At 49.6% G+C, this 57,671-nt stretch carries 48 protein-coding genes and 1 other RNA gene (1 of these 49 running past the window's edge); 36 read left to right on the forward strand and 13 right to left on the reverse strand.

The genetic code is table 11. From position 1 onward, the window contains the following. Positions 1 to 561 precede the first annotated feature (561 nt). On the reverse strand, positions 562 to 1,587 hold the full coding sequence (locus tag ACO6VE_RS13770) for a hypothetical protein (RefSeq protein WP_422461829.1): 1,026 nt from the start codon (positions 1,585 to 1,587) through the stop codon (positions 562 to 564). A 465-nt stretch (positions 1,588 to 2,052) separates the two neighbouring features. On the opposite strand from ACO6VE_RS13770, the gene rsmI reads away from it, so the two are divergent. From rsmI to ACO6VE_RS13865, 19 genes are all read left to right on the forward strand, one after another. After that, entirely contained in the window at positions 2,053 to 2,898 is an 846-nt protein-coding gene (gene rsmI, locus ACO6VE_RS13775; RefSeq protein ID WP_422461831.1) for a 16S rRNA (cytidine(1402)-2'-O)-methyltransferase, read from the forward strand. A gap of 247 nt (positions 2,899 to 3,145) precedes the next feature. After that, positions 3,146 to 3,554: RNase P RNA component class A (gene rnpB, locus ACO6VE_RS13780), an RNA gene on the forward strand. A gap of 494 nt (positions 3,555 to 4,048) precedes the next feature. Next, positions 4,049 to 4,504 carry a division/cell wall cluster transcriptional repressor MraZ gene (gene mraZ / locus ACO6VE_RS13785; RefSeq protein ID WP_422461833.1) on the forward strand — a complete coding sequence of 152 codons (456 nt, stop codon included), beginning with the start codon at positions 4,049 to 4,051 and terminating at the stop codon, positions 4,502 to 4,504. Between the two features lie 107 nt (positions 4,505 to 4,611). Beyond that, positions 4,612 to 5,553, forward strand: a complete 942-nt coding sequence (rsmH, locus tag ACO6VE_RS13790) for a 16S rRNA (cytosine(1402)-N(4))-methyltransferase RsmH (RefSeq protein WP_422451123.1) — start codon at positions 4,612 to 4,614, stop codon at positions 5,551 to 5,553. Next, entirely contained in the window at positions 5,553 to 5,867 is a 315-nt protein-coding gene (gene ftsL / locus ACO6VE_RS13795; protein ID WP_422461835.1) for a cell division protein FtsL, read from the forward strand. The genes rsmH and ftsL overlap by 1 nt, the downstream gene beginning before the upstream one ends. Next, positions 5,864 to 7,699: a peptidoglycan D,D-transpeptidase FtsI family protein gene (locus ACO6VE_RS13800; protein ID WP_422461837.1), complete on the forward strand. Its 1,836-nt coding sequence runs from the start codon at positions 5,864 to 5,866 to the stop codon at positions 7,697 to 7,699. Before ftsL ends, ACO6VE_RS13800 begins: the two co-directional genes overlap by 4 nt. Before the next feature lie 11 nt (positions 7,700 to 7,710). Then, positions 7,711 to 9,294, forward strand: a complete 1,584-nt coding sequence (locus ACO6VE_RS13805; RefSeq protein ID WP_422461839.1) for a UDP-N-acetylmuramoyl-L-alanyl-D-glutamate--2,6-diaminopimelate ligase — start codon at positions 7,711 to 7,713, stop codon at positions 9,292 to 9,294. Further along, on the forward strand, positions 9,291 to 10,706 hold the full coding sequence (locus tag ACO6VE_RS13810; protein ID WP_422450938.1) for a UDP-N-acetylmuramoyl-tripeptide--D-alanyl-D-alanine ligase: 1,416 nt from the start codon (positions 9,291 to 9,293) through the stop codon (positions 10,704 to 10,706). Before ACO6VE_RS13805 ends, ACO6VE_RS13810 begins: the two co-directional genes overlap by 4 nt. After that, a complete protein-coding gene (mraY, locus tag ACO6VE_RS13815; protein ID WP_422450940.1) occupies positions 10,706 to 11,788 on the forward strand; it encodes a phospho-N-acetylmuramoyl-pentapeptide-transferase in 1,083 nt (360 codons plus the stop codon). The genes ACO6VE_RS13810 and mraY overlap by 1 nt, the downstream gene beginning before the upstream one ends. A gap of 22 nt (positions 11,789 to 11,810) precedes the next feature. Then, positions 11,811 to 13,241, forward strand: coding sequence for a UDP-N-acetylmuramoyl-L-alanine--D-glutamate ligase (gene murD / locus ACO6VE_RS13820; RefSeq protein ID WP_422461841.1), 1,431 nt, complete (start codon positions 11,811 to 11,813; stop codon positions 13,239 to 13,241). After that, positions 13,235 to 14,479 carry a putative lipid II flippase FtsW gene (gene ftsW, locus ACO6VE_RS13825; RefSeq protein ID WP_422461843.1) on the forward strand — a complete coding sequence of 415 codons (1,245 nt, stop codon included), beginning with the start codon at positions 13,235 to 13,237 and terminating at the stop codon, positions 14,477 to 14,479. Before murD ends, ftsW begins: the two co-directional genes overlap by 7 nt. After that, the gene (gene murG / locus ACO6VE_RS13830; RefSeq protein ID WP_422450944.1) at positions 14,472 to 15,593 is read left to right on the forward strand and encodes an undecaprenyldiphospho-muramoylpentapeptide beta-N-acetylglucosaminyltransferase; all 1,122 of its coding nucleotides are present in this window, start codon (positions 14,472 to 14,474) and stop codon (positions 15,591 to 15,593) included. The genes ftsW and murG overlap by 8 nt, the downstream gene beginning before the upstream one ends. Further along, positions 15,586 to 17,043 (forward strand): UDP-N-acetylmuramate--L-alanine ligase, encoded by a 1,458-nt coding sequence (gene murC, locus ACO6VE_RS13835; RefSeq protein WP_422450946.1) that lies wholly within the window; start codon positions 15,586 to 15,588, stop codon positions 17,041 to 17,043. The genes murG and murC overlap by 8 nt, the downstream gene beginning before the upstream one ends. Before the next feature lie 33 nt (positions 17,044 to 17,076). Beyond that, entirely contained in the window at positions 17,077 to 18,012 is a 936-nt protein-coding gene (locus ACO6VE_RS13840) for a D-alanine--D-alanine ligase (protein WP_422461845.1), read from the forward strand. Further along, the gene (locus tag ACO6VE_RS13845; RefSeq protein WP_422450949.1) at positions 18,005 to 18,820 is read left to right on the forward strand and encodes a cell division protein FtsQ/DivIB; all 816 of its coding nucleotides are present in this window, start codon (positions 18,005 to 18,007) and stop codon (positions 18,818 to 18,820) included. Before ACO6VE_RS13840 ends, ACO6VE_RS13845 begins: the two co-directional genes overlap by 8 nt. 53 nt (positions 18,821 to 18,873) lie before the next feature. Beyond that, positions 18,874 to 20,109, forward strand: coding sequence for a cell division protein FtsA (gene ftsA / locus ACO6VE_RS13850; protein ID WP_101746660.1), 1,236 nt, complete (start codon positions 18,874 to 18,876; stop codon positions 20,107 to 20,109). A 77-nt stretch (positions 20,110 to 20,186) separates the two neighbouring features. Further along, entirely contained in the window at positions 20,187 to 21,374 is a 1,188-nt protein-coding gene (gene ftsZ, locus ACO6VE_RS13855; RefSeq protein ID WP_422450950.1) for a cell division protein FtsZ, read from the forward strand. A gap of 102 nt (positions 21,375 to 21,476) precedes the next feature. Beyond that, complete coding sequence (gene lpxC, locus ACO6VE_RS13860) at positions 21,477 to 22,391, forward strand: UDP-3-O-acyl-N-acetylglucosamine deacetylase (protein ID WP_422461847.1); 915 nt, start codon at positions 21,477 to 21,479, stop codon at positions 22,389 to 22,391. A 375-nt stretch (positions 22,392 to 22,766) separates the two neighbouring features. Continuing rightward, entirely contained in the window at positions 22,767 to 23,702 is a 936-nt protein-coding gene (locus tag ACO6VE_RS13865; RefSeq protein ID WP_422450954.1) for a M23 family metallopeptidase, read from the forward strand. Positions 23,703 to 23,756: 54 nt separating this feature from the next. On the opposite strand, the gene metX is transcribed toward ACO6VE_RS13865, so the two are convergent. Together metX and cysK are read right to left on the reverse strand one after the other, a co-directional pair. Continuing rightward, positions 23,757 to 24,839: a homoserine O-acetyltransferase MetX gene (gene metX, locus ACO6VE_RS13870; RefSeq protein WP_422450956.1), complete on the reverse strand. Its 1,083-nt coding sequence runs from the start codon at positions 24,837 to 24,839 to the stop codon at positions 23,757 to 23,759. Positions 24,840 to 24,846: 7 nt separating this feature from the next. After that, entirely contained in the window at positions 24,847 to 25,803 is a 957-nt protein-coding gene (gene cysK / locus ACO6VE_RS13875) for a cysteine synthase A (RefSeq protein WP_422450957.1), read from the reverse strand. A 317-nt stretch (positions 25,804 to 26,120) separates the two neighbouring features. Here cysK and secA point away from each other — a divergent pair, with 317 nt between their 5' ends. The 4 genes from secA (at position 26,121) to ACO6VE_RS13895 (ending at position 32,839) form a co-directional block, all read left to right on the forward strand. Continuing rightward, on the forward strand, positions 26,121 to 28,862 hold the full coding sequence (secA, locus tag ACO6VE_RS13880) for a preprotein translocase subunit SecA (protein ID WP_422450959.1): 2,742 nt from the start codon (positions 26,121 to 26,123) through the stop codon (positions 28,860 to 28,862). 133 nt (positions 28,863 to 28,995) lie between these two features. Beyond that, positions 28,996 to 30,213, forward strand: a complete 1,218-nt coding sequence (argJ, locus tag ACO6VE_RS13885; protein WP_422461849.1) for a bifunctional glutamate N-acetyltransferase/amino-acid acetyltransferase ArgJ — start codon at positions 28,996 to 28,998, stop codon at positions 30,211 to 30,213. After that, positions 30,194 to 31,180: a Nudix family hydrolase gene (locus ACO6VE_RS13890; RefSeq protein WP_422461851.1), complete on the forward strand. Its 987-nt coding sequence runs from the start codon at positions 30,194 to 30,196 to the stop codon at positions 31,178 to 31,180. Before argJ ends, ACO6VE_RS13890 begins: the two co-directional genes overlap by 20 nt. A 204-nt stretch (positions 31,181 to 31,384) precedes the next feature. Further along, positions 31,385 to 32,839, forward strand: a complete 1,455-nt coding sequence (locus tag ACO6VE_RS13895) for a hypothetical protein (RefSeq protein WP_422461853.1) — start codon at positions 31,385 to 31,387, stop codon at positions 32,837 to 32,839. A 144-nt stretch (positions 32,840 to 32,983) separates the two neighbouring features. Here ACO6VE_RS13895 and yacG read toward each other — a convergent pair whose 3' ends face one another. Both yacG and ACO6VE_RS13905 read right to left on the reverse strand, forming a co-directional pair. After that, positions 32,984 to 33,184: a DNA gyrase inhibitor YacG gene (yacG, locus tag ACO6VE_RS13900; RefSeq protein ID WP_422450966.1), complete on the reverse strand. Its 201-nt coding sequence runs from the start codon at positions 33,182 to 33,184 to the stop codon at positions 32,984 to 32,986. Between the two features lie 36 nt (positions 33,185 to 33,220). Beyond that, positions 33,221 to 34,153 carry an outer membrane protein assembly factor BamD gene (locus ACO6VE_RS13905; protein ID WP_422450967.1) on the reverse strand — a complete coding sequence of 311 codons (933 nt, stop codon included), beginning with the start codon at positions 34,151 to 34,153 and terminating at the stop codon, positions 33,221 to 33,223. A gap of 250 nt (positions 34,154 to 34,403) precedes the next feature. On the opposite strand from ACO6VE_RS13905, the gene rluD reads away from it, so the two are divergent. Both rluD and pgeF read left to right on the forward strand, forming a co-directional pair. Then, positions 34,404 to 35,375, forward strand: a complete 972-nt coding sequence (gene rluD / locus ACO6VE_RS13910; RefSeq protein WP_422450968.1) for a 23S rRNA pseudouridine(1911/1915/1917) synthase RluD — start codon at positions 34,404 to 34,406, stop codon at positions 35,373 to 35,375. A 17-nt stretch (positions 35,376 to 35,392) separates the two neighbouring features. Continuing rightward, on the forward strand, positions 35,393 to 36,145 hold the full coding sequence (gene pgeF / locus ACO6VE_RS13915; protein ID WP_422461855.1) for a peptidoglycan editing factor PgeF: 753 nt from the start codon (positions 35,393 to 35,395) through the stop codon (positions 36,143 to 36,145). A gap of 147 nt (positions 36,146 to 36,292) precedes the next feature. On the opposite strand, the gene ACO6VE_RS13920 is transcribed toward pgeF, so the two are convergent. Continuing rightward, a complete protein-coding gene (locus ACO6VE_RS13920) occupies positions 36,293 to 36,667 on the reverse strand; it encodes a hypothetical protein (RefSeq protein ID WP_422450970.1) in 375 nt (124 codons plus the stop codon). A gap of 224 nt (positions 36,668 to 36,891) precedes the next feature. On the opposite strand from ACO6VE_RS13920, the gene clpB reads away from it, so the two are divergent. From clpB to ACO6VE_RS13940, 4 genes are all read left to right on the forward strand, one after another. Next, positions 36,892 to 39,474, forward strand: coding sequence for an ATP-dependent chaperone ClpB (gene clpB, locus ACO6VE_RS13925; RefSeq protein ID WP_422461857.1), 2,583 nt, complete (start codon positions 36,892 to 36,894; stop codon positions 39,472 to 39,474). A gap of 137 nt (positions 39,475 to 39,611) precedes the next feature. After that, positions 39,612 to 40,415, forward strand: a complete 804-nt coding sequence (locus tag ACO6VE_RS13930; RefSeq protein WP_422461859.1) for a Cof-type HAD-IIB family hydrolase — start codon at positions 39,612 to 39,614, stop codon at positions 40,413 to 40,415. A 613-nt stretch (positions 40,416 to 41,028) separates the two neighbouring features. Then, positions 41,029 to 41,712, forward strand: coding sequence for a hypothetical protein (locus tag ACO6VE_RS13935; protein ID WP_422461861.1), 684 nt, complete (start codon positions 41,029 to 41,031; stop codon positions 41,710 to 41,712). Between the two features lie 124 nt (positions 41,713 to 41,836). After that, complete coding sequence (locus ACO6VE_RS13940) at positions 41,837 to 42,799, forward strand: hypothetical protein (protein WP_422450976.1); 963 nt, start codon at positions 41,837 to 41,839, stop codon at positions 42,797 to 42,799. A 265-nt stretch (positions 42,800 to 43,064) separates the two neighbouring features. Here the strand turns inward: ACO6VE_RS13940 and ACO6VE_RS13945 are convergent, their stop codons facing one another. The 4 genes from ACO6VE_RS13945 to ACO6VE_RS13960 form a co-directional block, all read right to left on the reverse strand. Then, on the reverse strand, positions 43,065 to 43,673 hold the full coding sequence (locus tag ACO6VE_RS13945) for a glutathione S-transferase family protein (RefSeq protein WP_422450977.1): 609 nt from the start codon (positions 43,671 to 43,673) through the stop codon (positions 43,065 to 43,067). 12 nt (positions 43,674 to 43,685) lie between these two features. Then, positions 43,686 to 44,738: an NADP-dependent oxidoreductase gene (locus ACO6VE_RS13950; protein ID WP_422450979.1), complete on the reverse strand. Its 1,053-nt coding sequence runs from the start codon at positions 44,736 to 44,738 to the stop codon at positions 43,686 to 43,688. Positions 44,739 to 44,978: 240 nt separating this feature from the next. Continuing rightward, positions 44,979 to 45,653 (reverse strand): type 1 glutamine amidotransferase domain-containing protein, encoded by a 675-nt coding sequence (locus ACO6VE_RS13955; protein WP_422450980.1) that lies wholly within the window; start codon positions 45,651 to 45,653, stop codon positions 44,979 to 44,981. A gap of 116 nt (positions 45,654 to 45,769) precedes the next feature. Beyond that, complete coding sequence (locus ACO6VE_RS13960) at positions 45,770 to 46,534, reverse strand: hypothetical protein (RefSeq protein ID WP_422461863.1); 765 nt, start codon at positions 46,532 to 46,534, stop codon at positions 45,770 to 45,772. 252 nt (positions 46,535 to 46,786) lie between these two features. On the opposite strand from ACO6VE_RS13960, the gene ACO6VE_RS13965 reads away from it, so the two are divergent. Then, positions 46,787 to 47,323, forward strand: coding sequence for a methylated-DNA--[protein]-cysteine S-methyltransferase (locus tag ACO6VE_RS13965; RefSeq protein ID WP_422461865.1), 537 nt, complete (start codon positions 46,787 to 46,789; stop codon positions 47,321 to 47,323). Between the two features lie 44 nt (positions 47,324 to 47,367). Here the strand turns inward: ACO6VE_RS13965 and rnt are convergent, their stop codons facing one another. Then, positions 47,368 to 47,967, reverse strand: coding sequence for a ribonuclease T (rnt, locus tag ACO6VE_RS13970; RefSeq protein WP_209278595.1), 600 nt, complete (start codon positions 47,965 to 47,967; stop codon positions 47,368 to 47,370). Positions 47,968 to 48,100: 133 nt separating this feature from the next. Further along, complete coding sequence (gene pyrC, locus ACO6VE_RS13975) at positions 48,101 to 49,138, reverse strand: dihydroorotase (protein ID WP_422461867.1); 1,038 nt, start codon at positions 49,136 to 49,138, stop codon at positions 48,101 to 48,103. Positions 49,139 to 49,437: 299 nt separating this feature from the next. Here pyrC and ACO6VE_RS13980 point away from each other — a divergent pair, with 299 nt between their 5' ends. From ACO6VE_RS13980 to ACO6VE_RS14000, 5 genes are all read left to right on the forward strand, one after another. Next, positions 49,438 to 50,652 (forward strand): argininosuccinate synthase, encoded by a 1,215-nt coding sequence (locus ACO6VE_RS13980; protein WP_422461868.1) that lies wholly within the window; start codon positions 49,438 to 49,440, stop codon positions 50,650 to 50,652. Between the two features lie 313 nt (positions 50,653 to 50,965). Further along, positions 50,966 to 51,673: a hypothetical protein gene (locus ACO6VE_RS13985; RefSeq protein WP_422450989.1), complete on the forward strand. Its 708-nt coding sequence runs from the start codon at positions 50,966 to 50,968 to the stop codon at positions 51,671 to 51,673. 208 nt (positions 51,674 to 51,881) lie between these two features. Continuing rightward, complete coding sequence (locus tag ACO6VE_RS13990; RefSeq protein ID WP_422450991.1) at positions 51,882 to 53,060, forward strand: hypothetical protein; 1,179 nt, start codon at positions 51,882 to 51,884, stop codon at positions 53,058 to 53,060. A gap of 227 nt (positions 53,061 to 53,287) precedes the next feature. Further along, on the forward strand, positions 53,288 to 54,142 hold the full coding sequence (locus ACO6VE_RS13995; protein WP_422461870.1) for a TIGR02452 family protein: 855 nt from the start codon (positions 53,288 to 53,290) through the stop codon (positions 54,140 to 54,142). 216 nt (positions 54,143 to 54,358) lie between these two features. Further along, complete coding sequence (locus ACO6VE_RS14000) at positions 54,359 to 55,591, forward strand: hypothetical protein (RefSeq protein WP_422450992.1); 1,233 nt, start codon at positions 54,359 to 54,361, stop codon at positions 55,589 to 55,591. Between the two features lie 74 nt (positions 55,592 to 55,665). On the opposite strand, the gene ACO6VE_RS14005 is transcribed toward ACO6VE_RS14000, so the two are convergent. Beyond that, on the reverse strand, positions 55,666 to 57,033 hold the full coding sequence (locus ACO6VE_RS14005) for a hypothetical protein (RefSeq protein WP_422450994.1): 1,368 nt from the start codon (positions 57,031 to 57,033) through the stop codon (positions 55,666 to 55,668). A gap of 99 nt (positions 57,034 to 57,132) precedes the next feature. Here ACO6VE_RS14005 and ACO6VE_RS14010 point away from each other — a divergent pair, with 99 nt between their 5' ends. Next, positions 57,133 to 57,671, forward strand: partial view of a glycosyltransferase family protein gene (locus ACO6VE_RS14010; protein ID WP_422450996.1) — the start only. The gene runs 871 nt beyond the window's last position; 539 of the gene's 1,410 nt are visible here — the first part of the coding sequence; the start codon lies at positions 57,133 to 57,135; its stop codon lies off the right edge, out of view.

Genomic DNA, 57,671 nt, shown 5'->3' on the forward strand with positions numbered 1-57,671 from the left:
CTACAGATGTGCGGAAATCGCGTTATATCATGCGCTTGGCAAGTTACCTGAACCGGAAATGACCCACAGATTTTACTGACGAGGCCTTTTTTCCGTTTTGACCCGGTTGGTGATCGTATGCCAGGTAGCGTGAAAAAAATGTTGGTTATGTGAAAATCGTCTATATTCAGTCTGCATTGCTGACCGGTAAAAGACTGGAAAGATAATATAAAAGCGCACGTTGCCCTTGAGCTGGATAAGAAAGAGCTGAGCCAAGGGGAGTAATACGGGCAAGGGGGGGGGTACTGTTTCATATAGTTGTGGCAGAAGCAACCCAAAACAGTGTGCTGCTTAATTTGGTCCAGCAACTCAGATAAACGAACAAACAACCCGGCTATCAAAGTTTCCAACTCCAGCCAAGGCTGCAATCATTGAGAGGATAAAATCCAGAGGCGGAATATTTCCTGTCGTATAGTAAAACCAGGCTGCTCAGCGATATTGGGCAACTGAGAGTGATGCACGTCAGTAGTTTTTTAATTAAACTGAAGTGCTCATCTTGTTCAGCCTTGGTAATCTGAATTTTTAAGACTTGATGCCCAGTGAATAAATCTTATTAATGGTTTTTTGAGTTAAACAGCCTGACTTAATCAAACCAGTGATGATGTTAGTTATTGGTTGACAGATGCCTTTACAAAACATGAACGCTGACTTAAGCAAATCTTCACTGTGGGGTACTTTTTTTCCAGGGTTGAAGTTTAAATCAAGGATATCCGGGTTTGACCTAAAAACAGTGTACAGCATGTCAGGGTTGAGGTTACTTTTTAATAATATACCTTCAATCTTTTCAATAGTTTTTTCGTTCCGTGGTACCCAGGTATTGTTTTTTTTGATTTCTTTATAAACGGCCTTTTGCCAGCTTGACCAATCTGACTTAATCACTTTGTTCGGATTCTTGCCGAACTGCCCCGGATTAATGCCTATGACACTGACACCACACCTGTGAGTTTCATTCAGAATGGAAGTAAACTGATGCATTAGTTCAATTTTATTGGCATCAGTATCTTTCCCACTGGTAATAGCGGTTGTTATGAATTCTCCAGCCAGATCACAGGCTGAGACGATCTCAAGTTGGTTGCATGAAGTATTGTAATCCGGCAGCTGGCTATCGGGTGTTTCGTCGTTTACTGAACTGGCTTGATCCTCAGAACCCCGAGCGTATATCTTGTTCACCAGTTCTTCGTCCACGAGTCCCATTGAGATGGCTTTCGTAATAAAGTCTTTTGCGGGTATACATCGGCCTCGCATCAGCCCGGCCAACTGCTGAAAAGGCTTCTCTTTATTTAAAATAGAAGTTATGGAAAAAAAGTCATAATACTCCGGGTCCAATGGTGGTAAAAATGCAAACAGCAGTTTTTCTGTGTCCTCTGATCCGATCCTGTCTCCTATTTCCTTGATGGCACCATATCCCTTATCAAAATCCTTCTGGTCGACGTTGTCTTGCCACTTTTTCCAATCGCAATGGCTAAAATTCTTTGGGTTGGTTAGTGCGCTCAGTTCAGTCGGGAGTATAAAAGGTCTGGGGATGCGCTCATTTAATTGCTTGATCATTCTGGCAAACAGTGATTTTTTGCATTGGTTAATGTCCCCCTGGTTGGATTTACGGATTGCTTCGGCGTTGACAATAAATTTTCTTGCCAGCTGTTCAATGGAATAAAGACTGTCATCGATGGCTTCCTGGTAAGTGGGGGGAGCATCAGTATTTAAACAGGTGAAAGTAGAAGTGCCCGTGATCATAGATTATCTCTGTAATTGCAGGAAAAACACATTGTGTGGAAAAAAGCATTCACCACTCATTGACCTATTGATTAAAAAAAAGTTCAGTACACTTACCTGGGGTCGTGAGTTCACAATGGCGTCTGGTGACTTATTGCGGGTGTTCATGTTCGTCGCTGGGGCTAAAGTCTTCTGCCACAATGGCAGTCAGGGTTTTGATCCTGTCTGGATTTTTTTCGGATGTGAAGTGGTCAAAATGGTAAGCTATTGCCTGAAAATTCATATCGGTTTTTTTTTGTCATGTCTGACCCGCTTCTTTATATAGTTTCTACGCCAATGGGTAATCTGGGTGATATGACGCCCAGAGCCATAGAGGTGCTTCGTCAGGTTGACGTTATTGCCGCAGAGGATACCCGGCACAGTAAGCGTTTGATGAATCACTTTGGTATTGATACTCCGCTGATTCCCTGCCATGACCACAATGAACGACATCAGGCAGGGATGATTGTGCGACGTATGCAGGCGGGGGAGACCATTGCCCTGATCAGTGATGCCGGTACGCCGTTAATTTCTGACCCGGGCTTTTATCTGGTCCGGTCGGTGAGAGAGGCCGGGTTTCGGGTGGTTCCCATTCCCGGGGCCTGCGCATTTATCGCCGCGCTGTCAGTCAGTGGTTTGCCCACGGATCGTTTTTATTTTGAAGGTTTTCTGCCCGCAAAAGGGGCGGGGCGTCGCAAGCGAATAGAATCGTTGGCGGCTTTTGCCAGTACCTGGGGGGTTTATGAGTCGCCACACCGTATTATGGAACTTCTGGAAGATCTGGCAACGGTGCTCGGTGGTGACCGGTACATTGCTCTTGCCCGGGAAATCACCAAAACCTTTGAAACCGTGATGACCGGGACGGTGTCGGAGATTCAGGCCGTTTTGCAATCCGATGCCAATCAGCAGCGTGGCGAGTTTGTGGTGCTGATCGAGGGCTTTAAGGAGGAAGAAGATTCTGAAATCAGCCCTGACATTGCAAAAATGCTGCAACGTTTGTTAAAGGATTTGCCCATTAAAAAGGCGGCTGCCGTGGTCGCTGATCTGACCGGGTTGAGAAAGAAAGACCTCTATGAATTGGGTTTGGACATGAAGAAGGGGGAGTAGCTGCTGTTCCCGGGAGTTGTCCTGAAATAGACGCTTCCCGCTTCCCGCCGCCCGCTACCCGAAATGTGCTTTTGTGAGCAGCGGCTTTTTACCAGACCAGGTAAAGTGATGCAGGTATTCCGGGCAAATCATAAGTGGGTTTTTGCTGCAAGTGGGGATAAGGATAACGGTTGTTGCCAGCTCCGAAATTGAGTGGACTGTTATTACTGTTGATTAATGCAGATTTCACGAGTAACATTCGCCGCCGCGAGCTGGCCGGGCAGTCGCTGTTTATTCTGGTTGTTTGATCAGAGTGAAGGGAGGAAAGTCCGGGCTCCAGAGGGTAGGGTGCCAGGTAATGCCTGGGGGGCGAAAGCCTACGGAAAGTGCAGCAGAGAGTAGACCGCCTAAGCCAGTGTTCTTTTCAACGCTTGTTGTAAAGAAGTTGGCCGGTAAGGGTGAAAGGGTGCGGTAAGAGCGCACCGCATGGCTGGTAACAGTCCATGGCACGGTAAACCCCGCCTGGAGCAAGACCAAATAGGAATCCTATAGGTGTGACCCGCACTGGATTCGGGTAGGTTGCTTGAGGTGTCTGGTGACAGACATCCCAGATGAATGACTGCCCAGGCCTGCTTTGGCAGGCTGGACAGAACCCGGCTTACAGGCCGGCTCGCGACTCTTTTTTCCGCTGCAAGTTTGCTTAACCTGATCGTTTTTGTGGTTTTCAGGGTATCTGTTGCCCCCGACGCGATTCTGTCTTTGTCTCACTGTCTTTAAATCCAAAGTCTTTATCGCAATAAAAGTGTTTTGTACCCGCTGTTGCTGCCTTTAAAAAAATAGAACCATAGTTCTTTAATTCCTCCATAGATTCTGTTTTGCCCTTTGTTTAAAGGCTTTAGCTATTCATTTTTCAAACTGTTCTTTTATTGGGTTGTCCAATAATGACGGGGAAGAGGTAGAACCCCTGCTTGACGTGGGTTTTTCAGATTCCTATAGTGTGCTTTAGTGGTGTAAAGTGGATTATTGTGGGGCGAATTGGCGGGGCCAATTGATGGAACGAAACAGGTGGAGCGAAATGGGTGGTCGAATGGAGTTGGCTCTCATTAGTGCTTTTTATAAGTGATGGTCACTTTAAGGTTTTCAGGGGTTCGGGGACCAGGGAGAAGGTAATGTGTTTCGCGGTGTAAATGCCATTAATCTGGATGCCAAAGGGCGTCTTGCCATACCAGCCCGTTATCGGCAGGTGTTGCGGGATCGCTGCCGTGGTGCCCTGGTGGCAACGATTGACACCGACGAACCTTGCTTGCTGATTTATCCATTGGATGAGTGGGAGCTTATTCAGCAGAAAATTGAAGCACTTCCCAGTTTTCATCCAATGACCCGCCGGATTCAGAGGCTCTTGATTGGGCACGCCACCGATGTAGAGCTGGACGGCAATGGGCGTATTCTTATCCCTCCACTGTTGCGTGACTACGCAGGTCTTGAAAAGCGCAGTATTTTGCTGGGTCAGGGCAAGAAATTCGAGCTTTGGGATGAACGTTGCTGGAATGAGCGCCGCGACCAATACCTGAAAGAAGCCAGTGAATCAGAAGAGATTCCGATGGAATTGCAGTCGCTCTCTTTGTAAATCACTTTTTTTTTGCTGTTTTTGAGTTAAGAAAGCTTTGTGAAAAGTTTATGAAATCGTTAAATCGTGTTGGTAGTCAGGCAGATGTCAGCAAAGGTGGCAAGGAAATGGTAGCGACCCAAAATGAGGTGGCTGACCATGTGCATAAAACAGTGCTGCTGAATGAGGCTGTCGATGCGTTGCTGACGGATCCAGCCGGAATCTATGTCGACGGTACTTTTGGCCGAGGCGGGCACAGTCGTTTGATTTTGAACACCCTGTCAGAGCAGGGACGGCTGGTGGGTATTGATAAAGACCCATTGGCCATTGCCACCGGTGTCCAGCTGGCCAGTGAGGATCCACGCTTTGCAATTCATCACGGTTCTTTTACCGATGTGGATTCCGTGCACAGTGACCAGTTGGTGGATGGGATTTTGCTGGATCTTGGGGTTTCTTCGCCCCAGCTGGATGATCCGGAAAGAGGTTTCAGCTTTATGCAGGAGGGACCTCTGGATATGCGGATGAATCACCAGGATGGCGAGACTGCCGCTGGCTGGCTGGCGCGGGCAGAAGAACAGGAGATCAGCCGGGTCATCTGGGAATATGGCGAAGACCGTTTTTCCCGCAGGATGGCCAGGGCCATTGTCAGGGAAAGGGATATTGAACCGATTCTGACCACACGACGGCTTGCCGATATTATTGCAGCGGCCTGCCCCACCAGGGAGAAGGGTAAGCACCCGGCGACCCGTGCGTTTCAGGCGATCAGAATCCATATCAACCGGGAGCTGGAGGATCTGGTGCTTTGTCTGGATCGGGCTCTGGAAAAATTGAAGCCCGGTGGCCGACTGGTGGTTATCAGCTTTCACTCATTGGAAGACAGGATTGTCAAACGCTTTATCCGCAAGCATCAAAAGGGGGATGAGCTGCCAAGCTGGCTGCCGGTGACAGAAGATCAGTTGAATCGGCGGATGAAAAGTCTGGGCAAGGCGATCAAACCTTCCCGGCAGGAAGTGCAGGAAAATCCCCGGGCACGAAGTGCAGTTATGCGTGTGGCAGAAAAGCTGGTTTGATGATGGGCCTGATGATGGATAGTGGTCTTCTGGCGTGTCTGCATCTTCTTCGATCTTATGGTGCTGCGCTTTTGCTGTTGTTACTGGTGATATTGTCGGGATTGTCTGTGGGTTACGTTTCCTACGAGAACCGTCTTCTGAATAACCGGATTCAGCAGGAGCTTGAGAACCGGAACAGTGCACAGGTTGAGTGGGGTAAGTTGTTGCTGGAACACAGCACACTGACATCACCGGGAAAAATTGAACAGGTTGCCAGGGAGAAACTGGACATGGATGTGCCAAAGAGCAACCAGATAGAGATGGTTCTGCCATGACTCAGGGGCGAACTCAGGGACAGAAAGTATCACCGCGAAACCGGTCAGCGGCCGGGAGCAAAGCTGGCAAGGGGACTGTCTGGATTGGCCGTGTGGTGAATAGCCTGACCCGGAAGTGGCGGCTGAAAATGCTGCAGTCGGTCCTGCTGGTGGCAGGGCTGGCCATTGGTTACCGAATTGTCGATTTGCAATTGCTGGATCGGCACTTTCTGCAAAATGAAGGTGATAAGCGTTCTGTTCGCTATGAGTCAGTGGCTGCGCACAGAGGCGTAATTTTTGACCGCAATGGTGACCCGCTGGCGGTCAGCACGCCGGTTGTCACGATCTGGGCTGACCCTGAAGTACTGTATCAGGCCAGTGACCGCTGGCAGGACCTGGCAAAGGCGTTGGGCGTTTCCCATAAGTGGCTATCGGATCGTGTGCAGGCGGCCAAAACCCGGGATTTTATCTACCTAAAACGGCAGCTGACACCGGAGAAGGGGGCAACGGTCATGGCCTTGAGAGTGCCGGGTGTCCGGGCGATCAATGAGCACCGGCGCTACTACCCGGCTGCCGAGGTGACCGCCCATCTGGTGGGTTTTACCAATATCGATGAGTCTGGTCAGGAAGGTCTGGAGTTAGCCTACAATGATTGGCTGTCCGGTGAGCCAGGTCAGCGAAGGGTGCTGAAAGACCGTAAAGGCCAGCTTGCCCGACAGGCTGAGCTGATGAAAAGTGCCAGCCCCGGCAAGGAACTGATGCTCAGTATTGATCTGAGGCTTCAGTATATGGCCTACCGGGAGTTGAAAAAGGCGGTTGAGCAGCACAAGGCCAAGGCCGGTTCTTTGATTATGCTGGATGTCAAAACCGGGGAAGTGCTGGCAATGGTCAATCAGCCTGCCTACAACCCGAATAACCGGGCGGATATGCAGGCCCATAAGATGCGCAACCGGGTGGTGACCGATATGGTCGAGCCGGGGTCAACAATGAAACCTTTTGCGGTAGCGGCTGCCCTGGAGTCTGGTCAGTTTCACAAAGACTCAGTGATTAATACCGCACCCGGTTACCTGCGACTTGGCAGGGATCAGGTAAAGGATAACCGGAATCACGGTGCTATTGATGTGACCACTGTGCTGAGACAGTCCAGTAACGTCGGGGTGTCAAAAATGGTGCTGGCCATTGGTCCGGATAAGATGCTGGATTTGCTGCAGAGGGTTGGCCTTGGTCAAAGCACCGGCACCGGTTTTCCCGGAGAAAATCCGGGCTATTTGCCCTATCGGGATCGCTGGAGTGATATCGAGATTGCCACCTTATCCTTTGGCTACGGTTTGACCGTGACACCGTTGCAACTGGCTCAGGCCTATACCGTACTTGGCTCCGGTGGCATGATGCGCCCTGTCTCGCTGATCAAGAGAGATGTGGTGCCCGACGGTGTTCGGGTAATGGATCAGCAGGTGGCGGATGATCTGAGGAAAATGCTTCGTGAGGTGGTTCATGGCGGAACCGGTGGCCGGGCGATGATCGATGCCTTTGAGGTTGGCGGGAAAACCGGAACGGCCAGAAAGGTGGGGCCAAACGGTTATATCAAGGATCGCTACATAGGTATGTTTGCCGGTTTGGCACCTATTGATAATCCACGGTTTGCCATGGTGGTCATTATTGATGATCCCTCTGGCAAGAACTATTACGGTGGCCTGATTGCCGCGCCGGTATTCTCCAAGGTGGCAGCCGGGGCGCTGCGAATGCTGGGGGTTGAGCCTGGTGAGTTGGGTAATCCGGGGGCAGATCGGCGTATGGCATTTAATCCCCATGATCGGGATGAGCAAATTTCTACACCATTGGAAGAAGGTTAAAGCGAAAAGCAATGACAGCTGAGCAAGAGAATACTCTCAATGGCGTGCTTGCCGAACTGCAGCTACCGGTGGTAGCGGTAGACAGGAAGCTGAATCATATGACCCTCGATAGTCGCAAGATTACCGGGGGTGAGTTGTTTATTGCGATTCCCGGTATTCAGTCCGATGGCCGCAACTACATTGCTGATGCCCTGGAGAAAGGTGCCGCAGCGGTGCTGGTGGATGATAGCGAAGGGTTTGATCTGTCTGCTGCGGCAGGCAATGAGTCCGTTTTTTTTGTTCCGGACCTCAGTGGCAAGGTTGGGTCCCTGGCTGATCGTTTTTATCGGCAACCTTCTGAACAGTTGAGCGTTATTGGCGTTACCGGCACCAATGGCAAAACCTCCTGTTGCTGGTTTATCTCTGAAATCCTCGGGCAGCTGGGCAAGCCCTGTGCATTAATGGGCACCGTGGGGCGCGGGTTGCCGGGGCAGATGGAGGCTTCCTTAAATACCACCAGTGATGTGATTTCCCTGCAGCAGTACCTGGGGCAACTGGTAGCGGATGGCGTAGGGGCGCTGGCCATGGAGGTGTCATCCCACGGGCTTGATCAGGGACGGGTGTCCGGGGTCTCTTTTGAGGTGGCGCTGTTTACCCATATCAGTCGTGATCATCTGGATTATCACGGTTCCCTGGAGAACTACGCAGCGGCCAAGGCCCGGCTGTTTTCCGAGTGTACATACCGGTATGCGGTTATTGGCAAGGACGATGAGTTTGCACCGCTGATGCTTTCCTCCTGCCCACAGAATGCCAATATCACCACCTGGTCCCTGGAAGATGCTTCGGCAGATGTGTATCTCAGTAACATTGAAACGTTACCGCAAGGTTTCAGGGCAACCCTTCATACGCCCTGGTGTGTGGGTACATTGGCGACTTCATTACTGGGACGTTTTAACCTGGAAAATCTGTTGGCGGTTATTGCTGCGTTGGGTGTTCAGGGGTATGCACTTGATCGCATTCTGGCGGCTATTCCGGCGATTTCTGCCCCTCCCGGCAGGATGCAGCAGTTTGGTGGTGGCACTCAGCCGCTGGTGCTGGTTGATTATGCCCATACGCCGGATGCCATTGACAGTGTGCTTTCTTCATTGCGTGAGCACCGTGCGCAAATAAAGAGAATGACCCCTTCCGAAAAAGATTGCGAACAAGAAGCCGGGAAAATTGTCTGTATATATGGGTGTGGTGGTGACCGGGACAGAGGTAAGCGACCTCTGATGACGTTCGCCGCTTTGAACGGTGCGGATAAAGCAGTGCTGACCAGTGATAATCCCAGAACTGAAGATCCCCGCCAGATCATCACTGATGCGCTGGACGGTATTACAGAGAATGACCGTCAGCGCATTCAGGTGATTGCTGATCGCTCTGAAGCCATCCGTTCCACAATTACTTCCGCCAGTGCCGGTGACATTATCGTGATCGCGGGCAAGGGGCATGAAACCTATCAGGAAATTGATGGTGTTCGACATCACTTCGATGATGCAGAACAGGTGCAGCGGGTATTGCAATCGCAATGCACAGGCGCTCGGTTGCAAAATGTTCAAGAGGATGTGCAGGCATGATTGAATCGATGCGCCTTGCCGAAGTTGCCGGGATTGTTAACGGTCAGTTACATGATCTGCCAAATGATGAGCTGTCAGTTACCGGTGTCAGTATTGATACCCGAACATTGCAACCGGGTGATCTTTTTATTGCTATCAAAGGTCCCCGCTTTGATGGTCACGATTATCTGGGCCAAGCACAGGCGGCAGGCGCTGTTGCTGCCCTGACAGAGCACTATGTCTCTGGTGCTGCCTTGCCACAGATTGTGGTAACCAATTGTGAACAGGCGCTTGGGCTGTTGGGTGCTGCCAATCGCAATCACTTTTCCGGGTGTCTGGTCGGTGTTACCGGCTCCTGCGGCAAAACATCGGTTAAAGAGATGTTGCTGGCCATGTTCTCCGAAGCTGGCCCAACGCTGGCAACGCAGGGCAACCTCAATAATGCGCTGGGCACACCCTTAACGTTGTTAAGAATCAACGAAGCCCATCAGTTTGCCGTGGTTGAGATGGGTACCAGTGCTCCCGGCGAAATTGAATACATTGCCAATATGGGCAGCCCTGACGTATCCGTGATCGTCAATGCCGCTGAAACCCATCTGGCGGATTTGAAGAGTGTTGAAGGGGTTGCCTGGGAAAAAGGGTTTATTCTGGATGCTCTGCCGGATGATGGTACAGCTGTTCTGAATATGGATGACCGGTTCTACGGTCAGTGGTGTGACCGGGTTCTGCAAAAGCCGGGTCGACACATTATCAGTTTCAGTGCCCAGAGTCCTGAGGCGAACTGTTTTGCCAGTGATATCACGCCCAATCAGGAAGGCACCCGATTTACGCTGCATATTCGCCGAAAGGGGCAGCAGCCAGAGCAACAAACGCTGCAGCTTTCCTTCTGGGGGCGCTACCAGGTGACCAATGCCTGTTGCGCGGCGGCGGTTGCACTTGCCTGTGGGTTGTCGCTGGACATTATTGCCCGTGGACTGGAAAATGCCCGACCTTATCAGCGGCGTGGACAACGCTTTGTTCATTCGTCCGGTGCAGTCCTGATTGATGAAACTTACAATGCCAACCCGAAAGCGACGCTGGCGGCACTGGAGCAGCTGGCGGACTGTGGCGGCCGGACCATTATGGTTCTGGGTGACATGCTGGACCTGGGTGAGATATCCGATGAACGTCATAGGGACATTGGCCGCTATGCGCAAGAACTGGGTATTCAGCAGTTTTTGAGTTTCGGGCCTTCTGCACGCCTGGCCAGTGAAGCCTTTGGCAGCGGACAGCACTTCGACGATAAAAACGAGTTGATTGCCTTTCTGAAAGCACAGCTTCAGAGCATTACTAACAGCGACAGTATGGCTGTCATGGTGAAAGGATCAAAAGGGATGAAGATGTTGGACATTATCCAGGCTCTGATTGGGTCTGATTACAAGGGAGATGCCTGATGCTGGTCTGGCTGGCAGATTATTTAGCCCAGTATTACCATGGATTTCTGGTGTTCAAGTACCTCACGTTGCGAGGTATTTTCGGGGTCCTCACGGCTCTGGCCATGAGCTTATGGCTTGGGCCTCACTTTATTCGCAAACTGAGTTTTTACCAGATTGGCCAGGCGGTCCGTGATGATGGTCCGCAAAGCCATTTAAGCAAGGCTGGCACCCCGACCATGGGTGGTGCCCTGATTCTTATCTGCATTGCCATCAGCACCTTGCTATGGGCCGATCTGAGTAACCGCTACGTCTGGGTTGTGCTGTTTGTTACCGGTATTTTCGGTGCGGTTGGCTGGGTGGATGATTACCGCAAAGTGGTTGAAAAGAACTCCCGTGGTCTGCCCGCTCGATGGAAGATGTTCTGGCAATCGGTTGCTGGCCTGGGTGCCGCTTTTTTCCTGTTTTTTACCGCGCCATCCGCGACAGAAACAACCCTGATTATTCCCTTTTTCAAAAATGCCACGTTGCAGCTGGGGCCATTTTTTGTGGTGCTGGCCTACCTGACCATTGTCGGTTCCAGTAATGCCGTCAACCTGACGGATGGCCTGGATGGTCTGGCTATTTTGCCCACTGTGATGGTGGCTTCAGCCCTGGCGGTATTTGCCTATCTGAGTGGACATGCAACCTTTGCCCAGTACCTGCTGATTCCTGCGGTGCCGGGAGCCGGAGAGCTGATGGTATTTTGTGCTGCCATCGCCGGGGCAGGCCTTGGTTTTCTCTGGTTTAACACCTACCCGGCCCAGGTCTTTATGGGCGATGTGGGTGCTCTTGCGCTGGGTGCTGCCCTCGGGGTTGTTGCGGTTATCGTCCGCCAGGAAATCGTGCTGATTATTATGGGCGGTGTTTTTGTTATGGAGACGGTCTCTGTCATTTTGCAGGTGGGCTCCTACAAGTTAACCGGTCGTCGTATATTTCGCATGGCACCGCTGCACCACCACTTTGAGTTGAAAGGGTGGCCTGAACCCCGGGTCATCGTGCGCTTCTGGATTATTACTATTGTGCTGGTTCTGATTGGACTGGCATCGTTGAAAATTCGCTAACGGGTTTAAGGGTAACGGGATTGTGACAAGAAGCACTCTTGTTAAGAAAACAGCTGCAGCAGATAACGAGCCATCAGGGCTGATTGGCTCGAGTTGTCATCGTGTGATTATCGGTCTTGGCAAGACCGGGTTGTCCTGTGCCCGTTATCTTCATAGCCAGGGGTTGCCGTTCAAAATTATTGATACCCGGGAAACGCCTCCGGGGGAAGCGGAATGTCGTCAGCTATTTCCTGATGTACCTCTGCATACCGGTGGTTTCAACGAGCAATGGTTAATGGCTGCTGATGAGTTGGTGGTTAGTCCGGGTATTGCTCTGTCGGAACCGGCGATTGCCAGGGCGATGGACAATGGCGCTATTGCCATTGGTGATATTGAGCTGTTTTGTCGAGCGGTCAATGCTGCTTCGGCTGTTTCAACAAAGAAGCCGCTCGTCGCCATTACCGGCTCCAACGGCAAAAGCACGGTGACCACACTGGTTGGCGAAATGGTCAGCTGTTCAGGGCTTAAGCCCGGCGTAGGGGGTAATATCGGAACCCCGGTGCTTGATTTGCTGGATGATGACAGTATTGATGTTTACGTTCTGGAGCTTTCCAGTTTCCAGTTGGAAACCACCCATAGCCTCCGTGCAACGGCAGCGACGGTTCTGAACATCAGCCCGGACCACATGGATCGTTACCCGACGCTGGTTGAATACCACCAGGCCAAGCAGCGCATTTACAAAGGGTGCGGAACCGCCGTATTTAACCGGGATGATCCTCTTACTTCCCCGTTGCTTCCAGTGACTGCGGGAGCTGTGACCTTTACCAGTGGGTCTCCGGATCTTGGTCAGATGGGGCTTCTTGCTGACGATGACGGCATCTGGCTGAGCAAGGGGCTGGAAAAGCAGATCAATACCCGCCAGATGAAACTCAAAGGCCGTCACAATTATTTGAATGCCCTTGCTGCTCTGGCCCTGGGCGAGGCGATAGGTCTTGATGCCAATGCCATGTTCGAAGCGCTGATGGCCTTTCCCGGGTTGAAGCACCGTTGCCAATGGTTGGGTGAGCAGGATGGCGTTGCCTGGTTTAACGACTCCAAAGCCACCAATGTCGGTGCCTCCGTTGCGGCTATTGAAGGCCTGGGCGATGGGCTGGCAGGCAAGATTATTCTGATTGCCGGTGGTGATGGCAAAGGTGCGGATTTCTCGGATTTGCAGCCAGCGGTCGCGCGTTATGTCAGTCATCTGATCCTGATTGGGCGTGACGGGCCCGCCATTGAGCAGGCCGTGAAGGGCAGTGCAGAGATTCATAAGGCTGCCAGTCTGGATGATGCCGTCAGTCTTGCTGCACAGTTGGCCGAGCCCGGTGATGCCGTGCTGTTGGCACCGGCATGCGCCAGTTTTGATATGTTCAACAGCTTTGAGCATCGGGGTGACCGATTTGCAGAGCTGGTCAATGGTTTGATTCTATGCTGAAGCGGGTTCGACACAGCTTTCTCACGGAGAAAGAGTCCATAGAACAGGAAGGGTCAAGGTCCACGAATGTTGACATGGTCCTGTTCGGGGCTGTGCTTGCCTTGCTGGCCATCGGTCTGGTGATGGTGGGTTCTGCCTCCATGGATGTTTCCAGTGCGACCTTTGGTGATCCATTCAGAGTCGTCTTTAAGCAGTTTCTGTTTATGGTGGTGGGGCTGGGTGCCATGGGTGTCATGATGCTGGTGCCTGTCAGCCGGATTCAGCAGTTGAGCTGGGTTGGCTTGCTGGTTGCGTTCTTTCTGCTGGTGCTGGTGTTGATTGTGGGTCGGGAAATTAATGGCAGTGTCCGCTGGATTCCCCTTGGCTTCTTTAACCTGCAAGCCTCAGAGGTTGCCAAGCTGTGTGTGGTGATTTATCTGGCAGGCTACCTGGTGCGACATCTTGATGAAGTGCGTACGCGCTGGAGTGGCTTTATCAAACCCATGCTGGTGCTCACCGGGTTGGCTTTGCTGCTGCTTGCGGAGCCGGACCTTGGTGCGCTGGTGGTGCTGACCGTGGCGGTGATGGGGATGATCTTTATGGCGGGCGCACGGTTCCACCAGTTTCTGGTCATGATTGCCGGCGTAATTATCCTGATTGTTCTGTTGATCTGGATGGAGCCTTATCGTATGGCTCGTATCACCTCCTACATGGATCCCTGGGCCCATGCTTTTGGCAGTGGCTATCAGTTAACCCAGGCTCTGATCGCGTTTGGTCGGGGAGCCTGGCTGGGTGAAGGGCTGGGAAATAGCATCCAGAAGCTGTTTTACCTGCCGGAGGCGCACACGGATTTTGTTTTTGCCGTATTGGCAGAAGAGTTTGGCCTGATTGGTTCGTTGCTGTTGCTTGGGCTGTTTCTGTTTGTTGCCTGGCGGTCATTGCAGTTGGGCTCAAGAGCGGAAACCAGGGGGATGTTATTCCATGGCTTCGTCGCTTATGGTATTGCCCTGCTTTTTGCCTGTCAGGCGTTGATTAACATTTCTGTGAATACCGGACTGCTGCCCACTAAAGGGCTGGCCTTACCCATGATCAGCTATGGAGGCAGCAGTTTAATTGTCAACTGTCTGGCATTTGGTATTTTGTTGCGCATTGATTTTGAACGTCGTCTGACTAAAGCCACAGAGGTTAAGCCGGTTGCGGGGCGTAAGGCTCAGGAGCGAAAGACGAGTGAAGCCGCTGGAGGTAATACAAATGGCTGAGCAGGCAGTTTCTCAAACGCCTCCGGAGGCACCCAAAGTGATTATCATGGCAGGGGGCACCGGAGGACATATTTTCCCGGGGCTGGCTACAGCCAGGGAACTCATTAAGCAGGGGTACCGGGTGCATTGGCTGGGTACTCCCGGAAGTATGGAAGCAGAGCTTGTGCCCGGGCATGGCATTGATATCAGCTTTATTCCGGTCACCGGCCTGCGGGGCAAAGGGTTGAGTTTTCTGTTGAAAGCTCCCTGGCGTCTGGCTGTTTCATTATTTAAGGCCGTTCGGGTTCTGAGAGAACACCGGCCGGTTTGTGTTGTTGGTATGGGGGGCTATGTCACAGGGCCCGGTGGTGTGGCTGCGCGGTTGTTGGGAATTCCCCTGGTGGTTCATGAACAAAATGCCGTGGCAGGTCTGACCAATAAACTGCTGGCCAGGATTGCTACCCGGGTGCTTGAAGCGTTTCCGGGAACCTTTGCTGGGCTCTCTTCACGCATTGCCCGAAAAGTAATGCTGACCGGGAATCCGGTGCGTCCGGAGATTGTCGCCGTTCCTGCCCATTTACCACGCACTCCCTTAAGGCTGCTGGTCGTTGGGGGGAGCCGCGGAGCCCTGGCAATCAACCAGATGATTCCCCGGGTTTTACAAAACTGTGGTGCTCAGATTGACGTCTGGCACCAGACCGGTAAGGGAACCTTTGAGCAGTGCCTGGCAGATTATCAGCAGCTCGGCGTTTCCGGTCGGGTAGAGCCGTTTATTGATGATATGGCTCAGGCTTATGAGTGGGCGGATCTGGTCATCTGCCGCTCTGGCGCATTAACCATCGCAGAACTGGCAGCGGCAGGAAAACCCGGAATTCTGGTGCCTTTCCCGTTTGCGGTGGATGATCATCAGACAATGAATGGGCGTTACCTGGTCGATCGAGGTGCAGCCCTGATGGTTCAGCAAAAAGATTTGAATGTGGACAGTTTGACAAACATGATTTTGAAGCTGGCAGATAATCCTGAACAGCTTGAACGAATGGCCTCATCAGCAAGAACGGCCAGTTTGCCACAGGCGACTGATGACGTGGTCAGGCTTTGTCTTGAAGCGGCTGGTAAGGAGGTCTCTTATGCCTGATGTAAAAAGTCGGATTCCCGTTGTGGCGGTGCCAGAGATGAGGCGTATCCGTAAAATCCATTTTGTCGGTATTGGTGGTTCCGGCATGTGTGGCATTGCCGAAGTCCTGCTGAATCAGGGGTATGAAATCTCTGGCTCGGATATTCGTGCATCATCAGTAACTGAACGCCTTGAAGGGCTCGGGATTGAGGTGTTTATTGGCCACCGTGCCGACAATGTGATCAGCGCAGATGTTATTGTCACCTCAACTGCGGTTGCCGGAGATAACCCGGAAGTGGTTGAGGGGGAAAGACGTCGGCTGCCCATTGTTCCCCGGGCCCAGATGCTGGCGGAATTAATGCGTTATCGCCACGGCATTGCGGTGGCGGGTACCCATGGCAAGACCACTACCACCAGTCTGCTGGCTTCGGTTCTCGGGTTCAGTGGTATGGACCCGACGTTTGTGATTGGGGGCAGGCTCAACTCGGCCGGTACCAATGCAAAACTGGGTGGCAGCCGTTACCTGGTGGCCGAGGCGGATGAGTCTGATGCCTCTTTCCTGCATTTGCAGCCGATGGTGTCCATTATCACCAATATTGATGCTGACCATATGTCTACCTACGACGGTGACTTTGGCAAGCTGAAAAAAGCATTTATTGATTTCTTGCACAATCTGCCTTTTTACGGTGTGGCGATTGTCTGTATCGACTGTCCGGTTGTTCGGGAACTGTTGCCGGAAATCAAACGACAGGTGATTACCTATGGTTTCAGTGAAGACGCGGATTTCCGGGCAGTGAATGTTCGTCAGCAGGGCATGAGAACCTCGTTTGACCTGGTTCGTCGCACTGATGTCGAAGAACCCCCTGTGACCATTGAACTGGGTATTCCCGGACGCCATAACGTGCTGAATGCTCTGGCCGCGTTTGCCACGGCGGCTGATGAAGGCATTCCGGATCAGGTGATTGCTGAAGGGCTGAGTCGTTTTGATGGTGTTGGTCGACGTTTCCAGGTGCTGGGAGAGTTTACTAACCGGGTTGGCGACGTGATGCTGGTGGATGATTATGGCCACCACCCGACGGAAGTGGATGCGACCATTAAAGCGGTTCGTGATGGCTGGGATGACAAACGACTGGTGATGATTTACCAGCCTCATCGTTTCTCTCGCACCCGTGACCTGTATGAGGATTTTGTCGATGTGCTGTCCAGGGTTGATGTTCTTCTGTTAATGGAAGTGTACCCTGCCGGAGAAGAACCGATTGCAGGGGCGGACAGTCGCTCACTATGCCGGAGTATTCGCCAGCGTGGACTGGTTGATCCGATATTTATTGCCCGTCCTGAAGACGTTGAGTCAGTATTGGCGGATGTACTTCAGGATGGGGACTTGCTGTTGGCTCAGGGAGCCGGGGATATTGGCGCACTGGCTCTCAGGCTGGCCAGTGCTGAGTTGGCTCTGCCGAAGACAGAACAGTAAAGCTACGAATTGAATAGTAAAGGAAAACAGTGCATGAAGTACGACCGGAGTTGTGATCACTTCGATCCAAAAGCTTTTGGCAAGGTTGCTGTACTTTTCGGTGGAAACTCCGCAGAAAGGGAAGTGAGCCTGACCAGTGGTGAGCGTATTTATGCCGCGTTGCATCGCCAGGGTGTGACATGCCAGCTGATTGATACCTGTGAGAATGTTGTTGAGCAGCTTCAGCAATATGCACCTGACTATGCCTTCATTGCCTTGCATGGCGGTGGGGGAGAAGATGGAACGATACAGGGAATGCTGGAAACCATGGGTATTCCCTATCCCGGCAGTGGTGTCATGGCATCTGCCCTGGCGATGGATAAATACCGCTGCAAGCTGCTCTGGCAATCCATTGGGCTGCCAACACCGGAATTTGCCCTGGTTATGGGAGTTGACAATCTTGGCCATGCCGAGTCGCTGTTGCCTGCCTTTGTCAAACCCAGCATGGAGGGCTCCAGTGTTGGTGTGGCACGGGTTGATCGAAGGGAAGACCTTGAAGTTGCCTGCGAGCGTGCAGCGGAGCACAAGGGGGCGGTTCTGGTGGAGTCGTTTATCGATGGGCCTGAGTTTACGGTGGGTATTCTTAATGGTCAGCCACTGCCTGTTATCCGAATTGAGGCAGAGGGTGAATTTTATGATTACCAGGCCAAGTATCTGTCGGATAATACCCGCTACACCATTCCCTGTGGCCTGACTTCTGTTAAGGAGCAGGAACTGCAGGCGGTTGCTCTGACGGCATTTGAAGCCCTTGGGTGTTCAGGCTGGGGGCGTGTTGACTTTATGCAGGATCAGCAGGGACGATTCTGGTTGCTTGAGGTCAATACTATTCCGGGGATGACAGATCATAGTCTGCTGCCGATGGCCGCAGCGGATGCCGGTTTATCTTTCGATGAACTGGTGATTGAAATATTGAAAACAGCGGATGTCTGATCGAGCAGGTTGGTCTGTTTCAGCCGGTTGGTCGGGGGAAGTACGGGGTGCATCCCGAAGGGACGGTAAACAGGTTGTTGGCAGAGGGAAAAAAACACTGCCGTGGAAAAGAGTGCTTCAGGTTCTGGTGTCTCTTGTTCTGCTGGCAGGCTTGCTGGGCTCAATGCCGTGGTTGGTGAACTGGTTGAATCAGCCGATAGCACGGGTGGAAGTGCATGCAGGCTTTGAGTATTTATCCAGAGAGCAAGTCGAGGGTGTTTTGCAGCCTCACTTACAGGACCGTTTTTTTGCCCTGGATTTGCGCGAGATGCAGCAGGTTCTGATGGCAATGCCCTGGATTAAGACCGCCTCGGTTCGACGACAGTGGCCTGACAGTGTCCAGGTGAGCCTGACCGAACAGCAGCCGGTGGCGAGGTGGGGCAGCAGCGCCCTGATCAGCAATGAAGGTGAGGTGTTTGCACCAGAGGATATTGCCGGTTTTTCCGCCATGCCGGTTCTGGGTGGCCCGGAAGAGCTGGCGGTGGAGGTGATGCAGCAATATCTGGCCATCAGTCAGTTGCTCCGGCCTATGGGGCTCAGGCTGACCATGCTGAAACGTAGCAATAGTGGCTCATGGCGATTTACCATAGGACATGTTGAGGTCAATATTGGTCGTGACCGAAGGATGGAAAGACTGCAGCGTTTTGTCCGTCTTTATCATGCCAGGCTGGAGTCTCGCTGGGATCAGGTAAAGCGGGTAGATTTGCGATATTTGAACGGTGCTTCGGTTGCCTGGAGTGAGACGCTGGTTAACACGGGGTCAAAATAAGTCAGCCAGGCTCAGATTTATGATCGTTAGAGAAGTTTGGGAAGATTGATGCCATGACAGCGGCAGATAATGGAAGATTGATCGTTGGGTTGGATATAGGCACCTCGAAAGTCGTGGCTATTGTCGGAGAGCTCAACGCTGAGGGTGACATTGAAGTCATCGGCATCGGCTCGCATATTTCCCGCGGGCTTAAGCGTGGCGTTGTGGTTAATATTGACTCTACGGTCCATGCCATTAAGAGAGCCGTTGAAGAAGCTGAGCTGATGGCCGGGTGTCAGATACACTCGGTCTATGCCGGTATTGCCGGCAATCACATCAAGAGTCTTAACTCCCACGGTATCGTTGCGATACGTGAGCGTGAAGTGAATGGTGCCGATATTGACCGGGTGATTGACGCCGCCCAGGCGGTGGCGATCCCGGCGGATCAGCGGATTCTGCATATTCTTCCACAGGAGTATGCCATTGATAACCAGGAGGGGATCAAGGAGCCTCACGGGATGTCCGGTGTCCGGCTGGAAGCCAAGGTTCATCTGGTGACCTGCGCTGTTAATGCGGCCCAGAATATTGAGAACTGCATCCGTCGCTGTGGTCTGGAAGTGGACGATATTATTCTTGAGCAGCTGGCTTCAAGTTATTCGGTGCTTTCAGAAGATGAGAAAGAGCTGGGCGTCTGTATGGTGGATATCGGCGGTGGCACGACAGATATTGCCATCTTTACCGACGGTGCCATTCGGCATACGGCAGTGATTCCCATTGCCGGTGATCAGGTGACCAATGACATTGCCATGGCCTTGCGGACACCGACGCAAAATGCCGAAGACATAAAGATTAAATATGCCTGTGCCCTGGCCCAGCTGGCTGGAGCCGATGAAACCATTAAAGTTCCCAGTGTCGGTGAGCGACCCTCCAGGGAGCTTTCCCGGCAGGCACTGGCAGAGGTGGTAGAACCTCGTTATGACGAGCTGTTTACGTTAATTAATGCAGAGATCAGGCGCAGTGGTTTCGAAGACCTGATCCCCGCAGGTATCGTTCTGACCGGTGGTACTTCCAAGATTGAGGGAGCTATTGAGCTGGCAGAAGAGATTTTCCACATGCCGGTCAGGCTGGGTGTGCCGCAGTTAGTGAAAGGGCTGAGTGATGTGGTCAGTAATCCCATTTATTCAACGGGTGTCGGGCTTTTGCACTATGGCCAGAAAATGCAGAAAGATGGTTTGAAAAAGTCGATCGCCAGCAAACCTCAGGATGCTGGGCTGATGGACAAGATGAAGCGCTGGTTTCAGAACTTTTAAGTGTGTAGCAGCGCAGTTTTTCAGTAACGGTATTGGTAAGTATTTGTTAGATTAAGGGTGATAAAAAGGAGATGACCATGTTTGAATTGGTGGATAACGTACCGCAGGAAGCGGTCATAAAAGTTATCGGTGTCGGTGGTGGTGGTGGTAATGCAGTCTGCCACATGCTGAATAGTCAGCTCGAAGGTGTTGAGTTTGCCTGTGCAAACACTGACGCCCAGGCGCTGAAAAAGCAGCATTTGCAGGCCCATACTCACCTGCAGCTGGGAGCCTCGATCACACGAGGGCTTGGTGCAGGCGCGAACCCGAATGTCGGTCGCGAGGCGGCGATGGAAGACCGGGAGCGTATCGCCGAGCTCCTCAAAGGTGCGGATATGGTCTTTATTGCCGCTGGCATGGGCGGTGGTACCGGGACCGGCGCAGCTCCGGTGGTTGCCGAGATAGCCCGGGAGCTTGGCGCACTGACCGTGGCCGTGGTCACCAAGCCATTCGGTTTTGAAGGCAAGCGCAGAATGGCGGTTGCCGAAGAAGGTCTTAAAGAGCTTCAGGAACATGTGGACTCGCTGATTACCATTCCCAATGAAAAGTTACTGCCAGTGCTTGGCAGTGATGTCAGTCTGCTCAATGCCTTTGGTGCTGCCAATGATGTTCTGCTGGGTGCGGTGCAGGGGATTTCTGAACTGATTACCCGTGATGGTCTCATCAACGTTGACTTTGCCGATGTTCGCACGGTGATGTCAGAAATGGGTATGGCGATGATGGGTACCGGAGTTGCCACGGGTAGCGGCCGTGCAGCAGAAGCAGCTGAGAAAGCCATCCGCAGTCCGCTGCTGGAAGATGTTGATCTCCAGGGAGCCAAAGGTGTTCTGGTTAACATTACTGCCGGCCTTGACTTTACCGTTGGTGAGTACAACCAGGTAGGCGACGTTGTAAGTCAGTTTGCGTCTAACGATGCAACCGTTGTTATCGGCACTGTTATTGACTCGGAATTAACGGACGAGCTGCGGGTGACTGTTGTGGCAACCGGTATTGGTGCTGGCGGCGTTGCCAGGGAACAGTTGAAGGTGGTTGAAAAAGCACCGCCAAAAAACAAAGACGGCACACCTGACTATGGCAGGCTGGACATTTCTCCTCTGTTGCGTGACAAAAAGAAGGAGGAAGAGGAAGTGGGTCCGCGGCAAGAAGGTAAACGGGCAGCGGTGGCGACCGGAGATAGTGTCGATTACCTCGATATACCGGCATTTCTGAGGCGTCAGGCGGATTAATCAGGGCGTATAAATGCGAACTTGTCTCAATTGTTACTTTTGTTACAATGTGACGTTGCATCCAAATAACAGGGACCTTTCAGGTCGCGGAACAGCGTTATCATGATCAGACAGCGTACACTGAAAAATATTATTCGTGCTACGGGCGTGGGCCTTCACTCCGGTGAAAAGGTTTACCTTACTCTTAAGCCTGCTCCCGTAGATACCGGCATCATTTTCTGTCGTACAGACCTTGACCCGGTCATTGAAATTCCGGCACATGCCCTGAATGTCGGGCAGACGACACTGTGCACGTCTTTGCATAAAGACGGCACCCGAATTGACACTGTTGAACACCTTCTCTCCGCCCTGGCCGGGCTGGGTATTGATAACGCCTACGTTGAGGTCAGTGCCCACGAGGTTCCTATTATGGACGGCAGCGCTGGTCCATTCGTATTCCTGCTCCAGTCCGCAGGTATCCAGGAGCAGAATGCGCCCAAGAAGTTCATTCGCATCAAAGAAGATGTGACGGTGACGGATGGGGATAAAACGGCAACCTTCAAACCATACGACGGTTTCAAAGTAAGTTTCACCATTGACTTTGATCATCCTGTTTTCAAAAGCCGCTCCCAGACAGCGTCGATTGACTTCTCCAGTACCTCTTTTGTGAAGGAAGTCAGCAGGGCCCGTACTTTCGGCTTTATGCGTGATGTCGAGTACCTGCGTGCCCAGAATCTGGCCCTTGGCGGCAGCGTGGATAATGTGGTTGTTGTCGATGAGTACCGAATTCTCAATGAAGATGGCCTCCGCTATCACGATGAGTTTGTCAAGCACAAGATGCTGGACGCGATCGGCGACCTTTATTTGCTGGGGCATAGTTTGATTGGTCAGTTCATCGGTCATAAATCTGGCCATGAACTTAACAATAAACTGGTTAGAACGTTGCTTGCCCATGAGAAGTTATGGGAGATAGTGACTTTCGAAGAGGCTGAGGTTTCTCCGATCTCCTATCAGAAGCCCGTTGCTGTAACGGCCTGATGACTGCTTTTTGAGTTAATGCTGATCTGTTACGTGATTTTTTGCGAGGCTGGACAATTTTAGTCTTGAATCAGGCCACAATATAGTGGCCTTTTTTCTAGGAGGCTGTCAGTAAAAAGTCTTTATCCCGAACTGGTTTCTGATAAGTGCATGTTGTTCAAGAGTACTGTTTTTTTGACCTTGAACTGTCGTTGACCGCATTAAAAAATACCGTTTTACAACGATAACATCAGTATCAGGTGGCTCCTGGGCAGGGTGGAATGTAGACGAGCGTAGCTGTAGAAGTGAGGAAATCCGTCCTCTGGTTCTGTATTTTGCATGCTCCTGAAATACAATAGTGGAGATATGCTGCGGGTTTGGCATTAAGGGTTGCTGATGAAAATTATTGTTGTTAACCAGGATCATTCTCGAACCCGAACTTATTCCGGAAGTGGAAAACGGGTAGGGGTTCTGTTTTGCTGTGCTTTTTTGCTCTCCATGGCCGTTGGTGGTGGCGCAATGTATGCCTGGTTGACCAATAACCAGGAGCACATGTTAACCAGTGAAGGCGTCAAAAACTGGAAACAGGTTCTGGATACACAGCAACAGGATCTTGGCCTGGTTCGTCAGCAGGCACAAAACCAGCTGGATGCCCTGATGCTCAGGCTGTCTGAACTTCAGGGGCGTATGACCCGACTTGATGCCCTTGGCGAACGCCTTACCAGCAAGGCAAAACTGGATGACGGTGAGTTTGACTTCAATGAAGCGCCTGCACTGGGTGGCCCTCAGGAGTTTGCTGAAGCAGAAGCAGCCTACAGCAAGGTGAGTCTGATTGAGGCTATTGATCAATTGGCAGATCAGATTGATAACCGCGAAGAACAGCTGGACCTTCTGGATAATCTTATTTCCAGCAGAACCCTTCACGACGATGCATTTCTGGCGGGGTTGCCCGTCAGAAAAGGCTGGCTCTCTTCCCGTTATGGTCGCCGTACCGACCCGTTTACCGGTAAGGGTGCCTGGCATAATGGTGTGGATTTTGCCGGTAAGCGCGGCTCGGATATTATTTCCGTGGCGGCAGGTGTTGTTGTCTGGTCAGGCACCCGCTCAGGCTTTGGGCTTCTGGTGGAGGTCAATCATGGCAATGGTTATCTGACGCGTTATGCCCACAATGATGAAAATCTGGTCAAGGTCGGTGATATTGTCACCAGAGGGCAGGCCATTGCCAAAATGGGCAGTTCCGGGCGGTCAACCGGACCACATGTCCACTTTGAGGTTTTGAAAAATGGCAAGCCTCAGGACCCTTCGAGATATATCTACAGAGCAAGTAAGTAGAATTTAAGGCTGATTTTTTTCTTGCTCAGGGCGGGTATTCTTTAACTTCAGCTTTCAGTCGAGAAATACCCGCAGGTAGCGATCGAAGGCTCCGGTTTCTACCAGGAAGGCATCGTGGCCATATTGGGAGGGGTGATTGATATAGTGACAGTCCACCCGTCCCTTTAGCAGACCCTGGTACAGCTCTTGCTGTTGTTGCGGAGTGAACAGAATATCACTCTCTACCGAAATTACTGTGGTTTTAGCGGTGATTCTGCCGAAAGTGGCTGCGAGCGATTCGTATTGTTGCGTCACATCATATCGGTCCATTGCGGCGGTCAGCACCAAATAGCAATTGGCATCGAAGCTGCGGCAAAACAGATCGGCGTTATAATCCATATAGCTGTTGATTTCATCATCACGCATACCGATGTTGTTGAAACTATTGAAGCGTCGGTTCCATTCGGCGGCGTTACGATAAGTATAAAGCCCAAGCTTTCGTGCCAATCGAAATCCATTCAGCTGGGCATCCGGTTCATAATTGCCATCTTGAAAAGCCGGATCCAGCCGAATCGATTCCTGCTGGATCCGACGGTTAGCAATATTGGCCGGATATGCCTTATAGGACGAACTGGTTAACAGTAACCTTTGCACCGAATCGGGGTAAGCAATTGCCCAGGTCAGTGAAACCATAGCGCCCATTGAGTTACCGATCATGGCATACAGGCTCTCAATGCCGAGGTGGTCCAGCAATAACTGCTGACTGTGCACCATGTCTTCCATTACCACCTCCGGAAAGTCCCCTCTCCAGGGCTTGCCGGTTTCCTTGTTAATGGTCACCGGACTGGTTGAACCAAAACAACTGCCCAAATTATTGATGCAAATAACATGATACCTGTCGGTATCAATCGCTTTGCCTGGTCCTACCATGGCCTGCCACCAACCCTTTTTCGGATTGGCTTTAGTGGCAGCGACATGGGGCCCTACACTCAAGGCATGATGAATCAGAACAACATTATCCCTTTGCTTATTCAAATGGCCGAACGTTTCGTAACACAACTGCCAGTGTTCCAATACCCGGCCATTGGCAAGGGTGAACGGCTCCGTACTTGTAAACAGGCTGGAGCCGTCTTCGAGGTTCTGTATCGAATAACTCAAGACAGTATTACTTTAAAGTTTCCAGTACTTCGTCGTCTGAGCCTTCGGCTATATCATCAAACAGGAAAGTAGACATGTAACGTTCGCCGGTATCCGGCAACATGGCCAGAATGGTAGAGCCTTCAGGTGCAGTTTCAGCCACTTCAAGTGCAGTCGCAACCGTTGCACCGGCAGAGATACCACAGAAGATGCCTTCTTTGCGGGCCAGTTCAAGCGCGGTATCACGGGCAACCACGTCATTAACTGGCAATACTTCATCAATGACGTCACGGTTAAGGACCGGGGCGATAAAATCCGGCGTCCAACCCTGAATCTTGTGCGGTGCCCACTCTTTGCCACTGAGCAATGCCGCACCGGCAGGTTCGGTGCAGATGATTTTGATGTTTGGGCGGGCAGCCTTAAGTACTTCACCGACACCGGTGATGGTACCGCCAGTGCCGTAGCCACTGACAAAATAATCCAGCCGCTTGCCGGCAAAATCCTGCAAAATTTCAGGGGCGGTGGTGTTTCGGTGATATTCAGGATTGGCTTCGTTTTCAAACTGTCGAGCCAGGAACCAGCCGTTTTTCTCGGACAACTCTTTGGCAACCCGCACCATGCCGGTACCACGCTCGGCAGCCGGCGTCAGTACAACTTTGGCACCCAGGGCACGCATGATTTTGCGACGCTCAACAGAGAATGTTTCGGTCATAACCGCCACAAAAGGATGGTTCAATGCCGCACACACCATGGCCATGGCGATACCTGTATTACCGGAGGTCGCTTCTACGACGGTTTGGCCTTCTTCAAGTTCACCCTTTTGCCGGGCGTCGTTGATGATGGCAAATGCCAATCGGTCCTTTACAGAGGCCATAGGGTTAAAGTACTCGGCCTTCACGTAGAAGTTGACGTGTGCCGGTGCCAGGCGATTGATTTTAACGATGGGAGTCTGGCCGATTGTTTCTAAAATTGAATTGTAAATCATAAGGGTATGTCTCTTGCTGTCTTTCGCCACCCTGATTGAGATTTTTCTGAGCTCTGTTGCCAAAGGGGTGATCAGATTTTCAGGCGCACCAGTATGCCGTCAGTTCAATGCCAGTGCAAAAATCTAAAGCAGCTTGAAAGCATTGAATATTTTTTACCGACTCAGCTTAATGGACAGCACAGAAATACAGCTAATATAGGTGAGACTTTGCCGTGATTGTCATAGAATGTTGGACTATTGTGCGCTTGTCTGCTCCGGCCCGGATTTGTCGGTAGGAGGACAGCTCCGGAAACAGAGTGTGAGACTGTTAACAACTTATGTTTGCTTCGTTAATTAAGAAAGTTATTGGTAGCCGGAATGACCGCCAGCTGAAACGGATGGGTAAGATTGTCAAATCAATCAATGCCCTGGAAGAAAGCCTGGCGGCTTTGAGCGACGATGAGCTGAAGGCTAAAACCGGAGAGTTTCGCGAGCGCTTCAACAAAGGCGAAACCCTTGATGACCTGTTGCCTGAGGCGTTTGCTGTGGTTCGTGAGGCGGGCAAGCGGGTGATGGGCATGCGTCATTTTGATGTCCAGCTTATTGGTGGCATGACCCTCCATGAAGGGCGCATTGCCGAGATGCGCACCGGTGAAGGTAAGACACTGGTGGCCACCCTGCCTGCTTATTTGAACGCCATTCCCGGTCAGGGCGTTCATGTGGTTACCGTGAATGATTATCTGGCCCGTCGTGATGCGAACTGGATGCGCCCGCTCTATGAGTTTCTGGGGATGAGCGTGGGCATTGTTGTTCCGCAGCAGGATCCGGAAGAGAAGCGTCAGGCTTATCAGGCGGATATCACCTACGGAACCAATAACGAGTTTGGTTTTGACTACCTTCGTGACAATATGGCCTTCCGGAAGGAAGATCGCTTCCAGCGTGATCTCTTCTTCTCCATTGTCGATGAGGTTGACTCGATTCTGATTGATGAGGCCAGAACACCGCTGATTATTTCCGGTCCGGCTGAAGACTCCTCAGAACTTTATAAAAAGATGAATCAGCTGGTTCCCAGGCTGCAACGGCAGGAGCCCATTCCTGAAGACCAGGATCCCAATACCGTTGAATTTACCGGTCATTACTCAGTCGATGAGAAGACCCGCCAGGTTGAGTTGAATGAACTGGGCCATCAGTTTATTGAAGAGCTGCTGCAACAGGAAGGTTTGTTGCCGGAAGGGGAAAGCCTTTACGCCTCCAACAACCTGAACCTGCTGCACCATGCGAACTCAGCCCTGAAAGCCCATGTGCTGTTTAACCGCAATGTGGAATACATTGTTCAGAATAATGAAGTTCTGCTGGTAGATGAGCACACCGGTCGTACCATGCCGGGCCGTCGTCTCTCGGAAGGTCTCCATCAGGCGATTGAAGCGAAAGAAGGGTTGCGCATTCAGGCGGAGAGCCAGACTCTGGCTTCCACAACGTTCCAGAATTATTTCCGGAATTATGACAAGCTCTCCGGCATGACCGGTACTGCCGATACCGAAGCGTTCGAGTTCCGTCAGATTTATGGCCTCGACGTGATTGTTATTCCTACCCACAAGGAGATGGTTCGTCAGGATGGCAATGATCTCGTCTATCTGACGATCGCGGAAAAATACGACGCCATTATTGAAGATATCAAGGAAACGGTGAAAGCTGAGCGTCCGGTTCTGGTGGGTACGGCGTCTATCGACTCTTCTGAGCATCTGTCCAAAGCTCTTGATAAAGCGGGCATTGCTCACCAGGTACTGAATGCCAAATTCCATGAGAAAGAAGCCGATATCATCGCCCAGGCTGGTCGCCCCGGTGCGGTCACCATCGCCACCAATATGGCGGGCCGTGGTACCGATATCATGCTGGGCGGTAACTGGAAGGCAGAAGTTGCCGAGCTGGGTAGCCCGGCCCAGGAGCAAATTGATCAGATCAAAGCGGATTGGCAGAAACGCCACATGGCGGTGCTTGAAGCCGGTGGTCTGCATATTATCGGTACCGAGCGTCACGAGTCACGACGTATTGATAACCAGTTAAGAGGCCGTTCCGGTCGTCAGGGCGACCCGGGCTCTTCCCGTTTTTATCTGTCTCTGGAAGACAGCCTGATGCGGATTTTTGCTTCTGAGCGGGTCAAGAACTTTATGAAAGCCCTGGGCATGGAAAAAGGTGAAGCCATTGAACACCGCATGGTGACCAATGCCATCGAAAAAGCCCAGCGTAAAGTGGAAGGTCGCAACTTTGATATTCGTAAGCAGCTGCTGGAATATGATGATGTTGCCAATGACCAGCGTAAGGTCATTTATCATCAACGGGATGAACTGCTCAGTGCAGAGGATGTTTCTTCCAGTATTGAAGCACTGCGTGAAGACGTGGTCAGTGGCCTGATCAGTCAGCACATTCCACCCCAGAGCCTGGAAGAGCAGTGGGATGTGAAAGGTCTGGAAGAGAAACTGGCCAGCGAGCTCAATGAGCGTATGCCGGTTCAGCAGTGGCTGGATGAAGATGATCGTCTGGATGAAGAGGCGCTCCGTGAGCGTATTCTCCAGGGGGTAATCGATTCCTACCGCAAGAAGGAAGAATTGGCCGGTGCTGAAGTTCTGCGCAACTTTGAAAAGCATATTCTGCTGCGGATTCTGGATGACAAGTGGAAAGAGCATCTGGCCACCATGGACCACCTGAGACAGGGTATTCATCTCCGTGGTTATGCCCAGAAGAACCCCAAGCAGGAATACAAGCGTGAGGCGTTTGAGTTATTCCAGCAGATGCTTGAGGATATCAAGTACGACACGATTCGTATTATCTCCCATGTACAGGTGCAGGAAGATGATCGAACCGCTGAGATGGAACGTCAGCGTCGTGAGGAAATGGCCCGGAGAATGCAGTTTGAGCATGCCAGGGCCCAGGGTGTAGAAGCAGAAGCAACCGGGCAGGAAGCACCTGAAGAGGAAGCACACCAGCCATTTGTCCGGGAAGGGCGTAAAGTGGGGCGGAACGATCCGTGTCCATGTGGTTCCGGTAAGAAGTTTAAACAGTGCCACGGTAAAATTGCCTGATCAGGGCAGGTAACTTAAACTGCGGGTCAGCTTTAACAGGCTGACCCGTTTTTGTTTGTGCATCAGCATCTGCTCAAGGCGTAACAACAAAATCAGTCAAGAATAAGCAGCGATATCACCAATGGAGTCAATCATGGCAACGGGTTCTGGGGAATGGGCGGCAGTGAAACCGGTCAGGGGCTTTCGCCTGGGAACGGCTATGGCGGGGATCAGAAAACCCGGCCGCCGGGATCTTGTGGTTATGAACTGGGATAAGGGCAGCTCCGTGGCCGGGGTTTTTACCCTTAACCGCTTCTGTGCGGCCCCGGTTCATTTAAGCCGTGAGCGCTTAACCGGTGATCCCCGTTACTTTCTGATTAACACCGGCAATGCCAATGCAGGCACCGGTGAACAGGGAATGGCGGCAGCCAGGCTGACGTCATCCGAGCTGGCGACGTTGTCCAGCGTTAATGAGTGTCAGGTCCTGCCGTTTTCAACCGGCGTGATTGGTGAGCAGCTTCCGGTCAATACGCTCTGTGCAGCGCTACCAGCGGCGCTGTCTGATTTGCAAGAAGATAACTGGTTGCATGCCGCTGAAGGCATCATGACCACCGATACGCGACCTAAAGGCAGCAGTCGCCAATTTCAACATGAGGGAACCACCTATACGGTCTCCGGAATCAGTAAGGGTGCCGGAATGATCAAACCCAATATGGGCACCATGCTGGCTTATATCGCAACGGATGCGGCGGTTGAACAAACGTTTTTGCAAAACCTGTTGTTGGACATTACCAACCAATCCTTTAACCGGATCACCATCGATGGTGATACATCGACCAATGACAGCTTTATGGTGGTTGCCACAGGGGCGGCTGGTAATGATCCAATCACTGCCCGAGATTCCGGGTTGGCCGGGAAGTTAGCGGTGAGCCTTCGCGAGGTGGCCGTTGAGCTTGCCCAGGCAATTGTCAGGGATGGCGAGGGAGCCACCAAATTTGTCACTGTAAAAGTGGCAGAGGCGGCCACCCATCAGGACGCCCTGGAAGTGGCTTATACCGTCGCCCATTCGCCACTGGTTAAAACTGCCCTGTTTGCCAGTGACCCAAACTGGGGGCGAATTCTGGCAGCGGTTGGCCGGGCCGACATTCCTACGCTTGAGATTGACCGTGTATCCATCTGGCTGGGGGATACCGCCATTGTTGACTGCGGCCAGCCCGCAGTGGGTTATACCGAAGAGGCCGGCCAGAAAGTGATGGATCAGGAGGACATCCTGATCAGGATTTCCCTGGGCGCAGGCCATTGCACCGAAGAGATCTGGACGACCGATTTATCCCATGAGTATGTAAAGATCAATGCCGAGTATCGCACCTGAATCCATTGCCCCAATGATTATTGACAATAGAAACGTGGTTCATGTGGCAGTTGCTGTGATTCTTGGGGACGATGGCCGGGTTTTACTGGCCAAACGTCCTGAAGATAAACACATGGGTGGTTTATGGGAGTTTCCCGGCGGTAAAGTCGAGCCCGGGGAAGATATCAGGGTCGCCCTGAGCCGGGAACTTCGCGAAGAGCTGGATATCGGCGTTGCCACTTTTTCACCACTCATCAAAATTCGCCATGACTACCCTGATAAGTCCGTATTACTGGATACCTGGGTGGTCAGTGGTATTCAGGGCGAGCCGAAAGGCAATGAAGGTCAGTTGATTCGGTGGGTTGAGAAGGATTGTCTTAATGACTATGAGTTTCCTGAAGCCAATAAGGTGATTCTCCGGGCGCTGCAACTTCCTGACCATTATATGATTACCGGGCATTTTGCGGAAAAAGAAGCACTCTTTAACAGCGTTTTGGCAGCGCTGGATAACGGTATTCGCCTGATTCAATTTCGGGCTCATTGGCTTGAGGCGGGTGACTATCTCCGGCTGGCGCGGGAACTGTCAAGTTTCGTTCAGGCCGCTGGTGGGACGCTGATCATCAAAGGGGATCTCTCCCTTTTGTCAGAGTCATGGTGCCATGGACTGCATTTGACCTCCCGTCAGCTGGGTTTGCCGGTTAAACCTGAAAAGCGCCATAGCGGCCAGCTTCTGGTCGCCTCATGTCACGATAAGGCGCAGATCAAAGCGGCTGAGGCAATGGCGGTGGACTTTATTACCCTGTCACCGGTCAAGGCAACCGCTTCCCATCCTGAGGCCAGCCCTCTTGGGTTGGAGCGGGCTAAAATGCTGACTGGCATGGCAAAAGTCCCTGTGTTCTGGCTTGGGGGGATGAATCCAGAAGATGCGCATCTTGCCCGGCAGCTGGGTGCCCGGGGAATTGCCGCCATTCAGGCTTTTTGGGGCTGATTTTCTCTGGCTTCGGAACGCCTGATCAGAGCTATAGGGCCTATCAATTATTGGTCAGTTTTGCTTTTATTATGATTTTTAAATAACTAGAAATTATTTAATTCCTAAAAATTATAACTGACTATTGAACCAACTCATAATTTTCCTCTCTAAAACATCAGTATCACTTTAAAAAATCACAAACAACCAATAGAGGAAGTTATTATGCCTAGCTCAATCGGTGCACCTGCACCTCAAGTAACCGTTGTGGAACCCCGCAAAAGAGATTGGACCATCGTGAGATGGTGCCACAAAGTTGCCGATAGTGTTTCCAGAAAATTTGACGAAGGAAGCACATTCGGTAAATGGCTTGGACGTGCAGTTGCAGCAGTCTTTGTGCCTTTTGGAATCTTGCCTTCCCTGGTTGGTGATGCCATCCACGGTATTAGAGGTAAAGACCTTTCTGACAGGCGTGTTGAAACCACACAGGCAGTTGAAAAGAAAATTCCAACCATGGAAGAATTTGCGGCCCTGAAAGCGGATAAAGAAGCACTGATAGCGGATAAAGAAGCACTGCTTAAGAGGGTTTCTGCTGCAGAAGCGGATGCCAGGCAAGCAAAGCTTGAAAAAGAGGACCTTAATATTTGTGCTGAAAGTCAAGCTGACGCTCTGGTTCGTATTGCTCATGAAGAAAAGCAAGAGCTTTTAAAGAAGGCACAGGATAAATTCAATAAAGAGCGCGAATCTAAAGTTCGTTGTATCCGCAGGCAGCATAAGGAGCTTCAATTCAACGGCGTAAGATTAAAACGGCAGGAAAGAATACTGAAAGAACTGCAGACGGATCGGGAAAACTACAAGGCTGTTGCTATTCATCATAAGAATAAAACTGAAAGTTTAAGGAGTATCGCAGGTATTAATTTTCTACATGCTTTCAGAGAAACAAATAGGTCTATTTCTACGGAGAAAGAGTTGGTAAGGGAACAGAAAATAACCCGTTTTATGGCAGAAGAGTTGACGAAGGAACGGCAAAAAACCTGGCAAGAGAAATATCTGAATGACCTTTTTAAAGATTTCAAAGTTATGCATGATTCGAAAGATTCGAAAGATGTGCTGGCTGAGGAAAATTTGGTAAGTCGTGAAGAGTTGCAAAATTTAGATATTAACTCTGTTGTAAAGGTTGAAATGAATGAGGATGGGAAGGATCCAATCTTTAACCTTACCGTTTTAGCGCCGGGGGCTGTTAAGAGGGTTGTTAGTATCAATTTAAGCCAGTTGAACATTTTGTTGGATCGCATGGATCAATTTTATAATGAAAGGGTGGATTTTGAAGAAGGTGTTCATGTTGCCTTTAAGGCTCTGGAGGAGTGTGCCAGGGAATCAGAGTCAAAAATTAATGGTCTTGGGCAGATCAACGAAGAGGATTTTGACTCGCATTCCGTCGATGATAATGCAGGTAAAGCTGAAGGCATTGAAGGCATTGAAGGCGGTGAAGGCGGTGAAGGTGAGCAGCCTTTGTCGTTTGATAATTCTGCCCTGTATTTTCAACCGGAAGAACCTGCTGTGATCCTCTTGTCTCCGCTGGGTCAAAATGCCACTGGAAACCAACCTGGTGCAGAGGTTTCTGTTGATAAGCAAGATTCGGAATCTGTGAAGACTAATAATGGTGAAGAGGGGGTATAAATCTTCGAGACTCACCTGATCTCAAGCCATCGTTTGCCCATGGCAGCAAAGCTTGAAAATTAGTGCCATAAACCGGGGATATCCCCGGTTTTTTTATTGGCTTGCATATCGTCCTGAGCGTCAACAGGCCCTGAACATGACTACTTAATGCCGGGTGGGCACCTCATCAAGCTCCTGGGACATCAGGTCATCAAAGGCCGGATCACCCGGAATGGTATGTTCTTCTTTTGCCCAGGCACCAAAGTCAATCAGCTTGCAGCGTTCTGAGCAAAAGGGACGGTACTTGCTTTCGGGAACCCACTTCACGGCTGTTCCGCACTGTGGGCATTTAACGGTTTTGGTCATGTGCTAGCCAGATAGACTTGGAAAAGGTATATCGCCTCAATTCACCACAGGTGGCTGTGGTGGAGGTGCGTCCTGAATTTTGGGTTTGGAGCGGCCAATCAGGCCGAAGGTTAGCGTGCTCCAGATGGATGGATCAACGTCTTCAAACACCTTGTAACCTACAAAATTGCCATTCTTGTCCAGTGCCGGGTGGTTCGGGTAGTTCAGCCTCAACACCTCCAGGGCCTCACCGGCGGGTTCTGGCAGTTCCAGATGTTGATAGCCTTCGACCATAATGGCCAGGGCTTCGGGAACGGCAGGTGTCTGTTGCATATTCTCGACAACATAGCGCCCACGGTTGACCGCAGCGACATAGGCCTTACGTTTCAGATAATAGTTAGCGGCATGAATTTCATACTCGGCCAGCCGGTTACGGAGGGCAACCATGCGCTGGCGGGCATCCGGCACGTATTTACTCTCGGGGTAACGGCTCAGCAATTCAGAAAACTCGTTAAATGATACCCGGGCCTGGCCAGGGTCACGGCGGGTCAGATCCATTGGCAGGTATCGCTCCAGCAGACCCATGGACGCAGTGTTGGACGCCAGCCCTTTGATGTAATAGGCGTAGTCTGCATCAGGGTGTTGCGGGTGCAGGCGGATAAAACGGTCAGCGGCAGCCCTGGAGGCTTCCGGCTCGGCATTTTTGAAATAGGCGTAAATGATATCCAGTTGTGCCTGTTCAGCAAATGAACCAAAAGGATAGCGGGACTCCAGGGTTCTCAGAGATTTAATGGCTTCGGAATAGCGACCGTCCTCAAGCGCCTTGCTGGACAGTTGGTAAAGCTCAGGCTCAGACAGGGCTTCCGGGAGTTGCTCTTTATTTTCGGTGGATGCACAGCCCGCCAGAAGGATAGTGGCAAACACCATCAAAATGGATCTGGTGAGAAACGGGGGCAGTACCCTGGGCAATTTTGCAGTCAAGATGGTCATGGTGTTGATTGGTTTCCGTACTTGTCCCGTGCTCTTTAACACATCATTTTCTGTCGCTTTCGACAACCACTCAGGCTTCAGAGTCTTCTTGTGATAAACTCTTCAAACCGATAAAAAGACTTACTAAAGCTGCATTTAAACATAGTCTGCCGGAAAACGAAAAGACAAGATTTTACGGCGTTCTGGTTACAGGTATGTGCGGTTTGCGTTGTCGGTACTGAAAGTAGATTTATGAACTGAGTGTTGCTGAATGGGCGAAGTTACTAAACATGTCATCAAAGAGAGTGTCACGGTGCCTGATGATCAGGGTGGTCGTCGATTTGATCAGATAGCGGCGGCCTGTTTTCCGGAGTTTTCCAGGGCCCGGCTTCAGGAGTGGATTCGTGAGGGCTTTCTGGTGGTGGATGGCGATGCCCGAAAACCAAAAGAGAAGCTCTATGGCGGGGAACAGTTATCTCTGTCCGTTGAGGTTCAGCCTGAAGGGCAATGGACGGCGGAAAATATCCCGTTGAACGTTGTTTATCAGGATAACCATATCATGGTGATCAATAAGCCAGCAGGTCTGGTGGTGCATCCCGCTGCAGGAAATTATACTGGGACGCTGCTCAACGCCCTGTTGTATCACTATCCGGATAATGCAGCGTTGCCCCGGGCTGGCATTGTGCACCGGCTGGATAAGGATACCACCGGCCTGATGGTGGTTGCCCGTTCCCCGGCAGCGCACACCGACCTTGTTGCACAGCTGCAGGATCGTACGGTTCATCGCGAATATGAGGCGGTTGTGCGAGGGGTAATGACGGGAGGGGGTGTGGTTGATGCACCGATCGGCCGACACCCGCAAAACCGCTTGAAGATGGCCGTTGTGCGCGGTGGCAAACCGTCTGTTACCCATTACCGGGTAGTGAAACGTTATAAGGCGCACACCCATATCCGACTTAACCTGCAAACGGGCAGAACTCATCAGATCCGTGTGCATATGAGTCACCAGCACTTCCCCCTGGTGGGTGATGACCTTTACGGTGGGGGGCTTAAGTTGCCCAAGTCATGCCCGGCTGCGTTGGAAGTCGTTCTGAGAGCATTCAGACGACAGGCCCTTCATGCCCGTCAGCTTGGTCTGATACATCCGGCCACGGGTGAGTATATGGAATGGGAGGTGCCCCTGACCGATGATTTCCAAATGTTATTGGACAGTCTGGCTGCCAATGAGCCGCTCTCAGATTAAGGCAGAGGAGAATGTGAGTGAGCAGTGAGCGCTTCCTCTGGGCCGACTGGCCTGCACCGGAGGGTGTTAAAGCGTTAGTGACTACCCGAAAGGGTGGGCTGAGTGACGCTGGTTTTTCCAGCTTCAACCTCGGGCTCTACTGTGGTGATGATCAGGACACGGTTCGGGCAAACCGGCAGCGACTGGAGCAGGACCTTGATCTGACAACATCCCCGCTGTGGTTAAGACAGGTGCATGGTGTTGCCGTTGCTGATGCCAATGCTGATCAGCAGGAAACGGAAGCAGATGCTTCGGTTTCCCGCCAACCGGGAGCAGCCTGTGCTGTGCTGACGGCAGACTGTTTACCGGTTCTGTTCTGTAACCTGGAAGGAACGGTGGTCGCGGCCGCTCATGCTGGCTGGAAAGGGTTAGTGGGCGGGGTTCTTGAAGCGACGGTGCATTCCATGGCAGTGCCACCCCAAACCGTTATGGCCTGGCTGGGGCCTGCCATCGGTCAGCATAATTTTGAGGTTGGACCGGAAGTCAGGGAGCAGTTCCTGGCGGAAGATGCTGGTTGCTCTGAAGCATTTATTCCCGGCCGTGGTGATCGCTGGTTTGCCGATCTTTATTTGCTGGCGCGCAGGCGGCTGAGCAGGCTTGGCATTAACAAGGTGTACGGTGGTGAGTTCTGTAGTTATGACCAGTCTGATCTTTTCTATTCTTACCGTCGCGATGGAAATGCGTCGGGAAGGATGGCCTCCCTGATCTGGAGAGTGCCATCTCTGGCCTGATACAGACCTCCCCGGAGCCTTTTGCCTTCCCGCTTAAATGTTTCCTGCTTCTGTTTCGGGGAGGGGAAAGGTTCATTCAGGAATGGGGGGGAGTGGTTTGGTATAGGTGCGGTTAGCAGTCCAATGGTGGTCATGGGATTCTGAAGCCTATTGTTTATCGGTGTCGGGTTTGATCAGACAACGGTTGTCTTGTGGGTAACAGTTATCTGCTGGCTCAGATATCGGTTGGAAAGTGCTCATAAGGGGCGTCTCTGGTGCTGGTTCTACTTTGCGAACAGCCAGTTCGATCCATTGGCTTTCTGAGGGTACTTGCGCAATGGATGTTTTTCTTACGAAGTCTCCGGTCAGGTTATCGAAACTTTGTAAATGCCGGGTTGGTGAACTTATTGTTGCTATTTGTCCGTGTTTAAACTGGTTAATGGTGTTTGGTGGTTTTTTTTGGTAGGCATCTGTTGGAGTCGAAACATTTTGAGGGTTTTGCCGGTTGAAATTTAACCGGCTGATCCCAGCTAAACAGTTCATCAGTTCATTCTCATTATGGTGGGTTCAAAAAGAGCAGACTGGCAATAAGCGTGATTGGTTCCTGTTGATTAAATAAAAAGATGTTTTCGCAGTTACGATTTACTGTTCATCCTTGAAATGCCACACACCAGCACTATATAGATACCTAACCATATGAAATCATCTGTTTCTGGCTATTTAAAAGTAAAAACCGGAAGTGAGATCATGAGTAGGAGAAGGTCATTATGAGAATGGATCGGCTGACCAGCAAACTCCAGTCAGCTCTGTCTGATGCCCAGTCTCTGGCTATTGGCAAAGATAACAGTCAGATTGAGCCCGTCCACCTTTTGCTTGCGCTCATCGACCAGAAGGGAGGCTCGGTCAAGCCTCTGCTGATGCAGGTCGGCTTTGATGTGAACACCCTTCGTGGTGAGCTGACCGACATGCTGGAACAGCTGGCCAGGGTGTCATCGCCGACCGGTGATATTCAGACGTCCCAGGCCCTCTATCGAATGCTGAACCTTGCGGACAAAAAAGCACAGCAGGCCAGTGACCAGTTTATTTCCAGTGAAACCATGCTGCTGGTCATGATGGAAGACAGTGGTCCGCTGGGCAAATTACTGAGCAGTCAGGGAGTCAGCCAGAAAGCGCTGGAAAACGCTATTAAAAATATTCGCGGAGGCGCGTCTATTGACGACCCGAATGCGGAAGATTCCCGAAACTCCCTGAGCAAATACACCATTGATCTGACCGAACGTGCAGAAGTGGGTAAGCTGGATCCGGTCATTGGCCGGGATGATGAAATCCGGCGGACGATCCAGGTTCTGCAACGAAGAACCAAAAATAATCCGGTGATTATTGGAGAGCCGGGCGTCGGTAAAACCGCCATTGTTGAAGGACTGGCCCAGCGTATCGTCAATGGTGAAGTGCCTGAAGGTTTGAAAGGAAAAAGGCTGCTATCGCTGGATATGGGCGCATTGATCGCTGGTGCCAAGTTCCGTGGCGAGTTTGAAGAGCGGCTGAAGTCAGTGCTGAATGACCTGGCCAAACAGGAAGGTCAGATCATCCTGTTTATTGATGAAATACATACCATGGTGGGTGCCGGTAAAGCGGATGGGGCCATGGACGCCGGGAACATGTTGAAACCTGCGCTGGCCAGGGGCGAGTTGCATTGTGTCGGTGCCACGACCCTCGATGAGTACAGACAATATATTGAGAAAGACGCGGCCCTTGAAAGGCGTTTCCAGAAGGTGCTGGTGGATGAGCCCACGGAAGAGGATGCCATCGCCATTCTCCGTGGCCTGAAGGAACGCTATGAGGCGCATCACGGGGTTGATATTACTGATCCGGCCATTATTGCTGCGGTCAAACTGTCCCAGCGTTATATCACTGATCGACAACTGCCGGATAAGGCGATTGATCTGATTGATGAGTCCGCCAGCCGTATTCGGATGGAAATGGACTCCAAGCCGGAAGCCATGGATCGACTGGAACGTCGCCTGATTCAACTCAAAATAGAGCAGGAAGCCCTGAAGAAAGAAGATGATGAAGCGTCCAGGGAGCGTCTGGCCAGGCTGAATGAGCAGGTTGGTGAACTGGAGCGCGAATACTCGGACCTGGAAGATGTCTGGAAAGCAGAAAAAGCCCAGTTGCAAGGGGGGCAGAAGCTGCGAGAAGCAAAAGAAAAACTGTTGATTGAGCTGGAAGCCGCCAGACGGGCAGGGGATTTAACCAAAATGTCTGAAATACAGTATGGCACCCTGCCGGAACTGGATAAACAGCTGGCCCAGGCGGATGCGCTGGAAACCGGCGAGCATCAGCTGCTGAGAAACCGGGTCACGGAAGAAGAGATTGCTGAAGTGGTGTCCAAATGGACAGGCATTCCGGTTGCCAAGATGCTGGAAGGCGAGAAAGAGAAGTTGCTGCGTATGGAGGATGCGCTCCATAAACGGGTGGTTGGCCAGGATGAGGCAGTGATTGCGGTTGCTAATGCGGTGCGGCGCTCCCGGGCCGGGTTAGCGGATCCCAACCGCCCTAACGGCTCCTTTATGTTCCTTGGCCCAACCGGTGTTGGTAAGACCGAACTGTGTAAGGCGCTGGCTGAATTTCTGTTTGATACGGAAGATGCCATCGTCCGTATCGACATGTCAGAGTTTATGGAGAAACACTCGGTTTCCCGCCTGTTAGGTGCGCCTCCGGGGTATGTAGGTTATGAGGAAGGTGGCTACCTGACCGAAGCCGTACGTCGTAAGCCGTACTCTCTGGTGTTGATGGATGAAGTTGAGAAGGCGCATCCGGATGTTTTTAATATTCTTCTGCAGGTATTGGAAGATGGTCGTCTGACCGATGGTCAGGGGAGAACGGTAGACTTTAAAAATACCGTTATTGTCATGACATCAAACCTGGGGTCTGACCTTATTCAGACATTCCAGAACAAAGAGACCGGTGAAACCGATTTTGAACAGCTGAAGAGTACCCTGATTGAGGTGGTAGGCACGCACTTCCGGCCAGAGTTTGTTAACCGGATTGATGAGGTAGTGGTATTCCATCCGCTGGGTGCCAGCCAGATCAAATCCATCGCCAGCATACAGTTGGCTAACCTGGATCGCAGGCTGGCGGACAATAATCTACGGCTGACGCTTTCTGATGAGGCAATGGATCAGCTGGCAGAAGTCGGTTTTGACCCGGTGTATGGTGCCCGGCCATTGAAGCGGGCTATTCAACGGAGCATAGAAAACCCGCTGGCTGAAGCTATTCTATCTGGCCGATATAAACCAGGTGATACCATTAACGTGGCAGTGCAGGATGGGGAGCTGGCGTTTTCCTGATTGAGAAAACTACGGATTGAACGATTTTTCACCTGACCTTACGTTAGCAGGTATTCTTTTTAATGGAAGGGACTGCCTGCTTCCTCAGGATACTCTTCCTCAGTTTTCTGCAATAGGATTTGCATAGAGGTATTTATATGTATCCAGTGGTTGTATCCGATCTTGATGGAACTCTGCTCACCAAACAGCATGAACTTTCTCCCAGAACCCGTGACGTGATTCGGTATCTGAGTGAGAAAGGTATCAAATTTATTTTTGCTACTGGCCGCCACTTTCAGGATGTTGAAAGAATAAGATCACAGCTTGGCGTGGATATGTATCTGATTACCAGTAATGGTGCCAGAGTTCATAATCCGAAGGGCGAAATGATTGTTCAGCACGATATTAACCCCGAATTTGTGCAGCCATTATTGTCCCTGCGAAAACCCTTTGCAGATAAGGTTCATACCAGCGTTTATCAGGGAGAGCAGTGGCGGGTTGAGGTTGAGCATAAGGACCTACATGGGTTCAGCAAGGCGAGCGGCTTTACCTATCATTTGGCTGATTTTGATACGGTTGAAACCAGTGCCATCCAGAAGATCTTTTTTGTCGCGGAATCCCACGCTGACTTATTGCCACTGTCTGACCGGGCCCGTGAACTTTACGGTGATCAGTTTTATATGACCTACTCTCTGCCGGAGTGTTTTGAAATTATGGCACCGGGCGTTTGCAAGGGGACAGCACTGGAAGAGGTGCTGAAGCTGAAAGGCTATGGTCTGCAGGATGCCATCGCTTTTGGTGATGGTATGAATGACTTTGAGATGCTGTCCAGCGTCGGCAAAGGTGTGGTGATGGGTAATGCTGACCCATCGCTGGTGAACAGTCTGCCGGGACTTGAGCGTATTGGTCATTGTGATGACCACTCGGTGGCTGAGTACCTGGCGAAGCTTTACGGCCTTTAACTATTTCCTGTTGGTGGTCCTGGCGCATGGCTGCTTTGGCATAGCCAGCAACGGTGACCACCGTCTTCCTCGTCAGCCGTGCGCTGACTTGTCAACAGCTTTACATCATCGTTGTTCATATCTATTGCATTTCTTTATGCTGGGTTGACATAAACCCTGGGCAGTTCATGTTATAGAGGAACTTTTACAAGAAAGAACAGTCCTAGCTTGTGATTCAATTATTCAATTATTCAATTATTCAATGACTGACCCATATTTTAACTCTCACTCCTTATATTTGGAGTTTCACAAAGCCTATGAGTCTGTTATGTCGAGCAATGGATTGGTTGTGCATGGCTGGCCGCAACATAGAGGTTTAGCATTTGGGCGGCCGGTTGAACAAACTGCACCCGTCAGGTATTTAAACCCCTTGATTCCATGTGGTGCAAGCTTCAATAGCTCATTCAGTGATGTTCATTTTAAAAACATGCCAGTCAATGTTGTTGCTTCTCATGAATCTGAACAAAGTGAACTGCCAGGCTCATCATATACACCCGGTGCATACCAACAAATCGGCCAAAATACTAAAGCGCTTACCGGTCAATCAGAAATAAGAATTGATCGGGTTTGGAGTATGGCCGGTGATGCGAATGCTCACTTATACGCCATTAATGCTAATCATCCCCCACCCACCGCAACATTGACAGGCACTGTAGGAAATAATGTTTCAGGTTCAGGGGAATTCACCTCGCAAAGCTTATCAGTTGCTGATGTTCAGCACACTCCCGATGAACCTCTGGCCACTATCACTGATAAGACTTACCAGAAGGGTTGCACAAGGTCAGAGAAAATGAAGGCTTACCAGAAGACTTACCGTCAGTCTGAGAAGGGGAAGGCTTACTACAGGGCTTTCTTCAAGGCTTACCGTCAGTCAGAGAAGGGGAAGGCCTACTACAAGGCTTACCGCAGGTCAGAGAAATATAAGGCTTATCGTAAGGCTTACCAGAGGTCTTACCGCACGACTAACCAGAAGGCCAACGAACAGTCCAGTGAACCGGCGAAGGCTGCCCAGAGAATTCATGAGGAGTCTGTTAAGCTAAAGGCTTTCAAGAAGGATTGCCGGAAGGCTTATGTAAGGAATTACCAAAAGGCTTACCGAAAGGCTTACTATCCGGTATTGAAGAATACCGGCGATATAGAAAAAGCCAGAATCGCTGGCAGGCAAGCTACTGCCTTTGTAAAAGAAGCGAATAGAGCAAGAAAGATGAGTCTGAAGCAAACTCCATTGCCCTCCCCACCTGCCCGGTTTTCAAGCTGACTGAATCAAAGGGGAACTTTTTAAGTAAAGAACAGTCATAATCTCAGATTCAATTATTCAATTATTCAATTATTCAATTATTCAATTATTCAATTATTCAATTATTCAATTATTCAATTATTCAATGACTGATCCATATTTTAACTCACACTTTCTGCGTTTGGAGTTTCACAAAGCGTACGAGCCTGTTATATCGAACAATGGATTGGTTTTTTATGGCTGGCCGCAGCACAGAGGTTTAGCATTTGGACTGCAGGTTGAACAAACTGTACCAGTCAGATATTTAGGTATTTTGGTGCCATGTGGTGCAAGCTTCAATAACCCGGTCAGGGATGTTCATTTTAAAAAAGTGCCAGACAGGGCTATTTATCTTCAAGAATCTGAACAGGGTGAACCGATAGACTTATCACACAGACTTGGAGCATACCGGCAAGCCGACCAAAATACTAAAATCCTTACCGCTCCATCTGAAGGAAGAATTGATCGGGTTTGGAGTATGAGAGATGAAGCGAATGCTCACTTATATTCTATCAATGCTAATCACACCCCACCTGCTTCAACACTGAAAGGCACTGCAGTAAATGAGTCGGATGTTAAAGCTTCTACTTCCGGCTCTGGTGAGTCTGTGACGATATCTCATGATAAGACGTACCAGAAGGCTGATGCCCAGTCCAAAAAACGGAAAGCTTGCCGTGAGCCAGATAAAGAACGGGTGTGTCGGCAAACTCGCAAACGGTCCGAAAAACGGAAGGCTTCCCAGAAGGCTTATGTACATTCCGAAAAAGGGAAGGCTACCCGAAAGGCTTACGAACGGTCCGAAAAGCGTAGGGCTGCCCAGAAGATTAATAATAAGATTTACAATCAGTCCGAAAAAGGGAAGGCTGTCCGACGGGCTTATGCGAAATCCGAGAAACGCAGGGCTTACCAGAGGGCATACCAGAGGGTTTACCAGAAGAGTTACTATCACGTTTTCAAAAAAACCGGTGATAGAGAGCAAGCAAGAATTGCTGCCAGGCAAGCGACTGCCTTTCAAAAAGAATTGGATAAAACAAAAAATAATGAGCTTTCATCGGTCTCTGTTTCTTAGCTTGTCGAAGTACGGTGGCACTATCCTTCGACAGCTCAGGATGAACGGGTATTAACGCCTGGGAGGCTGACCGAGAATAGCGCCCGTGTAGGCGACCCCGTAGCGAGGATGGCAGAAAATTGAGGATAAAAAGTCGGAAATTTTTAGTGAATAGTGGTTCTATTTGCTAAAAATTTCCGACTTTTTAGACCAATTTGCTGCCACCGCAGTAGGGCAGTCTATTCTCGGTCAGCCTCCTGGTTTTCAAACTGACTCAGTATCATAGCTATCCAAAGCTTCTGGCTTTTTGATAAGCACTTCGCTGGTGCATGCGCTCAAGGTAAGCCAGAGTATTAGTGCGTCCTTCCAGCACGCCTTGAGATTGGGCAATCTCAAGCATAAAGGTCATCATAATATCCGCCGCGCTAAAGGTATCGCCCGCGAAATAGGGTGAATTCGCCAGGGTGGATTCGATATACGAAAAATCCAGGGCAAGTTCTTTAGCAAGGTAACCGTCCAGCGGTTGGGTACCGTCTCTTTGCTCCATCTGCAGTAGCAGATTGGCAATCAGAGGCAGGCTCAGAGAACCTTCGGCAAAATGCAGCCACTCCAGGTAGCGGTAATAGCCGGGCGTGCCAGCGTCCGGGCGCAGTCTCTTTTCGGTGTCCTGATCGAGAATGTACTCCATTACGGCACCGGACTCACACATCACCACGTCACCGTCCTCAATCACCGGAGCTTTATTGAGGGGGTGAATTTTTCCAAGGCTGGCAGGCGCTAAACGGGTACTCTCATCCCGTTGATAATGCACTAACTGATATGGCATTTGCAGTTCTTCCAAAAGCCAGATCACACGGGTCGAACGGGATGCATTCAAGTGATGTACAGTAATCATGGAAAACCCCTGTTAAGCCAGGTTGTCGGGACCGACACGAACTACAAGCTTGCCAAAGTTCTTGCCTTCAAGAAGACCAATAAAGGCTTCAACCGAGTTTTCCAGGCCGTCCACCAGATGCTCTTTGTAATGGATTTGTCCCTGAGACAGCCACTGTTGCATAGCAGCGAAAAACTCGGGATACCGGTGGCCATAGTCGTCAAATACAATGAAACCCTGCATTTTAACGCGCTTGACTAACAGCGTACCCATCAGTGCGGACATCCGGTCTGGCCCCTCCGGTAAGGCAGTGGCATTGTATTGGGAAATCAGGCCACATAAGGGAACTCGGGCGGAAGGATTAAGCAGCGGCATAACAGCATCAAAGACACGCCCACCGACATTCTCAAAATAAACATCAATACCGTCTGCACAGGCATTGGCCAGCTGTGCTGGTAAATCTTCTGAATAATGATCAAGGCAAGCGTCAAAGCCCAATTTCTTAACTGCGTAGTCACACTTTTCAGCGCCACCAGCAATACCGACCACCTTACATCCTTTTATTTTGGCAATCTGACCGACAAGGCTGCCCACAGCACCTGTGGCAGCTGCCACCACTACGGTTTCACCCGCTTCAGGCTGGCCAATATCCAGTAAGCCCATATAGGCTGTCAGCCCCGGCATACCCAGCACACCCAGGCCATACGAAGGCTTGACCAGCGTACTGTCAATTTTGACCAGGTCAGCGCCATTGGACACGCTGAAATCCTGCCAGCCGCCACCAGCAACCACCCAGTCACCCACGGCAAAATTGGCATTCCTGGAAAGCTCGACGCGACAAACACTGCCCCCAACCATCACCTCATTAATAGCCACCGGATCGGCGTACGACTTGGCATCATTCATCCGTCCACGCATATAAGGGTCGAGAGACAGATAGACCGTTCGCAACAATACTTCGCCCTCAGCCGGCTCAGGTTTGCTACTGCTGACTAACTTAAAGTTTTCAACTGTTGGTGCCCCCGAGGGTCTGGACGCCAGCAGGATTTGTCGATTGGTGTTTTGGGATTGGTTTAAAGTATCCACGGTTTACTCCATTAAAATATGTATTAGATGAATGGGGCAAAAGCTGAAGAAGAGTGCTTTTGCCAGAAGACCTCGATCAAAAATCGCACTGTGAGACAGGTAATGGCCAGGACAGTAAAATCAGTGCTTCAAACGTAAGACACTGGCTGGATAGCCTGCTTGATTAAGCGTAATCCGGCAAGCATTCTGAAGGTTACCGTCCTGAACATCAATGTCTGCAGTTTGCACCTGAGTAGTTAGTTAACGACTTAACAACCGGATCACCGCAACAGCCACTGCATGAGCACTCGCCGGATTCTGCCCGGTGATCACGCGATCATCTTCGATCACCAGCTCCTGCCATGGCTGAACTTTGTTGTAGCGGACGGCATTGCGAGCGAGAGATTCCTCAAGAAGGAATGGGATGTCATTGATGGTGCCGAAATCAATTTCTTCTTCACGGGTAAAGCCAGTGACCGATTTGGTGGTCAGTAACTTCTCACCTGAACTCAGTGTAATCGGTAATAACGCCGCAGGTCCGTGACAAACCGCAGCCAGAATCCCACCTTTTTCATAGTGACTGGCACTTAACCTGGCCACCGTCTCATTTGACGACAAATCAGACAGCAGGCCAAAACCTCCCGGATAGAAGACCGCGTCGTAATCATCAATGTTAATGTCTGAGGCCGGGATTGTGTTGTTGATACGGTTCTGGAATTCTTCATTACCCAGAACACGACTATTGATCTCATCACCATCAATATCGGTTCCATACAGTGGTGCCTGACCACCATGAATGGAGGTGATATCGTAGGTGCAACCATGCTCCATAAATACCTGTAAGGCATGGGTTAACTCGGGCGAGTATGTACCGTTGGCCTGATCAGTAGTACCCAGCGTTGCGTGATTGGTAACAGGAATCAGAATTCTTTTCATGGGGGTCCCTCTCTACCGACATGGATAACTATTCTTATGGCGACGACTATACTCCTGCCCCCGGGGTGATAATAGTGATTTTTTTAAATTCTTTCGACGCTGACCACCTTCGTCTATCAAGTGGTGATATTTGCTGCAAATCTTTGCAAGAAACGCGAGGATGTTATCTTGCTTTCACAGGATTCAACATCCTGCATTAGTTGTTCAATTTCTTCAGGGAATAATGCTATTGCCAATTGTCCCATGAGCCCTTCGAGATCATTGAGGCGTTGAAAGGTTTTAGGTGAAAAGTCTTTTGGTTCCATCGTAAGTACTCGTTGTGACGTCCATATCTTTCTTATGTTGGATTCCGGGTTAAGCAGATCCCTTCGCAGTGATTGTGCAAGTGCAGGTTTGGTACATTGTTCAGACCATTTTCCAAACAGATCTATGATCTCTGAACTCTCAATTTCCTGTTGCTGTTTACCCGGGATGGCCGTGGGGATGCTCAATCTGATTTCGTCCAGTAACTGCGGCAGCCGTCTGTTGTCTCCATCAATCATCGCCAGCAAAAGTTCCGAACAGTGTTTATTAAATTCGGTCGCTGATAAAGCATTACTCTTCGCGACATGAACTTTGATGGTTCTGGTTTTTAATGGTTTTTCAAGCCAGAAAATAAGTTTATTGAAAAGAGTCCGGACGCTTTGCCAAATAGCGGTTTTCCTTCCATGAAATAACTTCCCGGCACTGGCTGCCCGGACGTTGTCTTTGTTGGGTAGAAATTTCTGTGGTGAGGGAGAGGTTGGTTTATTGACCGGGTCCATGGCTAATCCTCTTGCTTTATTATTCGGTACCGCTAAATTGATAGTAGTTTGATCTGAGCGTTGCTTTTCCTTCTGCATCGCCCTGTTTGTTTCATCGAAATGGTGTGTTTTGTACCGACATCATTTTTTGTTGTCGTGTATTGTTTAAAGCCAGATGACTCAGTTGCTTTTTATGATAATTTATCAATCTCATAATCTACAGTAGCGGGGCATAGTGCAGCAAATGGTGCAGCAAATGGTGCAGCAAATGGTGCAGCAAATGTTTCTGGCTACTTGAAGGATGCACGATTTTACCCTGGTCCAAAATACACTGAAATTGGTGATGCGCCTATGTACGCTATGCATAAAGAGAATCTGGTCGGTTGTCAGTGGGTGGAGTCACCTGTCGGGCGTCTCAACGTTATGGCCTCTGCTGATGGCGTTGTTTCTGTGAAACGTACCAATAATCATGGCTTGCAGGCTGAAGCCAGCACGGCTGAACATACATCGGTTGCCGTGCAACAGGCTATTAATGGTCATCTGGCTCAGGCCAGAGATGAGTTGGAGTCCTACTTTCGCGGAGAGTTGACCCGCTTCACAGTGGCGCTGGATCTTCGTGGTACCGACTTTCAGCAGCAGGTATGGAGTGCGTTACAGCAGATTGGCTATGGCAAGAGCTGTTCCTACCAGGATATTGCCAGCAGCATCCGTCGGCCTAAAGCGGTCAGGGCCGTGGGAGCCGCCAATGGTGCCAACCCGGTGGCGATCATTGTGCCCTGCCACAGGGTGATCGGAAAAAACGGTAAACTGACCGGTTATGCCTATGGGGTTGAGATGAAGAGGTATCTGCTGGATCTTGAGCAGGGTAATAGGAGGGAAGGGAGATAATCAGGGGGGCTGGCTTTTCATGAAAAAGCCAGCCGGGGTTGCTATCAGAGCCAGCCGCCCAGGTCTTTCCAGCGGTTCACAATGGTGCAGAACAGCTCAGCGGTTTTTTCCGTATCGTAACGGGCTGAGTGAGCCTCTGATTTATCAAAATCAATATCCGCTTCGACACAGGCTTTGGCCAGCACTGTTTGTCCATAGGCCAGACCAGCCAGCGTAGCGGTATCAAAGCAGGAGAACGGATGGAAGGGATTCCGTTTCACATCACAGCGCTCAGCCGCTGCCATGACAAACCCCAGGTCGAACGACGCATTGTGTCCAACCAGTACCGCCCTGTTGCATCCCTGGCTTTTTACCGCCTTACGGACGGAACGGAAAATCTTGTTGATGGCCTCCTCTTCCGCCATGGCAATGCGCAGCGGGTGAAAGGGGTTAATACCAATAAAGTCGATAGCGGCCTGCTCAATATTGGCACCTTCGAATGGCTTGATATGGTACGACTCCGATGGGCCCGGGTGGATAAAACCGTGCTCATCCATTTCAATCACGGTGGCTGCAATTTCCAGCAGTGCATCTGTAGCGGCATTGAAGCCGCCGGTTTCCACATCGATTACCACAGGCAGAAAGCCGCGGAATCTGTTGGCCATGGAGTGGCTGTCATCGGCCCTCAAAGGCTTCTCCTTACTCATTAACTGTCAAAAAATACCGCAGGTTGCCACCAGGTTATTAGGGCAGCAAGAGTGGGATTTTTCCTCGGCTCACGGCTGCTTTAGCCAATGGCTATGATTTGAGCCGCCAGGATACGGTTTCTCCGGCTCTCAGAGGTTTCACCCGGTTATCACCGAAGGCAATGGATTCTGGCATGACCCAGTCCTCTTTCACCAGGGTAATGGTGTCCTGGTTTCTGGGCAGGCCATAGAAATCGGGGCCATTGAAACTGGCAAAGGCTTCCAGTTTATCCAGAGCGCCCATCATGTCAAAGGCCTCGGCATAGAGTTCAATGGCTGCCGGTGCTGTGTAGCAACCTGCACATCCACAGGGGGACTCTTTGGCACCAATGGCATGGGGAGCAGAGTCGGTTCCCAGGAAAAAGCGACGATTGCCGCTTACTGCGGCTTCCAGCAGCGCCTGCTGATGCCGGTTTCTCTTGAGAATTGGCAGGCAGTAATAATGGGGTTTGATACCACCAACCAGCATGTGGTTGCGATTATACAACAAATGATGGGCGGTAATGGTAGCCCCCAGGTTTTCTCCCCCTTCATTGACGAACCGGGCAGCATCAGCCGTGGTGATGTGTTCCATGATGATCTTCAGGGTCGGGAAGCGTTCTACCAGTTTAACCAGGTGGCGGTCAATAAAGGTCTTTTCCCGGTCAAAGATATCGATGTCGGCATCGGTAACTTCACCATGCACCAGCAATGGCAGTCCACACTCCGCCATGGTTTCCAAAGCGTCGTAAATGTTCTCGAGGTTTGTCACGCCGGCATCAGAATGGGTGGTTGCGCCGGCAGGATAGAGTTTCAGTGCCACCACATCACCCCGTTGATGGGCATTCAGGATAGTTTCAGGGGACGTTTTATCGGTCAGATACAACGTCATTAATGGTTGAAATGCCGAATCAGCAGATACCTGTTCGAGAATACGCGCCTTGTACTGGCTGGCCAGATCGGCATCCGTTACCGGTGGTACCAGGTTGGGCATAATGATCGCCCGGCCAAAGGTTCTGGCGGTGGCTGCCACCGTTTCCGTCAGAACATTGCCATCACGAAGGTGGAGGTGCCAGTCATCAGGGCGGGTAATGGTCAGTAATTGGCTCATTTTGGAAGGTACCTGTTCCGGTTATATATGATCGAACCGGATGGGCATCCTAGCGAAAAAAAGGCCATGTTGATAGTAGGGGCCTGAGAAAAGAGGCATAAAAGCAGCGCTTTAACCCGTATTTCTGGCCTTTTGATGTTATGATTCCCGGGCTTTATCTACACTGACTCCGGCTTAGGCCAAATAATGATGAAAGCGTCTTGGCGAAGCGCTATTTATGAATTATTATTCACAAAAAAAGAATATTTATCCTTCACTGTTGACAGATTCCTGTTGCGGTATGTCGTTGGAGTTGAGCAATGAAAAAAATTAATAAAGTGGTTCTGGCCTATTCCGGCGGCCTGGACACCTCAGTGATCGCAAAATGGCTGGAAGACACCTATCAGTGTGAAGTGGTTACCTTTACCGCGGACCTGGGGCAGGGTGAAGAGGTAGAGCCAGCCCGGGCCAAGGCAGAAGCCCTTGGCATTAAACAGATCTATATCGATGATCTGCGCGAAGAGTTTGTCCGTGACTTTGTCTTTCCCATGTTCCGTGCCAATACCATTTACGAGGGTGAATACCTGCTGGGAACCTCCATTGCCAGACCACTGATTTCCAAGCGCCTGATTGAGATTGCCAATGAAACCGGTGCCGATGCCATTGCCCACGGTGCCACCGGTAAAGGGAATGACCAGGTGCGATTCGAGCTGGGTGCTTATGCACTGAAACCGGGGGTTCAGGTGATTGCGCCCTGGCGTGAGTGGGACCTGAACTCACGGGAAAAACTGCTGGCTTACTGCGATGAGCACGGTATTGCGGTGGAGCGCAAGAAAGGCAAATCGCCTTACTCCATGGATGCCAACCTGCTGCATATCTCCTACGAGGGCGGCATTCTGGAAGACCCATGGGCGGAGCCGGAAGAAGAGATGTGGCGCTGGTCGGTAGCGCCTGAATCCGCCCCGGATGTGCCGACCTATCTGAATCTGAGCTATCACAAGGGGGATATTGTTGCCATCGATGGGGAGGCAATGACGCCAGCCCGAGTGCTTGCCTTCCTGAATCGGATTGGTGGTGAAAATGGCATTGGCCGTCTGGACATTGTTGAGAACCGCTATGTGGGCATGAAGTCCCGGGGCTGCTATGAAACGCCCGGAGGCACCATTATGCTTAAAGCGCACCGGGCCATTGAATCCATTACCCTGGACCGGGAAGTGGCCCACCTGAAAGATGAGCTGATGCCGCGCTATGCCAAACTGATCTACAACGGCTACTGGTGGTCACCGGAGCGGGAAATGCTCCAGAAGATGATTGATGAAAGCCAGGAGCCCGTGAATGGTGAAGTTCGCCTGAAATTGTATAAGGGCAATGTCACGGTGGTTGGCAGACGTTCTGATGACTCGCTGTTTGACGAAACTATCGCGACCTTTGAGGACGATGCCGGAGCCTACAACCAGGGGGATGCTGAAGGGTTTATTAAGCTGAATGCATTGCGGTTAAGGATTGCGGCGAATAAAGGACGAAAATTAGACTGAAAATGACAGGCCTGCATTTCGGGTGCAGGCCATTATCAGTATTATTGTATTAATCCACCTTTTACCAGGCTGTTCGGCCCTGTTGGGCTGAACTGATCAAAACAGGGCAACAGTTTATTTTCAACTAAACTACCCTCAGCAGTGTTCATCTTGCTCAGCTATTCTCGGACAGCCTCTTGGGAATGCTTCTGTCCCAGGCTTAATATTTATTCTAATATCGTCGTTTAATGAAGAAGATTTACAGATAATGTTCCGAACTTATCATAAATTAATGCAGACGACGGGAGGTACAAATTTCGCAGAATTACCTCTTGTGACTGATAGCACCACACCATCGAGGTCTCGCTATTCAGGTCGGGACTTATCAATACAAGAACCTGTTGAACTGACCCTCCCGCCCATTGATACCTCCGGACCCTCTCCAGAGGTAGCACTCTTAAAGAGAAAAGTGTCTCAAATTGCCGGTTCATCAGTGGATGAGAAATCAAAAAGAGGACGAGCAGAGCATGAAAATGAGCACCAGCACAATCCGTCGATTAACGCTTTAGAACAACTGAAGGTCCTTTGCCGGAAAAGAAACATCATCATCAAACCCACGTTAGATAAACTGATTCATTCCTGCCCGAATGAGTCGAAGATGCAACTGTTCTCTAAGCTAGGTATTTATTTTAGTCATTTGAACGATGCTGTTAAGAATACAGGTACGATTACCAGCATGCTATTGTGCGGAGAAGGGACCCAAAAAACGAAGCGAAAAATTAACCAGTTTTTGAGTACTGACGACTGTGATATCAAAGCAATTGCACTTTCTCCAGTTGTTAAATCCATTTCTTCTATCTGTCATGCTTATGGTTTTCCCAAAGCCGGGGACGTGGATGCTCTGCTGAAGCTACCGAACCTCCAGAAGAATGGCAAGCTTGACCGGAAACGACTGAGTTTTGTTTCTTCTACCAATCATGGTAAAGGCGTTCCCAAAATTGTGGAAGAACTGCTGAAAAGACAGGGTTTACGCATCAAATAAGTACTAATAATTACTCAAGTTTCCCATTGTCCCAGCCGGTTAAGGATGGAGAAGTTTTTTCTGTTTACTTCCTATTGAGCTTGTCCGACCAGTCGGGAAGCCGGGTTTACACCCTACTGTGAGATCACAACGCCTTTTACCTTGATCTTGAACTTTTGGTTGAAGAGGTTGTCTATAACCTTTTATAACTAATTTAGGTGTTTATATTATGTATGATGCTTCTGTATCTCATCTATCAAGTCAGAGATTTGCTGAAGGTGCAACAACAGAATGTGCTGGTTGTAAGGGAGATCCTGTTGCAGAAAGTCCGGGCGAGGCAGGTGTTCAAGAGGTCGTGTCAGCTTTTGGCAGGCTTGTTACAAAACAACTTGAGCCAGTTAAAGACTCAATTAATCAGGTGAATCCTAAAAAAGTGAGTACGCTGGAAATTCTCGCCAGTGTTGCCAGTGATCGCAAACCAAAAAAAACAAATTTTGAACGAATTGTTTATGTGATTGAATCTGTGCCCAAAGAGAAGAGAGAGGCGGTATCGGCTTCATTAACCAGGTTGTTTAAAGCGAATAGAGTGGCAGGGGCTGAAGACATTAAAGAGCAGATAAGCCGTCTTTTCCAGTCTCATGGTGATTTTGAAGTACCTAATGAAATTAAGGGATTACAAAAGCAACAAGAGCTATTAGCGCAACAGTGGACAAAAGAAAGATCTGAATTTTTGGATAAATTAGAAAAACATGTCGATGAATTAGAGCCTGAATGGTTTGAGGATAGAACCGTTGTTAAGCGGGAGGGGGGAGCGTACAATGTCTCGATAGGCTACGGAGGCAAGAGGGAGTCAACGGATCTATTTTTGCATATTCCAGAGGGGGCAATAGACGGGGTTACCTGTAGAAAAAATGCAGTTACATTTAAAGCAGGCATTATGCATGGCACTACCATGCAAAAGGAAGTCGACTTACTTATCCGTTCGCTTCGCAGAAAAGAACTTTCACATGCTGAGTGTGCCAGATTAGCGGATTACTCTACAACCAGGATGAGTATTTCCCTGAGGAGTGAACATCTATTTTCCGTGTATCTTTTACCTGAAGATAAAGGAGTTAAGATGGAAATTCTGCTACCGGGAGAAAACAGATTGGACTTGCCGTCCAGTGGTGATTTTAATACGAAAGTTCAGGCAAATATTGAGGATCAGAGAGTCTTCAGTGCTTTAAGCTATTGTCTTGGTAAAGGCGTTGAATTCTGTTTTGATCCAATGATAAACATGGATAATTTTCTGAAATATGAACTGATAACATTCAAGGGTGAAAAACAGGTATTCCTGGATGTGATGAGCCTGTTCATGAAAGCCAGATCTCCAAAAAATATTTCCGCTACCTCATTGATAGCTCATTGATATCTCATTTTTAATAATTAAATCTGTGAAATTGAAAAAGCAGGCCATACTGGGTAATCGGTTATACAATGAGGTCGTATAAAATGCCACCGGTGACCAGTCAGCCTGCTGTAAAAGTGCCTCAATCTTGCCGGAGTAAACAGCAGAAACTCCGCGCTGCCGGAGCGTTAGCCTCCTCAGCCAAGGTGCTTTCAGGTCGTTCAGGAAAACCCATTAGCATCAGGACAGTGGCATCATCGCCTAAACGATGCGCCATGAATCCAGAGCAGGCAAAGTTCAGAGAAATAGCAACGAATACAGTAGATATATTGAACGATCAAGCGATCAGATTACATGGCAAAACAATAGATCTTAAAGCAATCATTGACCGGTGTATTGACAATACCCGGTTCTATGCTCCCAACGACGCCATTACCCTTCAGCCCCGCGCAGGTTTCTTCTTTCCCGATACTGATATCCAGGTTATCAGGGAAACCTCTCTGGCAGCGTGTCACCGGCTTGTCAGGGAGGAAGGCAAAGACCACGTGGCTTGCCTGAATTTTGCCTCTGCTGTTCAGCCCGGGGGGATGTTCCGGGAAGGGACCAACACCCAGGAAGATAGCCTGGCAAGAGCCTCTGCACTGTTTGCTTCTCTGGACAGTGACACAGGAAAGCAGATGTATGCTTATAACAACCAATATCAATACACCAATCGAGGACTTTATTCTGATACGATCTTGTATTCACCGGATGTTCCAGTCTTTAAAGATGACAACGGCAATCCGGAAGAACCTTACCTGATCTCGTTTATCACCGCTGCGGCAGTGGACCTGCCTTATTGCAAAGGAATCAAGCAAAAGACTCTCCAGCAGACAATGTATAACCGTGCCAGAAAGATCCTGGCCGTCGCTGCCAATAATGGTGTGAAACATTTGATTCTTGGAGCCTGGGGCTGTGGGATCTTTGGCCATGATGCAGCTGATATTGCGCGGTTGTTCGCGTCTCTTTTGGCTGAGGATGACTTTAAAGAGCGGTTTGTCTCTGTGTCGTTTCCGATTACTGATCCGCAAATGCTGCGGGTGTTTAAAGGCCATCTGTCGTGAACAGGGTATAGAAGTCCTGGTGTTCCGGAAGTGTTGGTGATTTTGTCAATGATCATACCTCTGTTCCTATCTGGCCTCGCATTTCGTGGAACCCGGTTTTATCCGTTTTCTTCTGCATACAAATCCTCTGAATCTTTGTCTTTTACTCGTGTGACGGGGATAAAAAGCAAATTTTGATGGTCTGAGGAAGCAAACAGGATCAGAGGTTTCAGAGCTATGAATATTGCCGGTGCAAGCCAGACGACAACAATTGACTATTTGTCGTTAAAGGGTAATCGAAAATCATTAACATCTGCAGAAGATGGGTCAGAAAAAGCTGCTGCTGTAAAGTTTCTTTCAAAGCTTGAATGCCTGTCATGTCAGGATGTATATGAAAAACCACTGTCTACTCGTTGCTGTGATAAAGTTTTATGCGCAGATTGCTACCTGTCACTTCCTGATCCCAAAAAATGTCCAATCCACAGGTTAGAGTTTAAGGGCTCAATTCAAGATGACTTAAAATGTCAAGATCGTATAATTAATAATCAAATAGAGGAAAGTGTAGGCCTTTTTAACGATGTTCCATCTACCGTCACAAGTATCGATAAGCGTAGAGGTAAGGCGCAGAATGACGCGATACAACTGATTAATTCCAGTGCCTCGCCAAGTACGGATAGAACCTGCCAGCCAGTCAGGCAAAATGAAATGGTGGAGAATACTGGAGGCTATGACAATGTAAATTCTTTGCCATCTTCAGAATCGGGTCATATTTCCTCTTCCTTTGGCAATAGAGCCTTCAACTTTCAAGCTTCAGGCCCTTACTCTGTGAACTCTTTTCCTGACATTGGTATGAGCATCCGATCAGCCGGTAATCTTCTCCATGTAGTAGCCGGAGATGGTATCAATCTTAATGGAAGACAGATTCGAGGTTCAAATCTTGTTATTCATAATGGTGAGGTTGTGTCTGGTCACAATGTAACGGTTACAACTCCGGGCCGTCAAAGAGCCCCTGTCAGCGAATATGAGTTTAGAGAAGATAATGTTGATTTTATTGATATACATACCAATCAGGGAGATATCCTTATCAAAGGACAATGCCCCGTAAACCAGCATCAGGTGTCAGTTATATCATCCAGAGCACCAAATCTCAGAAATAATAATCTGAGCCTCCATTGTAATGAAAATGTTCAGCTGAGAATCCCGGAGTCATTTGTTGGCGGAATGCAATTACATACTAATATGGGAGATATTGTTACCCATCGTAGCTACAGAATTAAATCCGGAGGAAGGCTTCATACCAATATGGGAGATATAAATGTTAAAGTTGATAGTTTGCTTGTCAATGCATGTGGAAGAACTAATTTGGGGGATAGTGTTGTAAATGTACAGAATCAATATGTTCATTGGGGGCGTCAGGTGTTAAATTGTGAAAGTAATGCGGGTGATGTTTATATATGTGATCAGGGTTAACCGAATATTTTTCTAAAACGCCCAAATTACCCCAAGTGTTTCATAAACGTTGTCACTGTTGTGCTGGCTATTACTTATTTTTCTTCATCAATACTTTTTTCCTTTAGCCATTTTTTCCAGAAATCCTTATCCCCTCTATCTGCAAATCGACTGTTCTTTGACCATTCTTTATGTTGGGACAGGAATTCGTTTATCATCTCATCCACTTTTTTAGTATCTTCATCACTGCTTGCTTCTGATTTTAAATTCATCATAAGAGTACTGTTTGGTAGTGGGTATTCAAAATGACCATTAGTGTATAGCTCTTTGATCTGAGTTATCAGGCGAATAACTGTCGATAACTGTTTACTATTTGTTGCACCCTCTTTAATCTTTTTTAACTGGTTTTCTAATGGTCTGATGACCCTTTTGACTTTAATTCCTGCATCAAATTGTAAACCTGCTATTGAATAGATCAGGCTTTTATCGGTGTTGCGGGTAATTAATTCATCAATGTCGTCGATGTTTTCCAAAATATCTTCAAGTCTGTCAGCAATGTTCATTTTCAGTGTTTCAAGAAGGTCAGATAACTGATCCAGTCGATCTTTATCAGGGGTCAATTCTTCAGGATTGATAGCTTTCAGTTTTTTAATTTGATCCTTTGCAAATCCAGTGTAGGATAAAAAATTTGTGTAAAATGTATCTTTATTTTCTCTTAATTCTGAAAAAAAGCCATCACTTCCCTCATATAAAATCAACTCGTCACTAATATGCAGTAAATCCAGAGCGGCAGGGTTATAGTTCAAGCACTGCCAAATAAATACAGGCAAAGAGCATATTATGATATCGATATCTTTTTCTGTATTTTTTTCAAACCTGTGGCACGTACCGCGAAATTCTGGCAGATATTTTTTTGATAATCTTTTTGTATCCAGGCTAAAGTCGTGAAATCGTTTAACCGGCTTGGTGTTTTTTGTAATTATATATAAATCAATATCGGAATAAGCGGTTGTAGTACAGTGCATACTGCTTCCATTAAAAGCAATTACTACAACATCATGGATGTTGATCGAATAAAATTTTAAAAGACTGAAAATTTCAGGGTTTTGTCCACGTAATAGCGATCTCATTACTACTGAATAAGACGAGTAGTTATTTTTTAATTTGATAGTGCTGATTTCTCTTTGAATTAAACGGGTGCATCGTCGTATATGATCAAGGGAGATGTCAGTATCTTTTGGCTCAGAATCCATTAATTCAATACACATTCTTTTGGCCATTTCAAGTGTATTGGTATATTCCAAAGAGGTGGAGCTGTCAGGAATTTCTTTGTCTTTTTCAAAAAACGAAACTGATTTACAGCTAAATGCAGGTAGTAGATGCTTTTCTTTTATATGCTGTTTTAATTCGTCCTTCGATGGGAAAAGGTTATTACAAAAGCATTGAACTCCTGAAGGTGTCATATACATGATCCTCAATATAATTACATCATTTCAAGATTACAGAATATGCGTCGCATGTATTTATAGTCCAATTATCACAAAATTTACTGAGAATTTACCATGAATACATTAGCAATTAATGCATTGCGCCCAGAGTTTGATAGTTATCAGCGTAACGAAACTCAAAGTAACGCTGTTAAACTATGGAATCGGATATGTCGGGCTTATTCGCCCAGGTATCAACACATTAAAACGGTTCTTACGGACAATTTGGTTGAATACTTTAACCAACATTTAACAGCTGATCACCTGTCGATCAATCGTCTTGTTTTTCCTGTATCAGATGACGCACTTAAAACCTTTTTGTCACACTATGATGCCATTGAACAACGTCGGTCCGGTTGCTCCGATTATCTATCCCGGCACAATTTACCTGAATCTGATTATGAAGAGGCTATTAGACAGCTGTACGATGGTGAAGAACAACCGACAGAGGTGAAAATTTTATTCGGTATCCAGGGAATGGGTAATGGTCATTTGACACGCTCTCGTCTTCTTGCCAAAGCATTGGCCGATCGTGGAGCCAAAGTTCAATATCTTGTTTCAGGTCGTCAGAAGAATAAACTTAATGATATGGAGGTGTTTGGTGATTATTTGCA

Source organism: Endozoicomonas sp. ALB115 (assembly GCF_049310245.1).
Taxonomy (GTDB): Bacteria; Pseudomonadota; Gammaproteobacteria; order Pseudomonadales; family Endozoicomonadaceae; genus Endozoicomonas.

Bases quoted from the DNA above. Each gene is read 5' to 3' on its own strand.
- rluD (WP_422450968.1), top strand. From the start codon at position 34,404: ATGGGCGAAGTTACTAAACATGTCATCAAAGAGAGTGTCACGGTGCCT.
- ftsA (WP_101746660.1), top strand. From the start codon at position 18,874: ATGACAGCGGCAGATAATGGAAGATTGATCGTTGGGTTGGATATAGGC.
- ACO6VE_RS14005 (WP_422450994.1), bottom strand. From the start codon at position 57,033: ATGACACCTTCAGGAGTTCAATGCTTTTGTAATAACCTTTTCCCATCG.
- ACO6VE_RS13990 (WP_422450991.1), top strand. From the start codon at position 51,882: ATGTATGATGCTTCTGTATCTCATCTATCAAGTCAGAGATTTGCTGAA.
- mraY (WP_422450940.1), top strand. From the start codon at position 10,706: ATGCTGGTCTGGCTGGCAGATTATTTAGCCCAGTATTACCATGGATTT.
- ACO6VE_RS13845 (WP_422450949.1), top strand. From the start codon at position 18,005: ATGTCTGATCGAGCAGGTTGGTCTGTTTCAGCCGGTTGGTCGGGGGAA.
- murG (WP_422450944.1), top strand. From the start codon at position 14,472: ATGGCTGAGCAGGCAGTTTCTCAAACGCCTCCGGAGGCACCCAAAGTG.
- ACO6VE_RS13920 (WP_422450970.1), bottom strand. From the start codon at position 36,667: ATGAACTGTTTAGCTGGGATCAGCCGGTTAAATTTCAACCGGCAAAAC.
- clpB (WP_422461857.1), top strand. From the start codon at position 36,892: ATGAGAATGGATCGGCTGACCAGCAAACTCCAGTCAGCTCTGTCTGAT.
- ACO6VE_RS13810 (WP_422450938.1), top strand. From the start codon at position 9,291: ATGATTGAATCGATGCGCCTTGCCGAAGTTGCCGGGATTGTTAACGGT.
- rsmH (WP_422451123.1), top strand. From the start codon at position 4,612: ATGGTAGCGACCCAAAATGAGGTGGCTGACCATGTGCATAAAACAGTG.
- ACO6VE_RS13930 (WP_422461859.1), top strand. From the start codon at position 39,612: ATGTATCCAGTGGTTGTATCCGATCTTGATGGAACTCTGCTCACCAAA.
- pyrC (WP_422461867.1), bottom strand. From the start codon at position 49,138: ATGAGCCAATTACTGACCATTACCCGCCCTGATGACTGGCACCTCCAC.
- ftsW (WP_422461843.1), top strand. From the start codon at position 13,235: ATGCTGAAGCGGGTTCGACACAGCTTTCTCACGGAGAAAGAGTCCATA.
- rsmI (WP_422461831.1), top strand. From the start codon at position 2,053: ATGTCTGACCCGCTTCTTTATATAGTTTCTACGCCAATGGGTAATCTG.
- ACO6VE_RS13840 (WP_422461845.1), top strand. From the start codon at position 17,077: ATGAAGTACGACCGGAGTTGTGATCACTTCGATCCAAAAGCTTTTGGC.
- cysK (WP_422450957.1), bottom strand. From the start codon at position 25,803: ATGATTTACAATTCAATTTTAGAAACAATCGGCCAGACTCCCATCGTT.
- ACO6VE_RS13905 (WP_422450967.1), bottom strand. From the start codon at position 34,153: ATGACCATCTTGACTGCAAAATTGCCCAGGGTACTGCCCCCGTTTCTC.
- ACO6VE_RS13895 (WP_422461853.1), top strand. From the start codon at position 31,385: ATGCCTAGCTCAATCGGTGCACCTGCACCTCAAGTAACCGTTGTGGAA.
- ACO6VE_RS13965 (WP_422461865.1), top strand. From the start codon at position 46,787: ATGTACGCTATGCATAAAGAGAATCTGGTCGGTTGTCAGTGGGTGGAG.
- ftsL (WP_422461835.1), top strand. From the start codon at position 5,553: ATGATGGGCCTGATGATGGATAGTGGTCTTCTGGCGTGTCTGCATCTT.
- ACO6VE_RS13890 (WP_422461851.1), top strand. From the start codon at position 30,194: ATGCCGAGTATCGCACCTGAATCCATTGCCCCAATGATTATTGACAAT.
- ACO6VE_RS13940 (WP_422450976.1), top strand. From the start codon at position 41,837: ATGACTGATCCATATTTTAACTCACACTTTCTGCGTTTGGAGTTTCAC.
- ACO6VE_RS13800 (WP_422461837.1), top strand. From the start codon at position 5,864: ATGACTCAGGGGCGAACTCAGGGACAGAAAGTATCACCGCGAAACCGG.
- ACO6VE_RS13960 (WP_422461863.1), bottom strand. From the start codon at position 46,534: ATGCAGAAGGAAAAGCAACGCTCAGATCAAACTACTATCAATTTAGCG.
- ACO6VE_RS13935 (WP_422461861.1), top strand. From the start codon at position 41,029: ATGGCCGGTGATGCGAATGCTCACTTATACGCCATTAATGCTAATCAT.
- ACO6VE_RS13805 (WP_422461839.1), top strand. From the start codon at position 7,711: ATGACAGCTGAGCAAGAGAATACTCTCAATGGCGTGCTTGCCGAACTG.
- ACO6VE_RS13955 (WP_422450980.1), bottom strand. From the start codon at position 45,653: ATGAAAAGAATTCTGATTCCTGTTACCAATCACGCAACGCTGGGTACT.
- ACO6VE_RS13980 (WP_422461868.1), top strand. From the start codon at position 49,438: ATGAAAAAAATTAATAAAGTGGTTCTGGCCTATTCCGGCGGCCTGGAC.
- ACO6VE_RS13865 (WP_422450954.1), top strand. From the start codon at position 22,767: ATGAAAATTATTGTTGTTAACCAGGATCATTCTCGAACCCGAACTTAT.
- murC (WP_422450946.1), top strand. From the start codon at position 15,586: ATGCCTGATGTAAAAAGTCGGATTCCCGTTGTGGCGGTGCCAGAGATG.
- lpxC (WP_422461847.1), top strand. From the start codon at position 21,477: ATGATCAGACAGCGTACACTGAAAAATATTATTCGTGCTACGGGCGTG.
- argJ (WP_422461849.1), top strand. From the start codon at position 28,996: ATGGCAACGGGTTCTGGGGAATGGGCGGCAGTGAAACCGGTCAGGGGC.
- secA (WP_422450959.1), top strand. From the start codon at position 26,121: ATGTTTGCTTCGTTAATTAAGAAAGTTATTGGTAGCCGGAATGACCGC.
- ACO6VE_RS14000 (WP_422450992.1), top strand. From the start codon at position 54,359: ATGAATATTGCCGGTGCAAGCCAGACGACAACAATTGACTATTTGTCG.
- ACO6VE_RS13770 (WP_422461829.1), bottom strand. From the start codon at position 1,587: ATGATCAAGCAATTAAATGAGCGCATCCCCAGACCTTTTATACTCCCG.
- yacG (WP_422450966.1), bottom strand. From the start codon at position 33,184: ATGACCAAAACCGTTAAATGCCCACAGTGCGGAACAGCCGTGAAGTGG.
- ftsZ (WP_422450950.1), top strand. From the start codon at position 20,187: ATGTTTGAATTGGTGGATAACGTACCGCAGGAAGCGGTCATAAAAGTT.
- rnt (WP_209278595.1), bottom strand. From the start codon at position 47,967: ATGGCCAACAGATTCCGCGGCTTTCTGCCTGTGGTAATCGATGTGGAA.
- ACO6VE_RS13945 (WP_422450977.1), bottom strand. From the start codon at position 43,673: ATGATTACTGTACATCACTTGAATGCATCCCGTTCGACCCGTGTGATC.